We start from the raw sequence: 57671 nt of genomic DNA, 5'->3' as shown, positions 1-57671 counted from the left end.
GCACAATCAGTACCCGGGCAGCGTTTGAGACGCACTCACCGCAGAATCAGACGATGCCCTACGTGACGCCGGCCGATGAGGCGATCGTCGGGGTCGGTCAGCCTGTGGCCATCCAGTTCGATGAGAATATCCCCGACCGCGTAGCCGCCCAACGAGCCATTTCGGTGAAGACGACCCCCGAGGTGGAGGGCGCGTTCTACTGGCTCAACGATCGTGAAGTCCGTTGGCGCCCGGCCGAATACTGGCAGTCTGGTACCAGGGTGGAGGTTCAGGTCAAGACCTACGGGGTGGATCTGGGGGGCGGGCTTTTCGGCCAACAGGATGTCAGCTCCACCTTCACCATCGGTGATCAGGTGATTGCCACCGCCGATGACAACACCAAGATCCTGACGGTTCGCGTCAACGGTGACGTGGTCAAGACGATGCCGATCTCGATGGGCAAAGACGCCACCCCTACGGACAACGGCACCTACATCGTGGCCGAACGGAACTACTTCATGGTCATGGATTCCTCGACTTACGGTGTGGCCGTAAACTCTCCCGACGGTTACCGGACCGAAGTCAACTACGCCACCCGGATGTCGTATAGCGGCATATTCGTGCACGCCGCACCATGGTCCGTGGGCAGCCAGGGCAACACGAATGTCAGCCACGGTTGCCTCAATGCCAGTACCGAGAACGCAAAGTGGTTTTACGACAACACCAAACGCGGTGACATCGTGGAGGTCATCAACACTGTCGGTGCGACATTGTCAGGCACAGACGGCCTGGGCGACTGGAATATTCCTTGGGAACAGTGGAAGGCCGGCAATGCCGTTACCTAGACACTATCGACAGTCGAAAAGCCGCAACGCCTCCAGCAGCATGTGCTCGGCCTCCTTGGCGCTCATCCGTTCGACAAGGTAGGCCAATACCACGTCCGGATTACCACCGGACTCCAGGGCTGTGCGCATCACGGTGGCCGAACGTTGTTCGCGGGTCATGGTCGCCCAGTAGCGAAAAGCCTTGCACTCACGTTCCCGTCGCACCCAGCCTTTGCGGTGCAGGTTATCGAGTGTGGAAAGCACTGTCGTATAGGCAATCTGGCGTGATGGGGTGAGCTCGTCGAGCACCTCACGGACGGTGACACCGGCAGGTGCCTCCCAGACCCGGTCCATGACCGCGGTTTCCAGGGCGCCGAGATGTGGATGCACGATCATCAATAGCGCCGTGCGTTGTAGATCGGGGCAGACGATATCGGAGCGACTGTGACCGGTGTGCCGTAGGTGGATGCGTGCACCATGTTCCCTTGGCCGATGTAGATTCCTGCGTGTGACGCGTCCGGATAGAAAGTCACGATATCGCCGGGCTGCAGCGACTCGACCGAGACGGGCTCGCCTCCGGCCGCCAGGGCCTGACTGGATCGCGGCAGCGACTTGCCTCCCTGAAGGAATGCCCATTTGATTAGCCCTGAGCAGTCGAAGGCCGCGGGGCCACTGGCACCCCAGGAGTAGGGCGACCCGATGCGACTCAATGCAGCCTGCACTACATTGCTTGCTCCCGTACGGATTTGCGTATCTGTCCCGGTGTCTGCCAGCGCCAGAATCGCTGGATCGGGAGCTGCCGGTGGCGTCGGGCCGGGATCTGCCAGTACGGCCTGCTGTTGCGGCGTGAGTGCGCGGTACTGTGTCTCGACCACGGCGATCTGGTCTTTGACGCGACCCTGCTTGGCCTGCAGGTCAGCGCGCACCGCTGCGGCTGCAGCCGCAGCGGTGCGCGCCTGCTCCGCGGATTGCTGCGATGTGACCGCAGCGGCCCGTGCCGTCGTGATCGCTGCGCGATAAGCTGTCATCCGTTCTGACATCTGGTCGGCCATGAGCGTTCTGAGCGACAGGTCATCGATCATTCGTTGCGGTGACGTAGCGACAAGAAACGTGCTGAGGGTACTGGCCGATCCCGTCATATACGACGCGGCGGCGGCTTCATCGACTGCGACCTGGTAACCCGTCAGCACCGCGTCGGCGGACGCCGCGGCGTCAAGGTCGATGCGGTGCCGCTCATCTGCTGCTCGTTGCGCGGCCACCTTGGATTCCACGTCGATCTCGGCGGCGTACATCTGTTCGGTCAGGCGTTCAGCCTCACGCGAGAGCTCGTTCATGCGCGCCAGGGCGTCGGCAGCAGGGTCAGCATGCACCGTGGCGGCACCGGAGAAGAGAATCGATATCACGAGCGCTAGTGCACAGGAACTGCCCCAGCGACTGCGAGATACTGCACGTATGCGTCTGCGGGGCATCACTTCTCCTTCGAATCCACATAGTACGTAGTCACTACGTAGGTCACGGAGAGATTACGATCCCTCGCGCCGAATGTCCACGCCCACCATCCCGATCGCCAACAGCACTGACCGCCGGCGCCGTTGGCGCAACGCCTACGTTGTGCAATAGTACGTATCTAATACGTAGTACTACTGTTAAACCTGTCGCGAGGAACTATGACCAGCGGAACCGCCATCACGGCGAAAGTTCACTCCCTGAACCGGCCCAACATGGTCGCCGTCGGGACGATAGTGTGGCTATCAAGCGAGTTGATGTTCTTCGCCGGCTTGTTCGCGATGTACTTCACCGCCAGGGCGCAGGCCGATGTATGGCCGCCCCCACCCACCGAACTGAATCTGGCACTGGCGGTGCCGGTGACTCTTGTTCTGGTCGCCTCCTCGCTCACCTGCCAGATGGGCGTGTTCGCCGCCGAACGCGGTGACGTTTTCGGATTGCGACGCTGGTATCTCATCACTTTCGCCATGGGCCTGTTTTTCGTCCTGGGCCAAGGCTATGAATACATCAAACTCGTCGCCGAGGGCACCACCATCGCCAGTAGCGCCTACGGATCGGTGTTCTATATTGCCACCGGATTCCACGGGCTCCATGTCATCGGCGGCCTGGTGGCATTCCTGATGTTGTTGGCGCGCACCCGGATGAGCAAGTTCACCCCAGCCCAGGCAACCGCTGCGATCGTGGTGTCCTACTACTGGCATTTTGTGGACATCGTTTGGATCGCTCTGTTCGCCGTCATCTACTTCGTGCGATGACGGCTCGTGTGGCTATCATCGCGGCCATCCTGTGGATCGCCGGATGCACCGTGGCAGCGCCCGCCTATGGGTTGACGTCCTCGACGCCATCACCGACTGTATCGAGTCCGGCCACACACACCTACGACGATGGACACACCGATCAGTCGTCAACGGGTTCAAATCCCGCGTTCTGGATTCTGTCCGTCGCGGTCATCGGCCTGATCGCGATCGCGGTGATCATGCTGCGCGCAGGCCGACCACCGCGGACACACCTGTCACGCGGTGAGCCGCCGCCGGGCCGGTGAAGCGGACGCGCACCGATATCTACTGAGTTGCTCCGTATATAGTCGGTGCCACAGCCGCAGCGAACGCCATCCAATACGGCGATGACCAACCCACCACGAAGGATGTACACCGTTGGCCCCGCTCACACGACTTCTCGTGACCCTCTTCGTAGTAATCACCGCCCTCATCGGTGGCGGGGTGTATCTGTCGGTCCGCGATGCGGCCTCACCGATACAGGCTCAGGTCACCGACGCTGGTCAGCTGGTCCGCGCCGACAGCCACCGCCTCAACACCGTCGACGGCAGTGACGTCACCTTCGTCGAATTCCTGGACTTCGAGTGCGAAGCGTGCCGGGCCGCGTTTCCACTGGTGGAGCAACTGCGCTCCGAGTACGGCGATCGAGTGAACTTCGTCGTCCGTTACTTTCCCATCCAATCCCACTTCAACGCCGAACGGGCTGCCCGAGCAGTCGAGGCCGCCGCCGGTCAGGGCAAGTTCGAACCAATGTACAAGAAGATGTTCGAAACACAGAGCCAGTGGGGCGAGCAGCAAGCCCCGGCCGATGCCACGTTCCGCGGCTTCGCCACCGAGCTCGGTCTGGATATGCCGGCGTTCGACGCCGCGTATAGTGATCCCGCGACACTCGATCGCATCAACGTCGACGTCGCCGACGGCACGGCACTCGGAGTACAGGGCACTCCCACGATCTTTCTCGACGGTGAAAAGCTCGATTTCAGAACGTATGACGACATGAAGGCCGCCGTCGACCGAGCTCTGCAGAACTGACCGATGCGAATGAAATCAGTCGGCGCGACCGGCAACGCATTAGTCGCGGTGCTCGTCGTAGCGTCAACGTTCACTGTGCAACTTGGCGCGGTGACCGCAGTGGCTGACCCAGCCGATCCTGCTGCGCCGGGAATGTCCTCGACTGTTCCAGCGGGGCAGAATCCCGAACCCTACGTCGGCAAGCCTGTCTTTGCGCCACCAACTTTCAATCCGGTCGATGGTGCGATGGTGGGTGTCGCCAAGCCCATCATCATCAACTTTCAACGCCCGATAGCGGATCGGCCCCTGGCCGAGCAGGCCGTGCGAATCTCCTCCGAGCCGGCTGTGCCCGGCAAGTTCTACTGGATGAGCGATACCCAACTACGCTGGCGACCGCTGGACTTTTGGCCCGCGGGCACGACTGTCAACATTGATGCCAGCGGGACAAAGTCGAGTTTTCGCACCGGGGATTCATTGGTCGCCACCATCGATGACGCCACCAAGCAGATGGAAGTGGTCCGCAACGGTGAACTGGTCAAGACAATTCCCGTGTCCCTGGGAAAGCCCGGCTACGAAACCCCGAATGGCACTTACTATGTGCTGGAGAAGTTCGCTGACATGGTGATGGATTCGTCGACCTACGGGGTGCCGATCGACTCGGCCGAGGGATACCGAATCAGAGTGCAAGACGCTGTACGGATCAACAACGCCGGGATCTTCGTCCACGGCGCGCCCTGGTCGGTGGACGATCAGGGCGTCCGCAATGTCAGCCACGGTTGCCCGAATCTCAGTCCTGCCGACGCTCAGTGGTTCTTCGACACTTTCGGTAGCGGGGATCCTGTGGTCGTGAAGAACTCGATCGGAATCTATGACGAGAACGACGGCGCTCACGATTGGCAGATCTGAAAGCTGTTTGTCACGATTCGATCTCGACGAGGTAGGCCTGCACGGGCAGATTGATATTGTGCAGCCTCAGCGATCCCAGGGGTGCCGTCCTGAGGGAACCGATGGGCTCAGCGGCTGACACGGCGGCGTAATCAGCAATAACCTGGCCCGGCCCGGCAACCCCCACCAGCCTGGCCGCGGTGTTGACGGTGGCTCCGAACACGTCCCCGCGCTGTTTCACCAATGGCCCCTCGCTCATGCCGGCACGTAGCAGGGGAAAACCGGAGATCCGTGATGTTTCACGGCGGAGACGACCCAGAAAGTCAACCGCAGCTGCGGTGGTGGCGCAGGTAACCATGACGGCGTCACCGATCGTCTTGACGATCTCATCGCCGGGTCCGAGCACGCTCGCGGCGATATCGGCGAAGGCACCTGCCAGTTGCGCGGCGCGGTGGTCACCGTGGGCCTCGGTGTAGGTCGTGAAGCCGGCCATATCCGCGAACACCACTACCGACCGCACATCCTGATGGTCGAATTCAACGGCAGTACATACCATATCGGCGTCGGTCATCGAGCTGCCACATCATCGGTAGGCAGCGCCTGCATCGGCATCGCCAGCAGACGCAGTGCGTTGAACACCACGATCAGTGTGGAACCTTCGTGGATCAACACCGCCGGGCCGATACCCAACCCGAGGACAGTCGCCGGGATCAGCACGGCGACGATCCCCAGGCTCGCCCACAGATTTTGTTTGATGATCCGCGAGGATCGGCGACTGAGGTCTACCGCAAAAGGCAGCGCTGTCAGGTCGTCAGCCATGAGCGCGATATCGGCAGTCTCCAATGCCACATCGGAGCCGGCAGCACCCATTGCGATACCGATGTTCGCGCGGGCCATCGCGGGCGCATCGTTGACCCCGTCACCGACCATGCCGACCCGGCCACGGTGCACCCGCAGTGAGGCGACCTCGGCCACCTTGTCTTCTGGCATCAGGTCACCGCGAGCGGCCGCCACGCCCACCTGCGCGGCCACAGCGTCAGCGACGCGCTGGTTGTCCCCGGAAAGCATGACGGTCTCTTCCACGCCGATATGCTTAAGGCGCTTGAGGACCGCGGCCGCTTCCACGCGCGGCACATCCATCAGCCCGATCACCCCGAGCCAGCGATCACCGGCAGCCACCAGCATGGTCGTTCGACCCGACTGTTCGAGGAAGTCGACATCGGCGGACAATTGACTCGGAATCTGCTGTCCGGCAGCCTCGAACAAGCTGCGCTTGCCGATGCGGACCTCGCGCCCGTTGACGGTCGCGGCGACACCTCGGCCCGTCAACGCCCGGACATTCGCAGGCTGGGGCAGCTGCACTTCGGACAGTCGGGCACGGCCGTCCCGGACGATGGCGCGTGCCAGCGGGTGGTCACTTTGCTCCTCGACAGCGACGGCGACGGCGAGCAGTTCGGTGTCGTCGGTGCCCGAGGTGGCGATGACATCGGTGATCTGTGGCTTTCCCTGGGTGAGGGTGCCGGTTTTATCAAAGGCCAAGACCTGCACGCGGCCCAGTTCCTCCAGCGCGGCACCACCTTTGACCAAGATGCCGGCCCGCGCGGCGCGGGCCACTGCGGAGAGCACTGCACTCGGTGTGGCGATGGCCAGCGCGCATGGGCTGGCCGCGACCAGTACGGCCAGTGCGCGATACACCGTTGCGGTGAACGGTTCATCGATGACCAGTCCAGCGAACAGCAGCAGCACAACCCCGGCCAGGATGGTCGGGACGAAAAGACGTTGGAAGCGGTCGGCGAACCGTTGGGCGGAGGTCGTTTTGGTCTGCGCCTCGGCGACCAGGCGCACCACTCGCGCCAACGTCGAGTCTGCGGCCAGTCGTGTCACCTGGATCTCGATGGCGCCGACACCGTTGATCGTGCCGGCGAAGACGCGTGCCGAGGCGTCGACGAGTTCCGGTGCCGCGGCGGCCGCCGCGATGTCAGCGACCGGACTCTTGTCGACCGGTACGCTTTCGCCGGTCACCGGGGCCTGATCGATGCTGCTGGATCCGGCGACCACAAAACCGTCGGCGGCCACGCGCATATTGGGGCGAACGACGACGATATCGCCGACGCTGAGGGCAGCGACGGGGATCTCGACAGTATCGCCGGTGCCCCCGCGTCGTACCAGAGCTGTCTTGGGTGCGAGCTCGGCCAGGGCCTCGATCGACCTGCGGGCCCGGCCCATCGCATAGCCCTCAAGGGCATGGCCGACGCTGAACAGAAACAGCAGCAGCGCACCCTCGGCGACCTCGCCGAGTGCAGCGGCTCCGGTCGCTGAGACCAGCATCAAAAAGTCGATCTCGAACTTGCCGTAGCGCACACTCGCGTACGCCTCTTGCACGGTGTAGTAAGCGCCGAAGAACAAGGACAGTGCGTATACACCCAGCTCGACAGGTCGTGGCGTGTCGGCAAAGCTCGCCAGGGCCCAGCCCGCGATGAGCAGCACCCCGGACAGTGCCGCAAAGACGAGTTCACTGCGTTCGCCGAAAATTCCGCCGTGGCCGTGCTGATGGCCCTCGTGGGCGTGACCATCGCCGGCGTGTTCGCTGCCCTGCTGGTCGGTTCCGGACTCGGTAGCGGATCGAACTTGCTCGCTGACCAGGTCGACCAGTTCCTGGGCAGTGACGCGTGCGCGTTCGAACTCCACCACGATGGCAGTCGAGGTGGACTCGGCGGCCACGACACCCGGCGCGGCACGCAACTGGGCGATCGCTGCGCGTGTTGCTTTGGCGGGGATCGTCACGTCAAGTGACCAGCGGAGGTGACCGTATCGGGTTGTGATGGTGGCCGCGGCACGCTGCGCCCGACGTGCGACATCGCCCTCGCCGACCCTGGTGGCGTCGTAGTGGACACATAGTTGCGGTGCCCGGCCATCCCCCGCGATCACGTGGGCCTGCTCGATGATCGATTGTGCTGCAAGGTCGTACGTCAGTCGCTCCGCGCAGCGCTGATCGCCATCGGGGAGCAGATCCGCCAAGGCCAGGGCCAGTGACCTCGCTGCCGGGGGCGTGCTGTGTCCGCTTGCGCCGCACTCGCCGTCCCTCATGCATGCAACTATACGCATATATGCATATGGATCGTCAACCCTGCCCTCAGGTGCGCACGCTCTCGTCGTCGATCCGGGTCACGTCCCCGTCGTCGGGCCCGTGCGCACGGCCGATATGGGCCTCGGCGCGCATCCGCTCGACCATGTGCGGGTAGTGCAGCTCGAACGCCGGGCGCTCGGAACGGATCCGGGGCAGCTCGGTGAAGTTGTGCCGCGGCGGCGGACAGCTGGTGGCCCACTCCAGGGAGTTGCCGTAGCCCCACGGGTCGTCGACCACGACGGGCTCGCCGTAACGCCAGCTCTTGAAGACGTTCCACACGAACGGCAACGTCGACACACCCAAGACCAGCGCACCGACCGTGGAAACGACATTGAGTGTGGTGAAGCCGTCGCTGGGCAGGTAGTCCGCGTAACGACGCGGCATCCCGTCATTGCCCAGCCAGTGCTGTACCAGGAAGGTGGCATGGAAGCCCAGGAAGGTCAGCCAGAAGTGCAGCTTGCCCAGGCGCTCGTCGAGCAGGCGGCCGGTCATCTTCGGGAACCAGAAGTAGATGCCCGCGTAGGTGGCGAACACGATGGTGCCGAAGAGCACGTAGTGGAAGTGCGCGATGACGAAATAGGTTTCGCTGACCTGGAAGTCGATCGGCGGGCTGGCCAGCAGCACCCCCGACAGGCCACCGAGCAGGAAGGTGATCAGGAAGCCCACCGAGAACAGCATCGGTGTCTCGAAGGTCAACTGCCCCTTCCACATGGTGCCGATCCAGTTGAAGAACTTGATACCGGTCGGCACCGCGATCAGGAACGTCATGAACGAGAAGAACGGCAGTAACACCGCACCGGTGGCGTACATGTGGTGCGCCCACACCGCGACCGACAGCGCCGCGATACCCAGCGTGGCGTAGATCAGGGTGGTGTAACCGAAGATCGGTTTGCGGCTGAACACCGGGAAGATTTCGGAGACGATGCCGAAGAACGGCAGTGCGATGATGTATACCTCGGGGTGGCCGAAGAACCAGAACAGGTGCTGCCACAGCAGCACACCACCGTTGGCCGGGTCATAGATGAGCGATCCGAGATGCCGATCCGACAGCAACGCAAAGAGCGCGGCGGTCAGCAGCGGAAAGGCCAGCAGTACCAGGATCGAGGTCACCAGGATGTTCCAGGTGAAGATCGGCATCCGGAACATGGTCATACCGGGGGCGCGCATGCAGACCACGGTGGTGATCATGTTCACCGCACCGAGGATGGTGCCCAAACCGCCGACTATCAGGCCGACGATCCACAGATCCGCGCCGGCGCCGGGGGTGTGGATGACGTTGGACAGCGGCGTGTAGGCGGTCCAGCCGAAGTCGGCGGCGCCGCCGGGGGTGATAAAGCCGCCCATGGCGATCAGCGCGCCGAAAAGGAACAACCAGTAGGACAGTGAATTGAGCCGCGGGAAGGCGACGTCGGGCGCGCCGATCTGCAGCGGCAGAACCAGGTTGGCGAACCCGAAGACGATGGGGGTCGCGTAGAACAGCAGCATCACGGTGCCGTGCATGGTGAACAGCTGGTTGTACTGCTCGTTGGACAGGAACTGCAGCCCCGGCACCGTCAACTCCGTGCGCATCAGTAGCGCCATCAGGCCGCCCGCCATGAAGAACCCGAAGCAGGTGACCACGTACATCATGCCGATCACCTTGTGATCGGTCGTGGTGATCATCTTGTAGATGAGGTTGCCTTTCGGGCCCATCCGTGGCGGGAACGGACGCCGTGGCACGAGTTCTCCGGCCGGGGGCGCTTCGGCTACCAACGAATCCTCCTGATATCGGCTGCGATCCACGACAGATCACCACGTCTACTGACTAAATACGTAGGTTAGCGTACTGAGTAAATACGTACTAGTGGGTGTAGTAGATCAATCCGCCCAGCGCCGGGTCCGAACACTTACTGGCGCGTGTGCCGGCGCGGGCCGACAACCTCTGTCGGCCCCGAGCCCGTCGATGCCTCAGGTACGCGGGGCTTGCCCAGCGGGGCGCCCGCGCCATAGCCGCCACATCCCCCACCACGCGATCGGCGCAAGCACGACGTGCTCACGCGGGGTGGCTTGTCGGTCATTGTGACACTGCTGCGACGTCGCGCGCGCGGACTGTCCGCCGGCGGCGCAGGTGCGGCCACGCCGCGGCGACGGCGCCGCAGGACAGCGCAAGAAGCGCCGCGGTCACCGCGATCGCCGTTCCGGTGCGCTGGTCGGCGAGCAGATCGGTGTGCCAGGTCAGCCGTAGCGATCGGTAGAAAGATTCCCCGAGCACGTCGCTGCGCCTACCCACCAGAAGGCCCACCGCAAGATAGCTGGCGGGTACGGCGACCAGCATCGCAACTCGCCGCCGGGGAGCATCCGCCGATCTGCTGACCACGGCGAAGAACAGACAACCCGTTACTACGAGGAGGAAATTTGTCAGCACGTGAGCGCTGTGATTGTTGACCGACGCAGTGAAAACCGTCTCCGTGTGAAGCACGACGAGGCCGCCGATGAAAGTTACCGACACCACCCGCGGGTCGGCTGCCGCCCGAGCCAACGGGGAGCCCAACAGCGCGCCCAGCCATTCGCGCGGGCCCGGCACCTCCGTTGCCGAGGTCCTCGGCAACGCCGCCAGCGCGAGAGTTACTGGCGCGCCCGCCACCAGTAGCACCGGGATGAGACTGGATAGCAGTACCTGCACAAGGACATGCATGCTGAACATGGCGGGCATGTAGCTGCCAAGCCCTGATGACGTCGCCACCAGTAGACCGGCGCAGCCACTGAGCCAAAACATGCTGCGCCGCACCGGCCATGGCGCCTTTCGGCGCCGTAACCGGTGTACCCATCCGATATAGACAGCAGCCAGGACGACCGCGAGCGTTCCCAGTATGAGGTCGAAACGCCAGTCGAACATGATCCGCGCCGCAGTGGGTGCACCGGCAGGCTCGAAACCGATGGCACTCTCCGCTGCTGAGGGTTCGGCCCTCTTCGGCGGCGGCGGCGTACGACTCAGTCCCACCGCGATACCGACCGTCACCGCGAAGATGAACGCCTCGCACAACCCCAGGCGCACCAGCGGCTGGCGGTCAGATGGGTCGTCGCGCAACGCCTTCACAGCGGATCGCCGCTGCTGCCATCCCAGCACACCCACCGCCACCACAGCGAGCGCCTTGCCAGCAAGTAGCAACCCGTAGTCACTGAGTAGATCGTTCGGACTGATCCGCAGGGCGGCATTGATGCTTCCGCTGGATGCCACCGCCACAAAGCTCCACAGGGCCATCGACGAGAAGCGTCGTGCGGCGGTGTCGAGATGGGTTCCCACACGCCAGGCGTGGACGAGCAGAGCCAGCAGTCCGCCCATCCAGAGGGCGGCAGTCACCAGGTGGATGAACAAGCTGTTGGTCGCTATGTCGTGGGCGCCACCGGAGGATGAGTGACCCGACAACCCCAGTGGGGCCAAAGTGATCAGCGATCCCAGCAGCAACAACGGCGTGGGCGCCCACCTGAGCACCGGAACGCTCGCCACCGCGACCACGGCGGCCAGGGCAGCGGTCCACCGCCAGGCGTTGGTGATCTCGACCAGGTCGGCGGCCGCCCAGATATCGCCGAGTCCGAGCTGGTGCAGGGGTAGCCCGGAAACATCAGAGACGCTCAGTGCCACGAGGAGCGCCGCGCAGATCGACCACACCGCCGAGGCATATCCACCGAGACGAAGAGCGCGGTAGCCGCCGACGTCGAGGACACCGTTGGGCTGGGCAGGAATGAGGAACGCCGCCGTGAGGAATCCGCCGACGGCGATCGCGGCGGCGATCTCACCTGCCGCGCGCACCGCAGGTAGGCCGTATGTGGTGATGGGTCCGGGATTGGGCAGACCGGTGGCGATCATTGCGTCGGCCAGTGACATTGCGCCGATCACCGAGGCCGTTATGCCGGCCAGTGCGGCCACTGCAACCAGGGTGATAAGAGACGCGCGGCGACCACTGACAGGCCCGGTCATTTCCGGGTCCTGGCAATGTCGGCAGCCGCCCGTTCAGCTTCGGGCAGCAGCGTGTGGACCAGCCGGTCGAATTCATCGCCCCATCCCGCGTTGTCGGTGCGTGCCAGGCCGCCCATCTGTACTGTCAGAGCATCTGTCGCGTCGTTGCCGCGGATTGTCACCCAGATTCGTCGGCGGCGGATGGTGAGTGAGACCAGCAGCCCGGTCATCATCGTGATCGAGAACACGAGCACCCATATCTGGGCGGGATCGTGAGATACCTGCAGGCTGACGAAGTCGGTGACGGCATCGAAGCGCACCACCGTGCCGTCTTCGAGTTGGGTCTGCTCGCCCAGGCTCAGGTTCACCCGCGCCATCCGGGTCAGCCGGCCTTGGCCGATCATGCGTTGATCCAGTGCAAAGATCGACTGTGGCCTGCCGGTGTCCAGGCCGGTGTCACCTTTGTAGATATCGATGGCCACCGCAGGGTCGTGGGCAGCGGGGAAGGCAGACGAAAGCAGCGTGCCGTCAAGCCTTTTCGTCGGCGCGAACAGTCCCTCGATCGCGATTTGATTCTTGCGGCGTTCATCGGGGTCTGGGTAGCTACCGGCCGGCGGATCAAAACGCATGGCCCCTGACGACAGCAGCGTCTGCAGTTCCTCGGGCTGCCACTGCAGCGTCTGGCTGCGGGTCTGCCCGTCGGGAAACGTGACGGTGAAGGTCGGAGCGTATCCGTGGCCGAGCAGGTAAACCCGATTACCACCCACGCGCAGCGGCTCGTTGACTTTGAGCTCATAGGTGCTCCATTCGGAGCTGGCCAAGCCCTCGCCCGCCTGGAAACTGATGTCGGCGGCGAATCCCACGGCTTGTCCGCTCGGCAGGAAGTCGGCCTTGAAATCATTGACACGCAGGCAGATCGGGTAGAGGCCGGTGCCATCGACGGTGGTGCCCGGACGGAAGGCATCAAAGGCCGCTGGCGATGCCGAGCAGAATCCGGGTCCGCCGTCGGCAAGCACGATCACGTTGCCCTCGTAGCCGAAGAGCTTTCCCGCGGCCATCGACACCAGCAGCCCGATCAGTGAAAAGTGGAACGCCAAGTTCCCCGCCTCGCGCAGATACCCTCTCTCGGCCGATATCTCGACGGTGTCGCCGTCTCGTCGAATAGATCTGCGCCATCCGCGCATGCGCTCGGCGACCGCGGCGCCGAGGATGTCGGGGTCGGCCCGCACCGTCATTACGTGATGCTTGGGCAGTCGGGTGAGGTTGCGGGGCGCACGCACCGGTGTGGCGCGCAGGCTGCGGGCGTGATCGACCAACCGGGGCGTAAGGCAGCCGATCAACGAGACGAACAACAGCACATAGATGGCCGTGAACCAGACGCTGGAGAAGACATCGAAGATCTGCAGTCGATCCAGCCACGGGCCCAGGCGCGGATTGTCGGCGATATAGCCGGCCACGGTGGTCGGGTTGACCTGCCGTTGCGGCCACAGCGCACCCGGTATCGATGCCAAGGCCAAAAGGAACAGCAGGACCAGCGCGGTCCCCATCGAGGTAAGGGTCCGCCAGGTATTGCGGCCGAGTGCCACGGCGCGTGTCAGCACGGGGAATCCGTTAACACGCGTATCGGCATCAGGCTCGCCGAGATTGCATCCACCACTACCGCACCGCCGTCACCGTTCATCGCTATTACGCATCTACTACGTAGACTAGTAAACATAGCGAACGTAGATCGACCGCCAGCGGCCAGTTGGCCGCCACCAATCCCCTACCCCCTGCCTCAAACATATCAACAAGCGTTACTGTGTTGATATGACCGAGCGCTCTCTCGACAGCTGCGACCTTCTCTGCCTCGACCTCCCGCACGCCGAAGCCATTCGCACCTCGTTACCGCACCAGCGCGCGGTCCAGTCCGCCGCGCTGGCCGCCAAAGCGCTCGGCGATCCCACCCGACTGGTGATCGCCACCTCGCTGCGCGGCGGTGCGGAGCTGTGCGTCTGCGATATGGCCTGGGTCGTCGGCGCTGCCCAGAACCTGGTGTCCCACCACCTGCGACAACTCAAGAACGCAGCGCTGGTGGACTCGCGCCGCGACGGCAAGTTGGTGATGTATCGCCTCACCGAGCTTGGGGAACATCTGACCACTGCAATCCTCGCACCGGCCACCGCGAAAGAGGCCGACCATGTCTGACGCGTGCTGCGGACCGCAGCCCACCGCAGCAGGTGAGCAGACTGATCCCGGCCCCGAAAAGCTTTGGCACGTCCGTGAATTGCAACTGGCGGTGGTGGCGGCAGTACTGTTGTCTGCCGGCTGGGCTATCGGCGAGGCCGGACTGGCGGGCATCACCATAGCGTTGGAACTGGCGGCCGGCGTCGTGGCCTCGGCCACCTTCATCCCGGATGCACTACGCAAACTGCGGCATGGCCAAATCGGCGTCGGAACACTGATGACCATCGCCGCCATCGGCGCGATCGCACTCGGCCAGTTCGCCGAAGCCGCTCTGCTGGGAATCTTGTTCTCCATCGCCGAAGGGCTGGAGCACTACGCAGTGACCAAGACCCGACGCGGGCTGCGGGCCCTGCTGTCGTTGGTGCCCCCCAAAGCTTCGGTCCTGCGGGGTGGCACCGAAATCACCGTGGCTCCTGAAGAACTTGTCGTGGGCGACACCATGGTGCTGCGACCGGGCGAGCGGGCTGCCACCGACGGAACGATCACCGCCGGCCACACCAGCCTCGATCTGTCGGCGATCACCGGTGAATCCGTGCCGGTCGAGGCGGGCCCAGGGACTCCGGTGCATGCGGGCGCCATCAACGGTGGCGGCGCCATCGAGATCGAGGTGAGCGCGTTGGCTGCCGACAGTTCGTTGGCCCGCATCGTGCATATCGTCGAGGAAGCCCAGGAACGTAAAGGTGCTGGCCAACGCCTTGCCGACCGCATCGCCCGGCCGCTGGTGCCGGCCATCATGGTCCTGGCGGCCGGGATCGCCGGAGTCGGTGCGCTGCTGGGTGATCCGATGCTGTGGCTGGAACGGGCTCTGGTCGTGCTGGTGGCCGCATCACCATGCGCACTGGCGATCGCGGTTCCCCTGACGGTGGTCTCGGCCATCGGCGCCGCCAGTCGGCAGGGCGCGCTGGTCAAGGGCGGTGCGGCCGTGGAGGAACTGGGCCGCATCAACGTCATTGCCCTGGACAAGACCGGCACATTGACCCGCAACACGCCGCAAGTCGTGGAGGTCGTGACCATGGCAGGGCACGCCGAGGCCGACACGTTGCACACGGCCGCGGCACTCGAGTCACGCAGCGAACATCCACTCGCTCAGGCGATTCTCGCCGCCACCGGCTCGGTAACGGCCGCCACCGATGTCACCGCCGTCACCGGCCACGGCATTGAGGGCCGCCTCGGCGAATCAACGCTGAGACTGGGAAAACCCAGCTGGGTCGATCCAGGCGGCCTCGCCGACGACGTGGCGCGTATGCAGGGCGCCGGGGCGACGGTGGTGGTCTTGGAACGCGATGGCGTCCCCTGCGCCGCGATCGCGGTCCGCGACGAGCTGCGTCCCGAAGCACCCGAGGCGATCCGTCTGCTGCGCCGTCTCGGTATCGACGTCGCCATGCTTACCGGTGACAACACCCTGACCGCCCAGGCGCTCGCGGCACAAGCGGGTATCTCCATCGTGCGCTCTGAGCTGCTCCCGGAAGACAAAGCCCGGCTACTCCCCGAAATATCCCGTGGACGTCCCATCGCGATGGTGGGTGACGGCGTCAACGATGCCCCGGCGCTTGCCACCGCCGATATCGGAATAGCCATGGGGGCCATGGGTACCGATGTGGCGATCGAGACCGCCGATGCTGCACTGATGGGTGAAGACCTGCGGCACCTACCGCAGCTGATGGCCCATTCCCGACGAGCGCGCCGCATCATGGTTCAGAACATCGGGTTCTCGATGGTGATCATCGGGTCATTGATTCCGCTGGCGGCGTTGGGCGTGCTGGGGCTGGCCACCGTGGTACTCATCCACGAGGCCGCCGAGGTCTTGGTCATCCTCAATGCCATTCGCGCGGCGCGCACCCGGCCGTTACCAGGGTTGACCTCGGCGCCCGTCACATCCTCGACACCGCACCATCTCGATGTCGGCGCCGCTGCGGCGCCGCTGGACGCGTGCTGCGCCGCACCACCGGCGCCGAAAGCCATAGCGATTCCGTTGACCCGCGCGCCGACGAGCACAGCCACCGATGACTGTGACTGCTGCGGATCCAAGGATGCGTCGCCGCATACCGAGGTCAGCGCGCAGGACGGTGCGTCAGGACCGCGCCGGTGAGCCCTCCCGAGCCGTGACGGGATGTCGCGCGGCGGCCTGGCGCCACATGGGGCGACTCGGTGCCGCCATTGCCGGCGGTGCACTAGTGTGGAGCAGCTTTCCCCCGATCGGATGGTGGCCCGCAGCAATCGCGGGATGCGCGCTGCTGGGCTGGGTGCTCATACACGGGCGTCCGACGGTGCGCGCGGGGTCGGCGTACGGTTTAGTCTTCGGCCTGGCGTTCTACCTCCCACTGCTGCCGTGGACCGGAGCCCTGGTGGGTGTGGTTCCTTGGCTGGCCCTCAGCGTGCTGTGCGCACTGTTTCCCGCGGTCTTCACCGCTGTCGCCGTAACACTGCGACCGCTGCCTGGCTGGCCGATCTGGTGGGCCTGCGCCTGGACCGCTGTCGAATGGCTCAAGACCAGTGTTCCTTTCGGCGGATTCCCCTGGGGTGTACTGGCATTCGGCCAGTCAAACGGCCCGCTGGCTCAGCTGGCGCCGTGGGGCGGTACGGCGCTGGTCTCGATGACCGTGACGCTAGCCGGGTTCGTCGTGACCGCGGCGCTGACCTCCTCGCGCGGACACCGGCTGCGGTCGCTGGCCGGCCCGGTTGCGCTAATCGTGGCCCTGGCCGTGCTCGCCGTCGTCACCGGGGCCGGCTGGCAGCCTTGGCGATCCGAGGATCGCCGCGCCTCGGTGACGGTAGCTGCCGTGCAGGGCAACGTGCCGCGCCTCGGACTTGATTTCAATGCCCAACGACGGGCCGTGCTGGACAACCACCGTAGGCAGACCGAGCTGCTGGCCGAGCAGGTCGACGCCGGGCGTCTCCCCCAGCCTGATCTGGTGGTCTGGCCCGAAAACTCCTCGGATATCGACCCGCTGGCCAATCCCGATGCCGCAGAGCAAATCAACGCCGCCGCCGATGTGGTGCACGCACCGATCCTGGTGGGAGCGGTTCTGACCGGACGCGACCCGGGAACGGGCAGTCTGTCCACCTCGAACACTGTGATCGTGTGGACACCCGACGATGGGCCCGGCACACGACACGACAAGAAAATCCTTCAACCGTTTGGCGAGTACCTGCCGTGGCGCGCGTTCTTTCGGCTGTTCTCCGACTACGCGGATCGCGCAGGCTTCTTCGTGCCCGGTGACGGGCCCGCAGTGCTCCGCGTCGGCGATATCACCGTGGGTGTTGCGACCTGCTGGGAGGCGGTGTTCGACCGAGCACCGCGCGAATCCGTCCGCAACGGTGCACAGATTCTGGCCATCCCGACCAACAACGCGACGTTCAACGAGACGATGAGTCGGCAGTTTCTGGCCTTCGCCAGAGTCCGCGCGCTCGAACACCAGCGTTCGGTCGTGGTCGCGGGAACCACCGGCGTCAGCACGATGATCACCGCGGACGGTCAGAGCCTCGACGAGACGGAGTTCTTTACCGCCGATCATCTGGTCAGCGCGTTAGAGCTGAACCGAGACCTCACACCGGCCACCCTATTCGCTCCGTCCGTCCAACTCGTTCTCACCGGGATGGCGCTCATCGCGGCGCTCGTGTCAGCAACTCGCAGGCCCCGCGCACGGACGCGCCCGGAACCGCTCCACGCGAAGACCGCCCCACGGCGACCAACGCATCCACCCATTGTCTACTGATCGATATAGTACTGATCCATTCAGTATTTCATGCGACAAACATGCAGTTCAGGACGATTCCCGCTGCCGCGCGGCTCGCTACATGACCGTGTGAGCGTCGCTACCGGGCTTGCTGCGCAGTCTCAGCTGGGTTAGCGTCTTGCCAGATAACAGAACGATAACGGCGCGGGAAGGTGGCAGGTTGGTTCGGCAGCGACGCGCTGAGCGCCCTCATGCGCCCCCCGACCACGCATGGGACGCCGTCACCGAGATCATCCCGGCCATGAGGCCCCGCTTAACCCGCCAAGGCCGCTTGCCCAAAGACCTGCAGGTGCTCATTGCTCCAGAGCTCGACGATCTGAATGATGTTGCCGAAGATCCCGCTTTGACCCTCCTTGGCCCCGACCACGAATCTTTGGCCGGGCAGCCTTTTTCGCCACTGGCAGTCGGACCGGCGGCCATGGCCCCGATACGGGGTAGACACCGACCGACGTCACATCGCAAGAGCCGCAACGCCGTCGGTGCGGTGCATAGTCGCGTCGTCATCGCCAGCATGGCCGCCGGCGCGGTGGCGGCGGGCGCGCAGGCGATATCACCGGACAGGCCGTCCGGGGTGGAAATCGCAACAACCCAGCACCTCGCGCAGGAACCGGCGGGCATACAGATCGTCCCGGCGCTGAACACGTCGGACTCCGCAGTGCACGTAGAGGAGTTGGCTCGCGCCACGGCGTTCGCGCAAGAGCGCGCGCAGCGCGAGGCGATGTTGCGGCGCCCCCAATTCGTCTTTCCCACGTCGGGCATCCAGACATCAGCCTTCGGCACGCGCTGGGGGACCCTGCACGCAGGCCTGGATATCGCCAACTCCATCGGGACCCCGATCTATGCTGCTGCCGACGGCGAAGTCATCGCGGCCGGTCCCACGGCGGGCTACGGGATGTGGGTCAAGATCCGTAGCGCGGACGGAACGGTGACGTTGTATGGCCACATCGACTCCGCGACGGTCGAGGTCGGTGACCGGGTGCTGGCCGGCGACCTGGTGGCTACCATGGGGAATCGAGGCAACTCCACTGGTCCTCATCTTCATTTCGAGGTGCATCTCAACGGATTGACCAAAACCGATCCGACGTCGTGGCTGCGCGCCCGGGGCGTGCGCACTGGATAGCATCCCCAGACGACGGCCCACGCCACGCGCCCGGTTGCCGTGAGCGCTCTCCTGCACACCGCGCGCTGGCCGACACCGTAAGCTGACTACTGACTTAATCAGGAGGTTCGTTCATGGCGCGGGTGCGTGGCTTCGGTGAACTCGAAGCGTCCATCATGGACCGGCTGTGGGATCGCGACTCCGATGCGACGGTGCGCGACATCCTCGCCGAGTTGAGCACCGAGCGCGACATCGCCTACACCACCGTGATGTCGACGATGGACAATCTGCACGGCAAGGGATGGTTGTCGCGCGAACGCGACGGACGCGCGTACCGCTACCGCCCCACCTTGACTCGCGAAGAGCACAGCGCACGTCTCATGCTGGAAGCTCTCAACGGTGGCGGCCGTTCAGAGGCCGTCCTGAGCCATTTCGTGGCGCAGATTGATGCCGCGGAGTCTGCCGATCTGCGCGCGGCCCTGCGGCGGCTGGCCCGCAAGTCATCACGTCGATGACCGTCGCAGCCGCCCTCCTGCTCTATGTCCTGGTTGTACTCGCGGCTGGGCCACAGTTGCTCGCTCGGCTCGCCGCTGAAGGCATCGCACCCCGACTGGCGATCACGGCCTGGTTGACAGCGGTGGTGACGGTGATCGGATGCTCGATCGTGGCGATGGCGCTCGTTCTGATCGAGGCCGCCGGGCACTGGGACAGTCCCGACGCGCTCCTTGCGTCCTGCCTTGAGCGGCTGCAAGCGATCCTGCTGGGGCACTTCGGTTGGCCCACCCAGGTCGTGGCCGCAGTGGCTGTAGCTGTTGCCGGTGGCGGATTGAGTGCCGTGACAGTTCGCATGGTTCGTGCGTTGAGTCGGATGCGCTCGCACACTCTCGATCATGCCGATGCGGTCCGGTTGGTCGGCAGGTCTGCCGGTGGCGACGTGGTCCTCATCGACGCACCCGAACCCGCGGCTTATTGTGTCGCCGGTAGGCCGGCAGCAATCGTTGTGACCAGCGCCGCCGTGGCGGCGCTGGACAAGCCGCAACTAGCGGCCGTGATCGCCCACGAACGGGCCCACCTGCGGGGTCGCCACGCCCACATCGTCGCTGCGGTTCGGGGTCTCGCCGCAGCGCTACCCAGGATCGCGTTCTTCGCGGCGGCAGCCTCAGAAATCGGTTCGCTGCTGGAGATGTGCGCCGACGATGCGGCTGCCCGCAAACACGGCCACCAACCCTTGCTTGACGGTCTGCTTGCGCTAGCGGGTGTCACCGCCCCGCCCCACGGGCTGGCCGCCGCCAGTGTCGCCGTGCTCGTGCGTGCCCGACGCCTGACCGATCCTCCGAGCGGCCTGGACCAGATCAGGACCCGCGCCACACTCAGCGGAGCTGTCGCGGCGATGGCGGGAACGCCACTTGCCATCGCGGCATTGGCCTTGTCGGGCGCACTGATCTGTTTCGCCTAGCGGCAGCGATCAGTCGGGCTTGCCTGCAGTGGGCGACTCAGCCTCGTTGCGTCGCGGACCCTCGTGCAACCCCCGCAGAAACGCGTTGTACGCCGCCAATTCCGCATCACTGTTCTCGACGTCGGCTTCGCGCCTACTGGACTCCGACTGTTCGTCGCGGCGCCACCGAATAGCGAAAACCAGCACCGTCAGCAGCGCAACCGGCTCCCCGTATGACCAGGCCAGCGCCCCTGCCACCGCCTGATCGGCAACCGGATCGACATTCCACTGCGGCGGCGGACTAGAGAAGGTGTTGGTGAGTGCTCGTGGAGCCATCATCAAGATGACGCCGATGAACACGTGCAACGGCATCTCAAGGAAGATGTCGAAGAATCGGCCGAGGTTGCTCTGCCGGACCGGCAACGGCCCCGCCGACAAGATCGGCACGATGAACAGCAGACCACTGACCAGAAAGAACACCTGCAGCATCAGATGGCCGGCCACACTGGCTGCGGCAGTATCGAACACGTCAGACAAATACAAGCCGTAGTAACTCAACAAGAACAGCGGGATGGTCAGCCCTGGGTGCAAGGCGATGCGACTGGCGCGACAGCGCAATCCAGCCAATGCGGCGACCAGCACACAGCGCCCGAGTCCATGATGGGGCGTAGACCTCAGCAGCAGGCGACCCGGCGCCCCCAGCACCAGCAGGGGTGGAACCAGGATCGACAGCGTCAGATGCTGAAACATGAACGCGCTGAACAGACGATACCCATAACCGTCGATAGCCAGACCAGTAACTGCCGCCAAGGCCGAACAGCCGGCCATGAAGCTCACCGTTCGAACCCAACTCCATTGACGGCCTTGTGATCTCAGCGCACAGAGCGCCACCAGATACCACACCGCCAAACCCACTGCCACCGCGGGCAACAACGGAAACGGTGGCACAAACCAATCGAACATCCGCAGAACCGTTGGCGGCTCCGCGGGCAAGATCACCTCACCGAACACCGATTCTCGTCTCATCCACGCGGCTCAGTGGCCAGCCGCCGAACCAATGGTTCGAGGTCCTCGGCCAGTAGCGCACGTAGGAAGACCGCAGCCACTCGATGCGCACGGTCCAAGACGATCGTCGACGGGATCACCGCCGTCGGATACCGATCACCGAACGCGATCATCGTGCGCATCGACGGGTCATAGATGGACGGGAACGTGACCCGCCGGTCCTTGACGAAGTCCACCGCAGCTTGGCGATTGTTGTCGCGGACATCGATGCCCAGGAACTCGACACCCTCGGCACGGGTGGCGTCGTACACCTGCTGGAGCTCTGGCATCTCGGTGCGACACGGGGCACACCACTGGCCCCACACATTGATCACCACCACCTTCCCGGCGAAATCGCCCAGAGACACCGTGCGACCGACGTCCATAAGGTCCGGTCCACTGACTTGCCCCGGCCGACCACGGTCGGCCGGTGGGTCAAACAAGATGTCGACTTTCCCACCGGGGGCGACGAATTGAAATGTGCCGCCCTGGGCAACCGCGCCGGCGCCGGTCGAGCAGCCTGCGGTTGGACCGAGCACCGTCAATGCCATCGCCGCCGCGGCGACCCTTCGCCACCCACCTACCAACATGTCCGCCTCCACCCCCGCAAATCTACTACGTAGATGGTACGTAGTATGTGGCGCAGTCAGCGGCCGCTCGCGGCCCACCCGAATGGACGGAACAACGTGAACACAGCAGCACGCCTGCTTGCGACAGGCCTGATGGCATCAACATTCTGGACCGCTGCAGCGGGGACCGCCGCCGCGCACACCGCGTTGGTCAACTCTGATCCCGTCGAACAAAGCTCGGTGCCGGTGCCGCCGACCGCGATCACCCTGACCTTCAACGAGGACATCAACGCAACCTTTGCCAATGTCGTCCTCAACGACTCCGCCGGGCGGAACTGGATTTCGACCACACCCCAAATTCAAGGCCCCACACTGACCGTCACGGTGGGACCGGACCAACCTACCAATGGCGAATACACCGTGGGGTACCGCGTGCTGTCCGCCGATGGCCATCCCGTGTCGGGCTCCTACACTTTCACCATCGATGCCGGCTTCACCGAGAACGCACCGACATCACCCCCTACCGGATCCACTGCGCCAACTTAGACCGCCGCAACTCCACCGCCCCCAGCCAATGAAGGCGATACCTCAACCACACTCCTGTCAGCTGGTATCGCCGGCCTCGCGGCCGGCGCCCTGATAGCCCTCTGGCGGGCCCTCAAACGCCGCCGCAACCGCATCTCGACGCCGCAAGCGCCACATCCCACAAGTCCGCCGATCCCGGACACCGACAAGCCCACCACCTGATCATCCTCGAACACCTCGGACCCTCGAAAGGATCGCCAATGGTCACAGCTCTGTGACAGAAGTGACCAGAGGGACGGACGCCATATAACCTTGCCGCATATTACGTAGTTACTCAGTAGATACTGGGTGCGCGGAGGCGGAAGGGTGTTCCCATGGGTTTCATCGATCGACCATCACGGATCTCGTGTGCGCTTGTACTGACATCCGTCGTGGTCGTGAGCGGACAGGGGCTGGCATCAGCCGATCCCCACCGGACACAACCCGATACCCTGGCCGCTCTGGTGGGCGACGTCGCACGCGCCGACCAAAGCCTTGCCGATCTTCAAGCTGGCATTCACTCTCAGCAAGAGATCGTCATGAAAGCACTACATGAAGTCGAGCGTGCTCGTGCTGCCGCCGATGACGCAGGCAGCGCGCTCGACGAGGCGCGACGAGAGACCCAGCAGGCAGCCGACCTGGCGAACCGGGCACAGCAACGGTTCGACGAGTTCGCAGCTTCTCAGTATGTCAACGGACCGGCCTCATGGCCCATCTCCGCATCGATCCCAGAGCAAGTACTTTCCGCCGGAGCGACACAGCAGACGCTGGTGTTGGCATTCGCCCAGGCACGCACCGACCTACAGCGCACCCGCACCGAGCAGGCCAATGCCGAATCGGCGACACGCCAGGCTCAGACAGCCGCAGACACAGCGACAACAGCCGCCCAAGAGCGCTATGACCAAGCTGTGCAGGCACTTCGCGTCACCAAAGAAGCATTCGACCGTAAGCAGATCGAAATCGAGACCGCCGCAGGCGAAGCCCGCGCCACAAGGCAGCGACTCGACCAAGCCCTCCAATCATCGCCTGCCGCAGCAGCATCAGTCGCTTCAGACACTAATTGGGACACGGACGCCACACGACAGCCCGCTGCCACCCAATGGAGCCAGACAATTCCGGTCGTCCCCGGGGCCAACCTCCAGGATCCGGTAGCAATCATCAACTCGGTGCTACAAATCTCAGCAGCCTCGGCGCAGATCACCGCAGACCTCGGCCGCCGCTTCCTCGTCAAGTTGGGTCTGATCCCCGCGGCCACTCCAGCGCAGGCGGCAGCGCCGGGCGGGCGAATTCCTCGACTGTACGGACAGCAGGCCGTCGAGTTCAGCATCCGCAGAGGCATGTCTCAGATGGGTGTCCCCTACTCGTGGGGTGGAGGCAATGCCGGCGGCCCGACCAACGGCATCGATCAAGGCGCTGGAACAGTCGGCTTCGATTGTTCCGGACTCATGGTGTACGCCTTCGCTGGGGTCGGCATCAACCTACCGAAATACTCTGGAGCACAATACGATCTCGGACGCCGCGTACCGGTAGCCGAGATGCGCCGTGGCGACCTGCTGTTCTGGGGACCGGGCGGCAGCCAACACGTCGCCCTGTACCTGGGCCAGGGTCAGATGCTCGAATCACCCTTTACCGGTTCGCAAGTACGCATTGCCCCAGTCCGGCCCAGCGGCATGACCACTCACGTCGTGCGGTTAATCGAGTATTGACCCAGTGCCAGTGCATCTACCAACCACGACCGGCATACGCTTGACGAAATGACTCCGTCGGGCTTGAAGCCTTGTGGTGGGACGGAAGCAGCGACGTCGCTTGAGATATCGCCTGCACGGCTCGGGTGGCCATTGCACCGAACATCCATCGTTATGTCCTCAGGCTCAGGTGCCGACAACGTTGTTCGCAGTTTGGTAGTCACAGGCAGCACTCCGCTCATCAGGAGGACAGATGAGCTGATGGTGTGACTAACCAGTACGGACTGACTACGGTACGAATGTGATCGACACCGCCGCTTACCGAGTCAGCACATCTCCTTGACGCGAACTCCACTCAATCACAGTGCTTTTCGCGATGATGAGAATGTTGCGTTCACAAGAGATGTTCTCAGTGCCGAGAAATCAGCCGCCTGCAGAGCAATCTGCAGCCCCCGCATGCCACGCTGCGGCATGCCTCGGACTTTTAGAATCGCACCTGTCCGCAGACGGAAGCGATGCGCCAGGCACGCGGACGTCGTTCACCCGGTAATGGTGATCGTTGCTACGCGCTAGGTAGTGCGTGATCCCGGATCGGTGCACGACGCTTGCGCCGATGAGGACTGGATCGGAGGTGGTGACAGTGTTAGATGAGCACCGGGAGGTCTGCTGCAGCGGACGGCGAGCACCGTCCGCTCTCGACGCGATCGTGGCATCGCCAATCAACGATCGATGGCTCACGCTATCATCGTTTGGTGGCGATTAATAGGCGTGGTGGTGATGCAGCGGCCGGACCGCGCTGGGGTGGGGCGGCGCTGCTGCGGCCGGGGGTGCTGGCCTTCGCGGGGTCGATCGGCTCCACCGATGCTCACGCTCACCATGCGGTGCAGGTCATCACCGCGACAACGGCGCTGACGGTGCTCGATGAGCACGGCGCGCGCCACGTCGGGACGAAGGTGGTCGTGCCCGCCGACGCGCCGCACCGGATCGAGGTCGGCGCCCAGGAGGGAACGGTGGTGTTCCTGGAGCCGGAATCCGCGCCGGGACAGGCCGCACACTCCCGTGCCGTGCGGTCCGGGTGGATCGTCACCCCGGTGCTAAGTTCGACCCGTCGGCGCGCGCTGGCCGCGGTGGTCGACGAGCTGATTGCGCACCTGGCGCCCGCCACGGCCGACAACGGCACCGCGGTGCGGCATCCCGCCATCGATGACGCGTTGCGGCTGTTGCCCGACCTTGTGGCGGCGGGACCGGTCAGCGGCACGGAACTGGCTGCCCAGGTTGGCCTTTCAGCGAGCCGGTTAACGCATCTGTTCACCGAGCAGGTCGGCATCCCGCTGCGGCGTTACGTGTTGTGGTCACGGCTGCGGGCCGCGATCACCCGGGTTCAGGCCGGGGATGATCTGACCGGCGCGGCGCACGGGGCGGGGTTCGCCGATAGCGCTCACCTGACCCGTACCACCCGCGAAATGTTCGGCCTGCCACCCTCGGTGCTCAGCCGGCACGTGTCCTGGGATCTCGACAGCGGGTAGCCGAATCATTCAAGCCTCATCACGGTGGTGGCCGCGACGATCGAGGGCATGGGTGCGACTTCGTCTCCGACATCGACGTGGGTGATCACTGCGGTCCAGGCGGTGGCCCGCTACGGCTACGTGCCGTTCATGCTGATCGGCCTCAACGGTGCGGGCCTCGCCGTGGCCGCCGCCGGCGCCCCGAAGTACTGGCTGCTGATCATTCTGGCGGCCGCGATCGCGACGGCGTTCCTGGTGGAGCGGATCATCCCCTATGACCCGCAGTGGAACCACGATTGCGCCGACACCACCCGTGACCGCATCCACGTCGCGGTCAACGAAACCCTCATCCTGGCCAGCGTCGCCGCCATCCCGCTGCTGGCCGCGATCGTCCCCGCGCCCCAGTTATGGCCGCACAGCTGGCCATTCGTCGCACAAGTCCTCGCCGCGATCCTGGTCGCCGATTTCGGGATCACCGTGGTGCATTTGGCCAGCCACAAAATCGGGGTCCTGTGGCGCTTCCACGCGGTGCACCACAGCATCACCCGCTTCTACGGCCTCAACGGTCTGATGAAACACCCGCTGCACCAAACCGTGGAGATGGCCGCCGGGGTGGCGCCGCTCATCCTGATCGGGCTGCCCGTCGACGTCGCCTCAGCCCTGGCCCTGGCCGTGGCGATCCAGCTGCTGCTGCAGCACTCCAACGCCGACTACCGCATCGGCCCAGCCAAATACGTCTTGGCCCTCAACGAAGGCCACCGCTTCCATCACCTCAAATGGGCCGGCATCGGTGATGTCAACTTCGGGCTGTTCACCCTGGTGTGGGACCACCTGATGCGCACCTTCTCCTACGACCCCACCCGCCGCTTCGACTCGGCCCAGCTGGGCATGGCCGCCAAGCCTGACTACCCCAGCAGTTACCTGCGCCAGATGATCTACCCGTTCACCCACAACGGCGGCTGCGCCGTGAAGTCCACGGCCCCGACGACGAACGGCGCGGCGGAGCCGTCGGTCCCAGACCCGGCCTCGAAGTATCGCTGCTGACCGGCTATCATCGTCATATGGCGATGAATAAGGTGGAAGCGGCCGGCTGCCTCACCGGCAGCGCCTCGGGGAGTTCGAATCTGGATGCCGCGGTGGCACTGTTTCACAGCCTCTCCGACTCGGCCCGGTTGGCGATCGTGCGCCGCCTGGCCGACGGGGAGGCCCGCGTGGTCGACCTGATCGGGGAGCTGGGGTTGGCCCAGTCCACGGTGTCGGCGCACGTGGCGTGCCTGCGGGACTGCGGCCTGGTCACCGGCCGTCCCGACGGTCGGCAGGTGTTCTACTCATTGGCCCGCCCTGAGCTGCTCGATCTGCTCGCCTCGGCCGAAACCCTGCTGGCCGCCACCGGCAACGCCGTCGCGCTGTGCCCCGCCTACGGCACCCGCGACCGCACCGACGCGACGAGGGGTACGCAGGAGGCCCGCCGATGAGCGATGCATGCGGCTGCGGCAACGGCGAACCCCGCGGCGCCGACGAGCAGGACCGCGAGCCCGAGCGGGTCTGGCAGATCAAAGAACTGCAGTTCGCCGCCCTCTCGGGAGTGTTGCTGCTGGCAGCGGTGATCGCCGGGTTCCTCGACGCCGCCGAGCCGGTAGTCCTGGCGCTGGAAGCGGTGGCGCTGCTGGCCGGCGCCTACACCTTCGTGCCGTCCACCCTGAAGCGGCTGGCGACGGGCAAAATCGGGGTCGGCACGCTGATGACCATCGCCGCGGTGGGCGCGGTGATCCTCGGCGAGGTCGGTGAGGCCGCCATGCTGGCCTTCCTGTTCTCCATCAGTGAGGGACTGGAGGAGTACTCGCTGGCCCGCACGCGCCGCGGACTGCGCGCGCTATTGTCGCTGGTCCCCGACGAGGCCACCGTGCTGCGTGACGGCGCCGAAAAGACCGTCGCGCCTGCGGATTTGCGGATCGGTGACCGGATGCTGGTCAAGCCCGGGGAGCGTGTCGCCACCGACGGCATCATCCGCCACGGTCGCACCGCGCTGGATGTCTCGGCCATCACCGGCGAGTCAGTTCCCGTGGAGGTCGGGCCCGGTGATGAGGTGTTCGCCGGGTCGATCAACGGCACCGGGGCACTCGAGGTGGAGGTCAGCACCACCGCCGAGGACAACTCACTGGCCCGCATCGTGCGCATCGTGGAGGCCGAACAGACCCGCAAGGGCGCCTCCCAACGCCTGGCCGATCGCATCGCCAAACCCCTAGTGCCCGGGATCATGATCGTCGCGGCGCTGATCGCGGTGATCGGCAGCCTGCTCGGCGACTCGGCCACCTGGATCGAGCGGGCCCTGGTGGTGCTGGTCGCCGCCTCACCGTGCGCCCTGGCGATCTCGGTGCCGGTCACCGTGGTGGCCGCCATCGGCGCCGCCAGCAAGCTCGGTGCGCTGGTCAAGGGCGGCGCGGCACTGGAAGGGCTGGGCAAGATCCGCGGCGTCGCCCTGGACAAGACCGGCACACTCACCGCGAACCGGCCCGCCGTGATCGACGTGGCCACCACCGACGGCGCCACCCGCGCCCAGGTGCTGGATGTGGCGGCCGCCTTGGAAGCGCGCAGCGAGCACCCGCTGGCCGCGGCGATCCTCGCCGCCGTCGATGACGTCACCCCTGCCACCGACGTCGAGGCCGTCACCGGCGCCGGGCTCACCGGCCACCGCGACGGGCACCCCATCCGCCTGGGTCGCCCCGGCTGGCTAGACCCCGGCCCGCTCGCCGGTGACGTCGCCCGCATGCAGCGGACCGGGGCCACCGCGGTCCTCGTCGAAGACGACGGCGAAGTGATCGGCGCCATCGCCGTGCGCGACGAGCTGCGGCATGAGGCCGCCGAGGTGGTCGCCCGGTTGCGCCGCGACGGCTATCACGTGGCGATGCTCACCGGCGACAACCAGGCCACCGCCGCTGCGCTGGCCCGCAATGTCGGGATCGAGGACGTGCACGCCGAGCTGCGCCCCGAAGACAAAGCGCGGCTGATCGAACAGCTCCGGGCTCAGCGCCCCACCGCGATGGTCGGTGATGGCGTCAACGACGCTCCCGCGCTGGCCACCGCCGACGTGGGGATCGCGATGGGCGCGATGGGCACCGACGTGGCCATCGAAACCGCCGACGTGGCGCTGATGGGCGAAGACCTGCGCCACCTGCCGCAGACATTCAGCCATGCCCGGCGGGCGCGGCGGATCATGCTGCAAAACGTCGGCCTGTCTCTGGGCCTAATCATCGTGTTGATGCCGCTGGCCCTGTTCGGGGTGCTCGGGCTGGCCGCCGTGGTGCTGGTCCACGAACTCGCCGAGATCGTGGTCATCGCCAACGGTGTGCGGGCCGGACGCAGCACACCGCTGGCCGGCGCGTCGGCCGATCCGGCAGTCAGCCCCACTCGCGCGGCGCCGGTCGGCGCGCCGTCGTGACCGCCGGCCACACCGGCGTGGTGACTTATGGGCGGGTAAACGACACCGCAGACACGGGGGCAGGCGCATGATCGTGTCGTCGGTTCTGCCCGCCATCGGCCTGTTCATCGTCACCAACATCGACGACATCATCGTGCTCTCGCTGTTCTTCGCCCGCGGCGCGGGACAACGCGGCACCACGGCCCGGATCACCGCAGGCCAATACCTGGGATTTGCGGGGATTCTGGTCGCGGCGGTGCTGGTGACACTGGGTGCTGGAGCGTTCCTTCCCCCAGAGGTCATGCCGTACTTCGGGCTCATACCCCTGGCCCTGGGCTTGTGGGCGGCATGGGGCGCCTGGCGTGGCAACGATGACGATGACGACGACGACAAGGTGGCCGGCAAGAACGTCGGTGTCTTAACCGTCGCAGCAGTCACCTTCGCCAATGGCGGGGACAACATCGGGGTCTACGTTCCGGTCTTTTTGAGCGTGGGACCTGCGGCCGTGGTGGCCTACTGCATCGTCTTCCTCGCCCTCGTTGCGGTCCTCGTCCTCGCTGCCCGATTCGTCGCCACCCGCCGCCCGATCGCCGAAGTCCTCGAACGCTGGGAACACGTCCTGTTCCCGATCGTCTTGATCGGACTGGGAATCTTCATCCTGGTCAGCGGCCTCGCCTTTGAAGACTAGGCAGCCAGGAACACCGGCGATGCAATCGGCGACAACGTGGTCATCGAAAGGCATTTTTCGTGCCGCGCCTCAGGCGATGTATCGCCGTCGTGGCAGCCGTTGTCGTCGCCGCAGCCTCAGTCACCTGCTGCACCACCGGCGAAGATGCCGTGGCCCAAGGCGGCACCTTCGACTTCGTCTCTCGGGGGCCGCACGTGCGCTGGTGAACGCATTTCGAGAACACGGGCCACACCTGAGGTTCGACCCACACCCACCCCCGGCACACGAACACCCCTGGATCGGCGTCTGGTACGGCTCGGCAGGACCCACACCAGCGCTGGCCGAGACCTTCCTGGCAACACCCACCATCGACCGACACCGCGGTGACCCGTACCTGACTGGCGTGCGTTTCACCCGTCCTCTGCGCCTGCTGGACCTGGCCGTCGACAGCACCGGCGCCGCTTTGCGCATCCACGCGTAGGTGTCGCGTGACCGAGGCGATGAGCGTCGATCGGAGGGCACGACGTCGAGCACGACAGGTCCGCTCGTTGTTGTGAGGAAATAGTCGGGGACGTAGCGTCGGCGCGCGCCATCCACCATGGCGTGGAGCTAAAAGGGCTGAGCCACAATGAAAGTCACTGAGGGGTCGAAGTCGGCGAGTATAAGGAGGGTCAAACGGGACTCGATGGCCGCACGATGCGTGCGGGCACCGTCGAATTGTGACGGAGTCAGTGTGTAAAGATCTGTCAGATCTGCCAACCACCCAGTTGCAGTTACCATCGTGATCGATTCCACCCCCATACACACACGCCACACGAACGAATCCGAACTGTATTAGCCACGTCTGACATTCGAATGTGGGCACGGCGGTTGCCCGCCTGTATCGGGCACCGATGGTCTAAGTACGTCAGCGTGCGGCAGTGCTCGACGCCGGTGTCGGGTCGACTCGGCCGGTAGTAAAACCCCTATCCGCCCGGACCGCGCCGATGCCTAACGCGTGCTTGATGGCGACGCCCCTATGGGCTCGAAGATGTTGTGCAACAGACACAACACTGCCCTATCCAAGTTCGATGACACCGCGTTGGAGGTCTACCGAACACTCGAACGCTTCCAACTCTCACAGCTCCGCCGCCCCGATCCCTACGGTAACGAGTTCATCCTGGTCAGCGGCGAGCATTTCGAGCGATGGATGCTCAAGGCATTGTGGGGCTTGACCACCGGGGCCAAGAACACACCCGCTAGCATGCGAGACCGGCGCGAGCAGAAGATGTTCATGCGGTACCTCTTCCGCGATGGACTTCTCCCCCGGAGCTGGGGTCTCTACATCCGCAGCCTTACAGGAAGTTTCGCCCGTCAATCCGAGACGGCAATGGAGACCACGGTTGACATCCGAGATGACACCTTCCTCTCCGGAGACATGACGCTCGGGGCTTTCACTTTCACTTTCGCCGCCGGCAAGCTCGAAGCGGGCAACGGCGCCATAGCCCATCACCGAGCCGATGGAATCCGCATGTTCTCCGACTTCGACAGCACCTGCAAGACACTGGCGTTCGCCTGGGACCATGGGCGCCACGAAAAGGCCAACTTCGTTGACATCAAGTTTCGCGGCAACCGATAGATTCGTCGACGACCCGCTAACCAAAGAGACTCGAACTGGCCGCCCCCCTGCCGCAGACTGACTCGCTAGACTGCGCCTGGCAACTCGACGCCGTTCGATGCATATAGAAGGTCAATCCCCTTGTGTGGCGACCGCTTCGGGACCGCCAACTTTCCCAAGACTGACATCAACCGACGCGTCCAGTTCTAGTTGGCGGTTGCCACATCGCCACCGCCAGATGTATCGAGAACGGACAAGGAACCCACTGCGCCTCGACCACGCTGCGGTGCGGGGTTCGAGCTCGCGTTGATATTGACCTGTATGGCCGCATATGGAGATTTTCCGATAAGTAAGAAAGGTGAATCCAAATGCGACAAGCACCGTAGAACGGATCGGTCGCCGAGCTATTGACCGCGCGCAAACGGGTCGTGCAGAAAACCGTCGGCATCGAATTGCCGGCAACGACGACTCTCGAAGACTGGTTCTGAATACCAGACTCGAACACTGCGCGCAGACAGTCGATCTCGGCCGCCGTCGTGTTCTGGTTTGTTCTCCTGCGGGCGATCAGCAAAGCTGGGTACTTGTCCGCGTGCAGCGCCGATATCTGCGGTGAGCCCGCCGCTTTGTGGATACCTAGCAACCGAGGTTCCTGGGAAGGCGTAAGCGGCCCCGCCGCGGTGATTGCGAAGGATCACCCTTCGTGAAGGCGTTGCTTGGCGAGGTAAGCCATAACCGCCGCGGAGCGCCGATGGTCCGCCGGAACCACCCTGCCCGCCAGCTTGGCCGAGGCCTTCGTGGCACGGGCGCCGGCTCTCTTGACAGCCTCCTTCGACACGACCACCTTCTTGGGTGTCTGCCTAGCCACCACGTACCTCCGGGACCAATTCGTCGACCGACTGTACCGCCGGCTGACGGTACTGGCTGGCTTGTTTCACACCAGAGAAGTCGACGATTCCTCTGCGCAATCACTTTTGGAGGCATAGAGAGCAGCAGGCCACAGGTTGACCCGTCCTATTCGGTCGCGACTGTCAAGCGACGGTGGGCGCACAACGCAGCTGATGAACTCGCCCGCAGTCCGGCGATCGTCGATGGATTACTGGACCAAACCGGCACGAAGTATCTCCCTGAGCTCGGCCCATACGAGAAGATGGCTGTTGTGGCGCGGGTACTGACGCCGATGAAGAATCCGGCCGATCATCTGTGCGTCGCCGGCGAGTTGTTTCCCGCGCGACCGTGTAGTCAATCTTGGGCGATCCGCGGCCGGATGTTTGAGGTCTGCCGCGGGTAGCGCGGTGTGAGCATGCCAGCCTCGGAGTCGGCGGTGGGATAGTCGGCGGACCGGTGGGGTCCGTGCGACAGGGGGTAGTGCCGATGGCCGCCGGCGTGCAGGACGGGATCGTCGTGCCGTCGATCGCGCGGGGATGGGGCAGGCGGAGAAGGGCAAGGCTGACCCTCAGATATTGCCAAGGGACAGGGCCGGATGGGGTGATCGGCCAGATGGTCAGATCGTGAGGTAGCCGAGTCGCTTAGCGGCGGCGGCGATGCGGGTCGTCAACCCGGGGTGAGTCAAAGGGAGCGACAGTGTTGGGCGTGCTGGCATCGCGGTAGCCGCGGGGGTGAACAGGACGATGCAGGGTTGGCCGGCGAAGCGGCTGTTGTAGTGCAAACCGTCGAGATCGGGGAAGGCCTCGGTGATGCGTCGGGCCCAGCGTTGGGTGATGGAGTGCGGGCCGGTGGACAGCGCGAAGGTGCCGCCAGCTCGGGTGGGCCAGGCGCCAGCGCTGTCGGCGGCGAGATCGAGCAGCGTGAGGTCGCGTTTGAACCGCACCGCGGTGAGGTAGGGGCTACCGCGGAACCGGTCGATGGTTCGGTCGGCTTGGAAGGCTTCGGCCAGCGCGGACAGCGGCTCGGAAGCGGCGTACCAGACGCCGATCCCGTCATGGTCGCGAGCGGGTGGGGGGTGGGGGTCGAACCGAAGGTGTGGTCCGTGCTCGCGGAAGGCGTTCCAACCCAGCACGTGAGTGCCGGTAGTGCGGTGGACTCGCCACCAGGTCTCGCCGGTAGGGACCGTGCGGCATTCCTCGTCGCGCATGCCGATAGCGCGCATCTCGGTGGTTTGAGGCGGGCCGGGTAGGCGTGCGGTCATGTTGCATACCAGTCGACGGCGGCGGCCGCGGCAACGGCCTGGTCGATATCTCCGCCCGAACGCAGCCACTCGATCGGGGTCATGGGGCGGTTATGAAAGAGGTTCGACTGCGGGGTGCGCAAGAACCCGGCCACCGCCACGGGATGCAGGTCATCGGGGAGGGCTTTAAGGACCTGGTCGATACCCCGGACCTGGCGGGTAGGGCCGCCGTTGTCGCCGGTTTCGAACTGCAGGATGGGGAACAGCCAGGTCTGCCCGTCGGGGATGGCCCATAGCTCCCCAGCGAGGCGCTTCTGCCGTACGCGGGAGGCGCTTATGTTCAGGCCGTTGGCGACGTCATCGGCGGTGAACGCGGTGACCGCGAGATGGGCTGTTTGGCCGGCGACTTCCGCGCCGGCGGCGATGAAGGCATCGCGGTCCTCGGGGAAGTCGGCGTCGTCAAGTAGGCGGGCCTCGCTTTCGGTCAGAGATGCCGCCCAAGGGCGCGATGCCGGCAGGTACTTCAGGGCGGCGACAAAGTCATCGGGACTGATCTCGAAGCGGTCACGCAGGAGCTGTTCAAGCTCAAATGATACGGACACAAAGCCTCCTCTAACGAGTATTAACAATAGCCTACTATCGTTAGAAATATGTGTCGAGTGACCACAGACTTGATGGCTGCGAGTCGCCGGCCACCCCAAGACAGCGCTGGCCCGGCGGGGCGTCGAACACTTCCCAGCCGGCGGCTCATGCTTCTTCGCCTTGAGGCAACTAGCCATCGACCCACGTCGGCATACCAGGCGGCGAGGAGCACCCGGACCGCTCGCCTCGACAGTTGCAAGAATTCGTTTCCGTAACCCGGACGATTGATTCAATCCGTGTGGACTGCCGATAGTGCTTGTAGCGCGCCCTGCCCGCACGGGTCGTCAAGGAAGAACAGTTGGCGTTGCGCCGGCTTGCGGCCGTCGCTCGATGCGCAAGATGGGGATGGGCTTGCCGTCCATCGCAAACTTGCGGACAAGCTATTGGGGACTGCGTAGGTGGGCATAATGCACTTAGTGTCGGAATGCTGGTGCGCGCTCAACGCTTACTCAGGAGTCGTGGACGTCGGACGTCGCAAACGAAACTTTGCGTAGGACACCCTCCGGCTGCGGTAGCGTCAGATCTGCTTTGTCTGGCTACAGGGGGATGCGATGACAGGCGAACTGATTCTCGATACCGGCGGCCTTAACGCTGGCGCCGCGAGGAGCGAAGCCACCGCTGCGAGCCTGATTGGCACCACATTCACCATGTCGATGAACTCGCAGCCGAGTGCCGGCGGGGTCGCGGCCGTGAACGCAGCGCTCTCTGCAGTTCAGGGTCGCCAGTCGACCCGCATCACTGGTCAGGCCGGCGACATGACAACCGGTGCAGCCGCCTACACCAAGACCGACACCGACGGTTCCGGCGCCATCACCGCGGTGTCAGTGTGAGCCCAGCGGCCCCAGCGGTCGCCATCCCCACCCGCTCGGAGATCGAGGCCTGGACCACCAACCACCTCGCCGATGCCGCGACCGCGTGGCGCAGCGCGGCTGCCGCGTCCCAAGAGGCCTTCGAACAGCACCGAGAGAACATTTGTGCCCCCGGCGGCACGACCTGGGAGGGCGACGCGAAAGACGCGGCGCTAGATCGCGTGACCCGTGACGTCTCCGTCGTCGGCATCCAGAACGACGTTCTGTTGCGGGTCGCGGACATCGCCGAAAATGCAGTCACCGACATCAATGCCGCCAAACGCGACGTACTCGCCGCGATCGCCGCTGCCGAGGCCGACGATTTCGCCGTCGCCGAAGGCCTCTCGGTGACTGACAACCGCGCATACGACATCGACACCGCCGCTGCTCGCGCCACTGCGGCAGCCGAACACGCCGAAGACATCCGCTGGACCGCCGAACGCCTGGTACAGGCCGACAACCTCGCGGGATCGCAGCTGCAAGCCAAAGCCGCCGAGCTGGAGGGGATCCGGTTCGACGGTGAAGGCGAGACCGGCGGCGATCCGACGATCCGGATGGTCGACAACCCAACTGAGGAAGTGGAGCCCGATGACGGAGGGTACAAACCACATCCGGACTATCCCGACCACAAACCCAACGGTGAGTGGGGGCCGAAGAACAGCGGCGTCGAGGGGGATATCGAGGCGCAGAAGGCTTTCGACGCGCGCGAGAAGAGAACCGGCATACCCGTCGAACGGCAGAAAACCTGGGTTTACCTGACCGATCCTGAGACAGGGAGGACACTGCGTCGTGAGTACGACGGTCTGGAGCCGATCCCAGGACAGCCCGGAACCTACACCGGTTTGGAGCACAAGCTGGGAAACAAGCAACCCACCCCGCACCAAAAACACTTCGACGAACTAGTGGACAGTGGCATTCCAGCGAGGGGCACCCTCAACGGATTGCCCGTTGAGGTGGTCGACACCGAACTGATCCGAACTCCCCGGCCGGGGGATCCCACAGCGGGAGCGGCAGCTGGCGGTTCAGCCGCCCCCGGCGCGTCGCTGTCCCCCGGCACTGGTGGTATCCCACCTGCGGTGGTGGGCGGTGGAGAAGGTGCGCCCACGGTGCCTGCGCCCGCCGGCACACCTGCGGTGCCGGACTGGGGTACGCAACTGACGCCGCAACAGATGATCGAGAGCGACGACCCGGCGCTGCGTCTAGCCGGCCAGGAGATTCGGCGGAGGATGGCCGAGCAAGGGATTGTCGACCCCAGCGGGACAGCCTGATGAACGTGGGGAAAGGGGCGCTCTCGAACGCCGCTGCTGCAGATAGGATCGAGCCATGAGCGGGCGTACCCACGTCGTGACGTACGACGGAGGCACCCAAACGGCGGAGATCTCCGCCCGCAAGGACATTTCGGCATTCCTGAATCCCCTGCGTCACTTCAACGGAAAGGACCAGTGGGCGCTCGGTCTGGCACCGATTCCCGCCGGCACGACGTACGGCGAGATGCTGCAGGCCGGTGAGCTGTCCACCGAGTACATCCAAGCCGCGGGATTGCCCGATGCGATGACCGTCGAGATCCGCAAGCCCGGAGGGTACGAATGGGGCGCCACCTGGGTGCGATACACGATCGGCCGCCCCCACTCCGGCACAGAACCTTTCGATGTGCCGATCCGGCTTGCGCACAGCGTGAAGCTGATCAGCCGCTCACAGGTATTTGACGCCGACGAGGCCGCCGAGTTGTTCTTCGCCTACTACAAAACGGGTGACATTCCCGTCGGCTACGAACTGCAGCCGATCGAGGGATATCGGGCCGACGGGACGATCATCACACTAAACGCGTCGTGACCGCGCGGCTTCACTCCAGCCACCGCGCCAGCTCCGAGGCTGAGTCCGCCTCCGACATCACCCCAGTGGCACGCAGCATTCGCCACCAGCTGCGTTCCTGAGCCAAGTACGCCTGCACGGCTGGCGCCAGCACGGTCGGTGCCTCGAAGTCATCGGTAATGCCCATACTTGATTGGACGCAGCAGAGGTGAACTCGGTTCCGTCAGATTATGTTCACTCGCTCGCCGTCAGTAGACAGCGTCAATACCCGTGCGTGCGAACCGCTCCGGCGAGGCGATCACCGTATCGAGGACCTGCAGTATCCGGGGACGCATAAGGGGGCAGGCTTATTGCCCGTGTCGGCGTTGTACGCGGGCCAGCACCCCGTAGCGGCGATTGATCGGCGCGCAAATGCGTCTGCGCGGGTGGCATCGGCGCTCCTTGACCCTTCGCCCTCAGTTCTGCCGCGCGCCGCCATGACGGCTCCTTCTCTCCGCCGATTACGCTCTGCGGTGTGTCGTTCACCGACACGTCCCCCGCTCGGACAGCTACCCAGCCTCAGCCCCCAGACCATGCCGCGGCGTGGTGCTTGTGTCGGGGCACAGTCTTTCTTGAGATTCCTAGTTCTGGGCGAAATTGCTCGGGCTGCCCGTGCGCTGGGCCGCACGGCTACACAGCTTCGCCGCCGCAGGTTGCTTTTGAGGCGTCAGTGGCGGTCGCGGCGACGCGGGTAATCGAATCGATCCGTGAGGACTGCCGGTAATGCTCGTAGCGCGCCGCGTCCGTCGGGTCATCGAAGAAGAACAGCGAGGTTGCGCCGACCTGCGGCCATCGCTCGACACGGGCGATGGGGATGGGCTTGCCGTCCATCGCGAACTTGCCAGACAAGCTTCTGGCGCCGGGAACTCGCGTGTAGGTCATGGTATCCAAATCCCATATATGTTGGCTGCCCTGGGACACCACCAGCCACACACCACCCATCGCCGGGTCAAGTTCTTCGACGGTCTTCTCGGTAGGGGTATTTGACGTATCTGGGTTCCGTCCCGGTTCATTCATGAGTGTTTCCCTTCGGGTTGCGCCTCAAATTCGTTGCCGATTCACTCGGACGGTCGTCATCGCAGCGGTTGGCGGCTCCGAGCGTGGTGTCGTCGCGGATGCGCGCGTTCAGGTCGACAGACACATGGTGAGTCCACAGTAGGTGCATCAGAGCGGCGTATGCGGTACTGCGTTCTCCGGTGACACGGGCCAGGGCTTCACCGACGGTCATGCCAATAAGGTTGAGAGAGCGTAACTGTTGCAGCGCGGTGCGCAGTGTCAGCGGGCACCTTCGGTAGCCGGCGAGCATGTGCACGTTGTGGAAGAACGTGGGTGGTGGTTCGCTGACGACATTCAGCGTCCATTGACGCGTTGCCAGTGCTTTGCGCATCCAGGAGTAGGTGTCGCGTGACCGAGGCGTTGAGCGTCGATCGGAGGGTGCGACGTCGAGCACGACAGGTCCGTTCGTTGTTGTGAGGAAATAGTCGGGGACGTAGCGTCGGTGCGCGCCATCCACCATGGCGTGGAGCTGAAAAGGCTGAGCCACAACGAAAGTCACCGATGGGTCGAAGTCGGCGAGTATGAGCCGCCGTAGCTGCAGGCGGGTCTCGTAGATTACCTGTGTTGATGTCGTCGCCGAATAGTAGGCGCCCGAGTGGTACTCGTGGCCAAAGAACCATCGCGAGCTGCGCCACGGCGGTGCGCCATTCACTGCCTCAGGTTCGATGTCGCCGATCGGAATGGCCAACGGTGTCTCTTGGCCCTTCACGCGCAGATGAATCCGCACATCAGAGACGTCCGGAGCCGGTCCGTCACCATCGCCTAGTGTTCGCATGAGATGCTCTCCGCTTCTCAGACCGTCCTCACGGCTAGGGTGCGCGCCGGCGGCGCGAGCGGCTAGTGAACTCAGGTAATCGACATCAACGTGAGACGGTCAGGCGTTGGGATAGTGACGTCATTTGCGCTGTGTTGCAGACTTTTCCGTCATATGTAATGTTTCCATTGTCGATAAGTCCGACGTGCGGATCGAACAAGCTCTCGTCACGATGCCTCCCCCACGCGCCGCCCACTGGCCGCTGGTCCCGAGGTACGGGGTGGTGTCGACGACTGACCAACTGCGCGCGGCAAAGGACTGCCTCGCCGACCAGAAACGGCCGAAGCCCAATCGGGCCTATCTGTCGGTGGTGCGATCCCACGGGTCGCAGAGGGAGTCGCTGATGGCGTCTCGCTCGACCTGCCGGCGAGGTTCGCCAGGGCCGGCAAACAACCCGGCGATCTCGCTCCACGGTCGCCATATGTGCGGCATAAGCGGGATCAGTCTGGCGACAGGTCGACCCGCATCAGTGATCACGAACTCTTCACCCGCCGCGGCCCGGCCGACGAGATCAGCTGCTCGCGGGCCCACGTCGCCAACTTCGATGGGCTCCATGAAGCCGTTCTAGCACGAAACCTAGGTTCTTCCCCAGACGACGAACTCAGCCGCCAGCGTGCAGTGGTGACAAAGTTTGAAGGCTTAACGTCGTTCACCGCTAACACTTTTCGCCATCAGATCCGACGGCAGACCCATAACTTCGCACCCACGACCGCCCTACATACTAAACGTTCGAAATCGCCACGCCAAAGAATGTGCGGCACTCCCTCGACACCGAGTTGCGCTTTTACCTATTTCGCCTTCAGGATTATTGAGTCAGCCTGAATCACTGCTTATAGAAATCAGCATTCCAAAAACTGGCACACCAGTTGTTTCTACATTCTTTTCGCATGGATTTGACAGCATCTGGCAAATTGTGGTCTTTTACGCTTATCAGCAGCGGGGAGTTATGATTCGCCGAGGCGACTGCCCAACCCGTATGGGAAGTTTCCAGTACCTCTTCGCGTTTATCCCTCGCAGGCTTCATATCCAGCATGTAGAACTCGGCGGAACATATGGGCGACACACGTCCGCAGCCATAGTTGTGACTTTGTCGGCGAGGTGCATAATGTTGGGCAAGCCCGACTTTGAGCTAACGGCGTGCCGGTCTACCATTTCGGGCACGAAAGCGACAAACTTGTCGGCAGAAAGGACGTCGCTATGCGTAAACATGAGCTCGTTCGTAAGCCGCCAGAAAGCGCATCAAAGTCCGAGCCAGGCCCGGCCACCATATTCTTCTCAGAGAAGTTCAATGAGCTTCTTCGGTGTACGAATGCGCGTGATATTGAAACGGGCCATATCAGGAAAGCTAGATGCACGTCGTTGGCGGCCACGTTGAAGCACCTGTGCCAGGGAAAGATGCCCTCCGGGCTGTCGCAGGCCAATCTGTACAGATTCACCGAGGCAAAGGCCACCCCGAATATCGAGACCGTCTACGAGCTCGCCAAAGTGCTCAACGTGTCCCCCCGGGAGTTCCTGCCCGATCGAATCCTCGATTAGACCCACGAGTTACCGGAGCACCCCACTATGACCTCACGTGCAGGCGACGAGACCGATACCGCAGAAGGTGTCGGCGCCTCTCGGTCCGCGTCTCCCGGCGACCTGGAGCTCGCCGGGATGGAGATTCCCGAAGATGCCGGCGATCATCGCGACGCGCTCATCGACATCCTGTCGCGCATCCCGCCGCATTGGGGACGGTGGATCGACTGCGAAGCAGGCTGGTTCCCGCTCATTGTCGAGTTGCACGAACACCTGCTAGAGCTCGACCCGAACTATGTCGTGCGCCAAATCAAGGAGAAGTTCGGCTCGCTGCGCTACTACGCAGGCTCCTCCACCACTGACCCCGTTGCCCAGCAACGTTTCTCCGCCCTACTGGAGATCGCGGAACGCTTCTCCACCACGGTGTGCGAGGTGTGCGGCAACCCGGCACGATTATCGGTGTCCAACGACCCGCAGCCGTGGCATAAGACAATCTGCACCGCCTGCGCCCAGAACGTTGCCGCCAACACTGGCCGCGTATTCCGGCCGCACGTGGCCCCACCGCGATGACCCACGCCGGCGCATCACGGTCTTCAAGGCGCCAACACCCGGTACCGGACGGTCACCGCGGCGCCGTCATGCGTCGGCGAACAGATCGACCACCGGCAGCTCCAAGGCCTCCGCGATGTCGAACAACCGCTCGTACAACAGCCCTTGGCGCCCCAACTCGACGTCGATCAGCACCGTCCGGTCCACCCCGCTACGGTCGGCAAGCTGCTCCTGGGTTAACCCGCGCTCCTTGCGCAGCCGGCGGATGGCTCCCCCGACAGCCTGGCGGCGGCGCTCCCAACTCTCGATACGGCGGGGATCGTGTCGGCTCGGTTGGGTCGGCATCTACACAAGAAGTAGGCATAACGGCCCGAATGTCTGTAGGCCAAGCCCGACATTTGCGATTACCGCGGGAGATCATGCTGTGAATCCCGTCGCATCTACGCCGTCGCGCCGGATCCGCACACTGCCGGTCCGCCTCGCTCCAATCCCGGGTGAAGCGCTCGATTCGTGGTTGGAGGCGCTCGCCGCGCGCAGCCCGGCGGCCTGGGGAGACCTCCTCGACACCGTCGGCGTTGGCGACCCCGACGGCACCGGACGGTCCCGGCATCCTGTCGACACGCCATCGACGGACTTGGAGTCACTATCGACGGCCACCGGGGTCGACACCGGGGTGCTGGCCTCCATGCTGCGCGGCGGCCTGGGTCTACAGGCTGCCGACGATGACGCGGCACTGCGGGATTTCACGCTGCCCGGATCGCGGTACTGCCCGGCTTGCCTGGCCGACAGCGGCGGCCGTTGGATGCTGTGGTGGCGCCTGAGGTGGGCCTTTGCCTGTCCCACGCACCGGTGTCTGCTCGCCGATGACTGCCCGCACTGTCAGCGACCACAGCGCGCCCGCGCGATTCCTCTGGAGATCGTGCCAGCGCCGGGGCGTTGCGCACTTCCCGGCGGCGTCGGTCGGGGTTCACCGCGCTGCGGCGCCGACCTGTCGGCCGCGAGAACCCCACGACTCCCGAAGACACATCTCGCGCTGGAGGCGCAGCGGGCAATCCTTGCCGTCGTAGCAACAGGGTGCGCCGGCGAGGGCGTCTACCGGGAGGCGCCGGTCACCGCGGCGCAGTATCTTCGCGACCTGACTGCTCTCGGGATGCGTGCCCTGCGCTACGGCTCAGCAGCCGACCTGCAGGCCGTCGGCATCGGCCGCACCACCCGGGACCCGCTGCGTGCGGCGGTCGAGTCGTCAACCGCCCATCGGCTGCACAGCGCCGTGCCCTCACCCCCCACGGCCGCGCAGACCGCCGTGGCCGCCTGCGCCGCGACCCCGGTACTTGCCGCCGACACGGTGCCCGCAGCCGGCGAGCACCTCCGATGGCTGATCACCTCATCGCGCGCGCAGGGCCTGGCCGTCTCGCCCACCAACATGATCTGGGCTCATGGCACCAGCGACACCCTCACCAGCGTGCAACTCGCTGCCCTTACTCCCCACCTCGCGCACGCCTTCCAAGTCCGCCTCCGCTGTCACAGCCCGCACCCGCGCCCAGCCCCGCAGCGCGTGCCGCCCGTGCACCGCTCGCTACCGGCGTTGTTCTGGTACCGCTGGGCCCTTCCCGTGGCAGACACAGCCGTCGGGTTCGAGCAGCTGCGCCTCGCCCTCAGCGCGGCTGTCGCGCTCGCCGCCGGCCACCGCCAGCTCGAGCAGGCTTGCCGCAGCCTGGACATCGTCACCACGGGTAAACAGGCCTCACGGGTGCTCCAGGCGTTAGCAGCGCGCCCGGACTGGCCAGAAACGGCCGTGATGCTCGGAGAGATGGCCGATCTGCTCACCGAACATCCCGCGCCGATCGACTACGAACGCCGCCGCCACCTTTCAACCGACACTCTGCTACCGGAAGCGTTGTGGCACACAATTTGCCGGGACGTCGGATTTACACCGGGCAGCGGCCTGCGGATCCGCTTCATCCGCTGCTGGCTCTACGAACGGATCATCGGCTCGCCCGCCAGGTTATGCAGCGACGCCGTCAGCACCGCCGCATTCCGCGCCGTCGTCGCCGATATCCCCCGGGTTCTCTATCCAGAGATGGTGACCGCACTCGACAACGTTGCGCGCCAATTCCTCGATGACCACGGCCTGCGCGATGAGCCACTGCGCTGGTCACCTCCCGCACACGCCATGCCTTCCTGGACCGGTCGCCCACAGGCCAACTCCGCACTCGATATCGCCGCGCTGCACACGCTCGTTCAGCCACGAGACTGCCGCCTCAGTGCCGTCGCGGAACGACTGCGGGTGCCCATCGAGTTGGTTCGGGAAGTGCTCAACGACCAACCGGCGCCGCGGCCCGTGCAGACTGCCGCGCAGCGCCGCGCCGCCGGAGCTGTCACCGCCGACACCCAAAGGCAATTGACCCGGGAGCAGTTCGCCGAGCTCTACCTCAATCAACAGCTTTCGCTGAAGAAGATTGGGGAGATGGTCGGAGCCTCACGCCAAACCGTGGGGCGGCTGGCCCGGGCCTACGGCATCCCGCTGCGGCCGTCGTCCGTGGGGCGCCCGCCCGGCGCACCGAAATGAATGGTCATTGGGTGCGGGCGCCGGGCGGTCACATGGCTCAGTGGGGGTAGCAGTCCCGCAGCAGCTTCGCCGTCTGCTTGCGCTCGGCCTCGGCGGCCACGTCGATCCGCACCTGGTCCAGCAGCCCCTCAGTGAGTGCCTCCTCACCAGTCCGGACCGCACGTGCGCACCCGCGGGTGATCAGACTGATCAACGAACCCATGTACCCGGTGCTTCGCTCAAACAAGTACTCACTCAACGACCGCGACAACGTCCCGTCCACGTGATTGGGCAACACCAGACTGCGCTCGACGGCTCGCAGCACCGTGCGCCACTCCCTCCGATGATCGGATTCTTTGTAGCGGAACGGGTTCAGCACGCAACTTGTGGTCCGCCGCGCGGTCGGTCCGAGGACCGCCTTGCCGAAGGTGCGACCCTGCTTATAGAGACCCAGGTCGGTCAGCCCGACCCCGACCAGCAGCATGCTGATCGGGAAATCATTCGCCAGATACTTCAACTGATTACTAACCTTCGTTCCGTCGGCCGATTCCCACCGCAGGAAATGCAAGTCGTCGATGATCAGCAGCCGTACCTCACAGTCGAGGAAGACATCGAGCGCGCGCCGGGCGAAATCGCCGGCGCTGCCCCGCAGCCGCCCCGCATGATTGAAGTAGTACAGCAGTGACCCGTTGAGATCGCGGATGGTCGGGTTGCCGCTGAGGGTGACGCGTACCACGGGGTGCCGTTCATGCCCGTCGTCGGTGAGTGCACCGTTCTCCTCGATTTCTCGCAGGTGAAAGTCTTTGGCGAACAGTTCCACCGCGGTGCTCTTGCCGAGGTTCGAGTCCCCTTCGAGAGCGACCGCGCCCTTAGCACGGGCACCGTCCTGTGCATTGCTGCCAATCGTGTCCCACAGCTGCTCGTGAAGCGCCCTGAGGGCCGGGGTGCGCAATACCCCCATGTTGGCGTGCCACAGCCGCCGCTCCTTGTTGTAGCGAGCTTGCTCAGATTGACTCATTCGCTGGATCTTTCGCAGCGTCAGCACTGCCGGCCGTTGCCGGGGCGGGGCCTCGATGACCTTCTGCCATCCCTCCTTGGTGCCGATACTGAGGTTCTGCATGTCGTTCATGACCACTCCAGATCCTCGTCGAGAAAGTCTTCTTCCACATCGTCATCGGGGTCGTCGTCGTCGCTGAATTCCACCTCGCGCGGCGCCGGTGGTGCCAGGGTTGGGTGGTCCTGCGGTTTCGGCACCGACGTCAATGCCGCCACCACCTCGGCATCGGACTCTGCCTGCCTGCTCAGGTCGGCGTCGTGGCGTGCCATCCGCAGTGCGATACGGCGGTCGGCGGGACTGTCGCCGAGGCGGATGTTCCACCGCGTCAACAACTCATCAAGCGCGGTCTCCTCCTCGACGAGCCCGTCACGGCGCAGCACATGTTTGCGGGTGAAGCGCAGCGCCTCATCGCTGAACGGCATGGGATACCGGGTGGCGTGCTCCCAGGTCAGCGTGTGCCATTCCCGGGTGTCGGGATGTTTGATGTAGCAACGTGACACGTCGTCGGGGTCGACGTGAATCGGCCACTTGTTGGCCAGCCTTCCCCGGTACGGGCTCGGCATGGTGGCCAACTTGTTGAGAATGTTGTGCTGGCAATCCCCGTACTTCAAGGTGGCACGCTTGATGCCGAAGTGCTGGATGACATGGGGTTCCACCTGCAGGAACTCGTAGGCCAGCTGCGGGTCACGCGGTACCTCGATGTAGCCGGCGCGGGCCAGGCCCTGGGAATACATCGTCGAGGGCGTGATTAACCTCTTCTTCGTCGGCAAGCCGGGATCAATGAGCCCGTCGTGCTTAGTGTGGTGGTAGACAGAGGCGACCCACTCGTCGAAGATCGCTTCCAGTTGGTCGATGTACAGGCAGGCATGGTCTTCCACATCAAGACCGCGGGAGTTGATGTCGGGCCCTTTGTAGCCGGGCAGGTACTGCAGGAGCTTCTCGCGGACGGTGCCAAAGAATCGTTCCAGGGGTCCTTTGTCTCGGCCCACTCGCACGCGCGCCGGTTGAATGGATATACCCAGCCGCTGGCAGACGCTGTTGAGGTGATCGGATACGTAGATCTTGCCGTGGTCGGTGATGATGGTCTCGGGGTTGATCGCCGGGCCAGAGGCGCCCTTGCCGGTGCGGTCGAACTGATCCGGGTCGATCAGGACTTCCCGCGGCACACCGTGTTCCGGCCACACCGCATAAGCGGGCCACCGCTCGTGTGCCGGCTTGGGACGCATGGTCTGGTAGAGCACCGCGGCGGCGTCGACAGCCTTCGTCGACACCGGCGTCATGCGGCGTCCCACCACACATCGGGTGTACCAGTCCATCGCCACGGTCAGCTCGACCCTTACCCAGCGCAGAGTTTTCGGGTCGAGGGCGAACACGTCGAGGGCGGTGGTGTCCAGAATCAGGTACTCCCCCGGCCGCGTCGGCCGCAGCTTGCCGTGGGGCTTTTTCGACCGGGCTGCGATGTCGCGGTTGCGTTTCGTGGTCCCGCCGAAGGTGCGGTGCTGCTTATCAAGCCACTCCAGCTCCCGATAGGCCGTGGCCTGGGAGGGCAACTCGACCGCACCGGGGCCGAACCACAGCTCCAGCCGCTTGGCGGTCTGCAAGATGATCGCTTTACGGGACGGTTTGGACTCGTTGGTGTGCTCGACCATGATTTGCAACGCCGTCTGCACCCAACGCGGATCGGTCTTGCTGGAGCCCTGCCACCGCGCCGAGGCCAGGCCCGCTTCGCCGTGCTGCTGGTAGGCCTTGGCCATCCGGCGAACATGCCGAACCGTGTATCCGAGCTCCTCGGCCTTCGCGGCGTATCTTCTTAGCAGGGGCTCGCTGCTCGCGTACTGCGGTCGCGGTTCGTCGGCTTGCCTGAGTTCGGCGCTACCGGAGCGGTACCCGCTGAGCATTTCCCGAATGTGGTCACAGCGTTTGCGGATCTCCCGCGTCTGTCCGGCCGTCAACGAGGCCAGAATAACCGGCGCGGGATCAAGTTCATCGTTGAATGACGGGCCCGCGGTAGTCGGAATGATCTGCGCCCGAATGCCTTCGACAAGGGTAACCAGTGATAGTCGAACTATTGAGCCGGGCGAATTGAGGAGAACGTCAGTGCCGTACGTGGTCGGAAGTAGCTCAGACACAGTGTAATTCTTGCCGTCGTAGCGGCACCGGGTCCCAATTTCGATACGGCACCGGGCGGGGTCGGTCATGATGCGCTCCTAGCGATGAGAATGCTCCGGTCGGTGAGAACAGCGTTAAGATCGGTTGAAACTTCGTGACTCCACAACATGTGCAGCAACGCTGATCGCGCCAACGGAGCCGGGGTATGCCTCACCTGTCGAAGCGCGTCGCCGAACGACACGTTGTGCAAGTCCAGTCCGCGTAGTTCTTTCAAGGCGTCGGTATTGACGTAGCGGGACCGTCGGTACCCGGCTAGGAACCGGACGTTCTCCATCAGCACCGGCTCTGTCTCACTGGCGATCTCGAAGCGCCAACCCATGAATTCGATTGCGCGGCGCACCCAGGCAAATGTGTCGATGTTCTTGGGCTTGTCGAGTTGGTCGCGTGGTTTCACTGCAACCACGACAGGGCCGTCACAGGTGTTGAGGAAGTAGTCGGGAATGTGCCGTCGGCGTGTCCCGTCGACTTTCGCGCGCAGAAGGAAGGGTTGCGCCACAATGTGGCTCACCTTCGCGTCAAAGTCGGCCAAAATGAGGCGAGACAGCTCCAGACGCGACTCATGGATGACCGTGCTGTTCTCGGTCGCGCACCAGTATGTGCCCGAGTAATGCGGTTGGCCGTAGTACATGCGGAACGTCCGCCACGGCAACGCCTCATCCAGCATGGCCGGCTTCACCCTCGTCGCCGCTACGCGGACAACCTTTTCCGACTGCAGCCGAATATCCAGTGTCATGTCGCCAGGCTCAGGCACCGACAACGTTGTTCGCAGTTTGGTAGTCACAGGCAGCACTCCGCTCATCAGGGGGACAGATGAGCTGATGGTGCGACTAACTAGTACGGAGTGACTACGCCCCGAGTGTGATCGACACCGCCGCGTTACCGAGTATGCACTTCTCTGTGACGCGAATTCACCTCAATCACATTGCTTTTCGCAACGATGAGAATGTCGCCGCCACAGGAGATGTTCTCAGTGTCGAGAAATTAATCGCCTGCAAAGCCGTCTGCGGCCCTCGCATGCGACGCTGCGGCATGCCTCGAACCTCTAGAATCGCACTTATCCGCCGACGGAAACGATGTACCAGGCTGCCGAACATCGGTCACCCGGTAACGGTCGTCATTGCTACGCACTAGGTAAGGCGTGCCCCCGGATCGGTGCACGACGCGTGCGCCGAAGAAGAATCGATCGAAGGTGGTGACAGTGTTAGATGAGCACCGGGAGGTCTCGCGTCGAAAGCGGACGGTGCACGCCGCCCGCCGCAGCAGCGAACTTGAGGGCTCACAGAGCACTGCTGCCACCCGGGCTGACCAGGACGCGTACATCCGAGGACATATCCGTGCTCCAGAACTAGTACACCGCGTCCGATGCCGGTACAACGTCGAGCGTCGACACAGCCCGTGGCTACCTAGTGAACCCATCTACGATGAGAGGACTTAGCGCCTATGCCGCGAATCAGTGATCCCAAGTTCCTTCGCGTGCTCGTCAGCGCCGCGAGAATGATGTGCTTCCTCTGTATGGCGGTGCGGACGTTTCCATAGGCACCCTGCCGGGTTTGTTGGTCCCTGTCGGCTCAGGTTTCACCCAACTCGTCCGACACGAGAGTGAAACCTGGCCGAAGCCGAAGTCCCTCATCGCCGTCGCGAAACGACTCTGGTGCCAACTCGTTCAGGACTACGCCGCCGATTCTGTTAGTCCCCCGCAGTCGTGTAATAACACGGTCCATAGGCCGATTCCAGAGCGGACATATATCCATCGACCTCGTTGGCGTGACAGCCGGTATAGGGTAAATGGAGCGATAGGTCCCACTTCCTCGTCGCATTGCAGTCGGGCCACAACTTCACGGAGGACCCAGGCGGCGGGCGACGCAGGTTTACGAATCGAACCTCTGATCTATCGCACGTGTACTTGGATCTTGATCGTGGGGACATCGATTTGTTCTACGGGCAGCCACTTCTGGCGGACCGAATCGTCGGTGACCAGGTCTCCGTCTCGATACTGGCCAACACTCAATTCGTACGCTGGGTGGGCAGGTGCCGGCCGACGTAACCAACGTAGATCTTGCCGGTCCTGGAGTTGTCGTCAAAGTAGTGCATACGAGGACTGATCAGGCCCGACTGAGCGATCTTAAAGTGCGACTCCATATAGACCACGCCGGCGGAATCCACATCAGTTGGGACCGGCAGTGTCCGCGGCCGCCAGTACTTCGGGTTCTTGCCAACGTCTTCGGACTCGCTCGATGCATGCCGCTTGGCAGGAAAACCGTGCGCCCCAGCCGGTGTGGAGTTCAAATAGGTTTCGACGCTGCCGCTAAACTTGCCTGACCGGGACCACTCGACATAGTCCTCCAGCGCCAGCAGCGCACGCCAGCACTTAGCGGCCCAGGTTCCCAGCACCTCATGGTCATCGAGCTCCAGGGCGTGGCTAGAGTCTCCGGTGAAGACGATGTGCTCGAACTCATTCAGTCGGCTGAATAGCTCGCCGAAACTTCCTGGTGCGGTGTCACTTTGAGTCTTGTCAGGCACCACCCAGCCGTCTTGGGAACCCATTGACGCTAGTTTGGTTTGGAGGAACCGGATCTGGCGTCCCATCTCCGTGTTCTCTTCTTCCGACTGCGCACGTTCGAGTTGTTCGTCCTCCAAACGTTCCGTCAACCGACGGACCGCAGCCGCGCCCGAGTCGACCTGGTTCTCCAGAGTGGCAAGTCGCTGGCGGGCGTCGTCACTTGCCTGCCGTGCCACCTTTCCGTCCAAAGCCAGCTGGCCGAGGCGGCGCAACGAATCGTCCGTCACTGCGTCATTGCCGAGCAGCTGCCGCAGCATCAACTGCAGAACGCTGGTGACATGGTCCGGGCTGGCTGTGACCGCGGGCTGCTGTGCTGCCTCCGGCAAGTCCACCAGCTTCTCAGCGGTAGCCGAGCTGGTGCGGTCGAGTAGCAGGATATCTAATGCGTCGCGCAGGCGGCGGTCCACCCGGTGCGCCGGCGAGGGCAGCGAGGTGCTGATCGCAGTCTCACGTGCTCGGTTTCCCAGCAGACGCTGCAGCCACCGCGGATCATCCTTGATGATCGCGTTGGTCGTCAGGATCCGGTGCCGCTCAGAGTCCAGCTGCTCATCGAGTTGAACTTGAGGACGGTACGTACGGACCGTGTAAGGGCTCACCCTGTGCGATTCGGAAATTCGGCTGTTGAACGCTTCGGTCGCTTCGGGGTCGAGCAGATATGCCGAACTCAGACCCACGGTCTCCCGCAGGATCCCGGAAACGAACCCGTTCCACTGCACTAGCGGGATATCAGAGTCGCTCGACCCAGAAACAAACAGCAGCCCGCGGCGGTTGGGATCGGTCACGGCGGCGATGACGTCGTCGACCTCCGAGGCACCCGTCGGCATCGGTTGGGGAGTCAGCGTATTGTCACCGTCCCGCACCGCCAGCACCTCAACGAGCATCTTGGCTAGCCGCGGCGTGCCGGCCCGGCGAGTTCCTTCCGGCTGCTCGATCTCAAGCCATACCCAGCCGTCGTCGTTGCGGCTCTGGTAATAGGTCAGCTCGGTGATCCACTTACCGCCCTGGCCGTCCTGTAGAAACCGGAAACGTCGCGTACGGGAGCCGTCTTGGAGTTGCTCGCCGAGTATCGCGCAACGCGTATCGCGGGCAACGTCGACGACGGTGCCCTCGACCAGATTGTCGTAGCTCCAACCCTTGGTCTTCATCCAGGAGTGGAGCTGACCCTCGACAAGACCGATCAGTTGGCTCTGACGCTCGACGTTGAAGAACGTACGGTAACCCAGCACCCGCCCAACCTCCCGCAACCGACCCCACGACCCGTGATCGATTAGATTAGCCCCGGCAGCCGACAATGAATGAGTGGCGGGCCAGCACGCACCTCGGTTTTGCGTCGGTGCTGCTTGTTCCGACCAAGCGTTGTGCGCCACCGAAGACGGAGCTAGGAGCACTACGGCTGGTCGGCTCACCTGGCTGGTGAGTCACGCTCGCAATGTGCCGGTTATTTGGAGACCGAGCAGCCCGGCTCGGTGCAGAGAAGTTACGCCGAAATGCCGAAGCTGGCGTGTAGGGCATGCAGCCTTGGGAACGTCCAGAACACGATCGAGCCGTCATCTCGCCTGGCAACCAATAGCATCGCTCTCGAAGTTCCCATAGCGATGTCGTTCACCACGTGACTGGACCTGACCGAGTCGAAACCCGGCGCCACTACCGGCGACCGACCTGGCGATCGAGTGTGGTGAGCGCCAGCTCGCCTACGCTGCAGGCCTCACGGACGACCATTTGAGCAATCTCCGGCGTGATGCCGGTCGGGAGCGTCCGCCCATGGCCAGTCCCATGGTCGTTGCGCAGTTCGTTTACCTTCGAAGCGATAGTCCACGATGATTGGAGAACTGCACGTATTTCAGCTTGCGCAGGCCCCGCCGCCACGTTCTGGGGTAAAAGACCCAGACGCTCACGCGCGAAGTACCAAAGCTTGCTGAAGTCATCCTTTTCGCTGTGCGGCCAATCCAGCTCGTCGAGGACGAACTTCGCTATCGCCTCCAGAAGATCTTTGGCGGAGCCAATAGCAAGGGCGGGGTCGTCCTCTGCACGTAGCAACCTCTCCAGTTGTTCATCGAGCGCCAGCCTGCCGCCGGTCGATAGGTCCACTGCGCCCAGTCGACGGAGCTCACCCTCGGCGGTCAGCTCATACCCTTGAGTCGCGAACGCCGCGGCAACTCTTGAAATCACATCTTGCTCAATGATTCCGTTTGTAAAGCACCCAAGTGCTCGGAGGTCGACCAGCAAGGCATCGATGATCGGGCGCGCGTGCCGGGGCCTCCTAACGACCGCTTCGAGCACCTTACGCACCCGTAACTCCTTGTTCGGGCCTGCTTGCGAATGGTCGTACGGCGCAACGTCTTCAAAGCCGTACCTCCTAAACACTGCTGAAAGTTGCGGGTGTGTGGGCCTGTCGATGCCTCCCTTATACAGCTGCCCAAACCGTGCAGCGATATCTGCGCTTACAGGAGGACGGCTCATATTGATTTGCACTTCCTACTCTCACCGCAAGTGCTGCCTGGCGGCATTCTCACTTAAATGTCCAATTGGACATCAGGTGGACATTTCACTTGAGAATTGGACATAAACCTTGAGAAGCCACACCGCCGCGGAACTACCGCGCCATATTCGTGAACCGCGACAGGTGCAGCTGGTGCGCCACAGTGATATTCGCGGTGGGCCCGTTACGGTGCTTGCCCAGGATCAGGTCGGCCTCACCGCCGCGCGGATCGTCACGGTCGATCGCGTCGGGGCGGTGCAACAGGATGACCATGTCGGCGTCCTGCTCGAGTGAACCCGACTCGCGAAGATCCGACACCTGGGGCCGCTTGTCGGTGCGCTGTTCGGGACCACGGTTGAGCTGACTGATCGCCACCACGGGGACATCGAGTTCCTTGGCCATCAGCTTGAGGCTTCGGGAAAAGTCCGACACCTCCTGCTGACGCGACTCGTACTTCTTGCCCGAGGTCATCAGCTGCATGTAGTCCACGACGATGAGCTGCAGGTCTGCCTTCTTCTTCAGCCGCCGGGCCTTGGCCCGGATTTCCATCATGGTCAGGTTGGGCGAGTCGTCGATGTACAGCGGCGCCTCGCTGATCTCGCTCATACGGCGGGCGAGCCGGGTCCAGTCGTCATCGTTCATCCGGCCGGAGCGCATGTCTCCGAGCTTGATGTTGGCCTCGGCCGACAGCAGCCGCATCACGATCTCGGACTTGCTCATTTCCAGCGAGAAGATGACGCTGGCCATCCGGTGCTTGATGGAGCAGGACCGCATAAAATCTAGTCCCAGAGTCGATTTCCCAACACCAGGCCTCGCCGCGACGATGATCATCTGCCCGGCATGCAGCCCATTGGTCACCTCGTCGAGGTCGATGAACCCGGTCGGCACGCCACGGGAGATGCCGCCCTGCGAGGCGATCGCGTCGATCTCGTCCATGGTGGGCTGCAGCAGATCCTCGAGCGGGACGAAATCCTCGGACTGGCGCCGCTTGTCGGTGACGTCGTAGATCTCGGCCTGGGCCCGGTCCACGATGTCGTGCACATCGGCGCCGTCGGCTCCCGCGTACCCGTACTGCACCACCCGGGTGCCGGCCTCGACCAGCCGACGCAGCAGTGCCTTCTCGGCCACGATCCCGGCGTAGAACCCGGCGTTGGCCGCGGTGGGCACGGTGGAGATCAGGGTGTGCAGATATGGCGCACCACCGACCCGGCGCAGCTGGCCGCGCCGGTCCAGCTCGGCCGCCACGGTCACCGCGTCGGCGGGCTCCCCGCGGTCGTAGAGATCCAGGATGACCATCGCGACGTCTTGGTGGGCGGGCCGGTAGAAGTCGCCGGGCTGCATGCGCTCCAGGACGTCCGCGATGGCGTCCTTGCTGAGCATCATGCCGCCCAGCACCGCCTGCTCGGCCGCCATGTCCTGGGGTGGCTGGCGCCCGAAATCCTCACTGGGCGGCTCGTCCACACCGTGATGACCGAGGTCGTCCACGACAGCCACTAAGCGTCCCTCCCCCTTCGTTTCAAGCACCGAACGCGTGTTCGAGAACAGCTGCCGTGACAGTAAGAGACCCCACCGACAAGTCCGATCGGAGTCAGCTCCATTGCGTCGCGACGGCCAACACTAGTGGTAGCTGAGCCGGGTGCAACCGGCCCTGTTGATGAAGATGTGGATGGCGTGTGGACAGCCGTGGACAACCGTGTTGAGCGGGTGGGGAGAACTTGTGGATCAACTCACCGGTAGTCAAACAACGTGCAGGTCAAGGCTATCGTCCCGCTGTCCAAAGTTGTGGATGCAAACTTCTCCGGCGTGTCGTTCAGGGTTGCCGTCTCGGGCGTGTTGTGTTGCCGCCGAGGGCCGACAAGGTTAACAGTCGGTTGCAGTTGCTGGGAGCAAATTTCGGGATGCGTTCGCTGGAGACACGACAACGCCCGGGTGGTGACCCACCCGGGCGTTACCGGAATCGCTTGACTACTCGGCGACGACGTTGAGCGGCACCGACACGGTGACGCCCGCATGCAGCCGCACCCCGACCGGGTGCGTCCCGACGGTCTTGATGTGCGCCTTGGGCAACTCGACGGTGCGCTTGTCCAGGTTCGGGCCGCCGGCCTTCTTGATGGCGGCGACCACGGAGGCCTGGGTGACCGAACCGAAGAGCTTGCCGCCCTCGCCGGCCCGCACGGGCAGCGCGACCGGGCCGAGCGCCTCGATGGCCTGCTTGACCTCGTTGGCGTGCTCGACGCCGCGGATCTCCTTGGTCTCGCGGGCCCGACGGATCTCGTCGGCCTGACGCTCGGCGCCACGGGTGGCGACGATGGCCAGCCCACGCGGGAGCAGGTAGTTACGGCCGTAGCCGTCCTTGACCTCGACGGCGTCGCCGGCGACACCCAGGTGGTCGACCTCAGCGGTGAGAATCAGCTTCATGATGTGGTTCCTCCCTTACCGCGTCGACGAACCGAACGGCAGCAGAGCCACCTCACGGGCGTTCTTCACGGCGACGGCGACGTCGCGCTGGTGCTGGACGCAGTTGCCGGTCACCCGACGGGCACGGATCTTGCCGCGCTCGCTGATGTAGGTGCGCAGCAGCGCGGTGTCCTTGTAGTCGATGTCCTGGTTCTTGCCCTTCTTGGAGCAGAACACGCACTTGCGGGTCTTGACCGGCTTCTCGGGCGCCGGCCGCCGCTTGTTGCTGGATTTGGCCATGGGTCTATCTCTTTCTCAAATGTGTAAGTGCTTGTTTCAGAAGGGCGGTTCTTCGTCAGCGCCGCTGTAGGAGCCGGCCGCGGGGGCGCTGCCCCACGGATCGTCTTTCGGCTCCGCACTGCGCGGCTGACTCGATCCGCCGCCGAATCCACCGCCGCCGCCACCGCGGCTGGCCTTGTTCACCTTGGCCGTCGCATACCGCAGGGACGGACCGATCTCGTCGACCTCGACCTCGACGACGGTGCGCTTCTCACCCTCGCGGGTTTCGAAGGACCGCTGCTTGAGCCGGCCGGTGACGATCACGCGGGAACCCCGGGTGAGGCTCTCGGCCACGTTCTCGGCCGCCTCCCGCCAGATGTTGCAGCGGAGGAACAGCGCTTCGCCGTCCTTCCACTCATTGGTCTGGCGGTCGAACGTCCGGGGCGTGGACGCCACCGTGAAGTTCGCGACAGCCGCACCGGACGGCGTGAACCGCAGTTCCGGGTCGGCGGTCAGATTTCCGACAACAGTGATGGTGGTATCACCAGCCACAAGATCCTCCTGGGCAGTGGGCAGCCTATGTTGGGCGCGAGCCTACGCAAGTCACCCGACATCGGCGGCGAGTATCGGCCTAGTGCTTGTCGGTCCGCATCACCTTGGTCCGCAGCACGGACTCGTTCAGGTTGAGCTGACGGTCGAGCTCGGACACCGTGGCGGGCTCGGCCTTCACGTCGACGACGGCGTAGATGCCCTCGGCGTGCTTGGCGATCTCGTACGCCAGCCGGCGACGGCCCCAGATGTCGACCTTGTCGACGGAACCGCCGTCCTTGCGGATGACGTTGAGGAACGTCTCCAGCGAGGGAGCTACGGTGCGCTCGTCGAGAGTGGGGTCGAGAATGACCATGATTTCGTATGGACGCATGAGAAACCCATCACCTCCTATGGTCGTTGCGGCCACGGTCGTTCCGTGGCAGGAGGGTCGCCTGCGTCGGCAACCTGCCCAGGTTACAGGTCTGCCCGCTGATCTGCGAAATCGCGCCGGTCGACCCGCTTTTGTGCGGATCCATCCGACCTCAGCCGCGCGTCGCGGATGAAACGGCACTTTCAACGTCGGGGGCGGATTCGGGCGCCGGCTCCGGCCCGATCGAGACGGGGCGCGGCCGCAGCCAGGCCGGCACCCAGGTCGGGAACGCATCGGGCGCGTCGGCGAACACCCCGCCGGACGGGTCGTCGATGGTGCCGTGCCGGCGCACCAGATCCAGCTCGGGCGCATAGATCTGGCGGATCACCAGTACGATGAGCGCCAGCACCGCGATATCGCGCAGCAGCACCGTCGCGGTGAACCACTGCTCGGGCAGGCCGCGATTCTGCTCGCCGTACAGGAACAGCATCCGCGGGATCCACACCAGCGCGTCGATGGTCATCCACGCCAACAGGATTCGCCGATGCGGCAGCGCCAGTACAGCCAGCGGCACCAGCCACAGCGAGTACTGCGGGCTCCACACCTTGTTGGTCATCAGGAACGCCGCCACCACCAGGAAGGCCAGCTGCGCCACCCGTGGCCGCTGCCGCGCGGTCAGCGCCACGTAGCCGATGCCCACGCAGCACAGCGCGAACAGCACCGCCGTCACCGCATTGGTCACCGACGGCGGCTCCCAGAACCCGAGATGCGGGTCGAAGCCCTTCCAGCCGGTGAACGACTTCACCACGTTGTACAGCGAATCCATATCGTCCCCGCGGCGGGCGTTGAGCCGGAAGAACTCCGACCAACCGCGCGGAAAGAGCACCAGCACAGGCAGGTTCACGACGATCCAGGTGACCACCGCGGTCAGCGCGGTGGTTCCGACCGCACGCCAGCGGCCGGTGCGCAGTGCCAACAGCACCAGCGGCACCAACAGCAGCAGCGGGTACAGCTTGAGCGCCACCCCGACACCGATGAGAAGGCCGGCCAGGACGGGTTTTCGCCGTGCCCAGGCCAGCAGGGCACCGGTGGCGCAGGCCACCGCGAGCGCATCGAAGTTGGTGAAGATCTGGAAGATCAGCAGCGGAGACCCCGCGACCAGGGCGGCGTCCCAGATGCGGCGTCCGGCCAGCAGCGCCGTCGCCCACACCGTCGCCAGCCAGGCCAGCGCCAGTCCGAACGCCGAGATGTTGAAGAACATCACCACCTCGGCCACCTTCGGCACCGACACCAGCGTGGTGAGCGCCGAGTAGGTCTTGGCCAGCGTCATGGACAGGTACTGGTAGATCCCGGTGAGCACCGGATATTCCATGTAGCGGATGGCGGGGCTGCCGTCGTATTGGACGTTCGGTTTGCCGGTGCTGTCCACGTCGACCCAGCTGGACTTGTACGGAAACTTGCCCTGGTTCAACAGTTCCGCGGTGTACAGCGGCACCGTGTCCGAATAGCACAGCTCGTAATAGGCCCGCTGGTTCTCCCAGTTGGCGACGCGTTGGGCCGCGGTGCCGGTGCTGGTCGACTGCAGGCACGCCGCCTTCGTCGAATAGCCCAGCGCCAGGAAGATCACGCCGATCACCAGCATCGCCCGCAACGGGGTGAAGAACCGCGCCCGCCCGATCAGCGCGTGCCGCCCCACGGGGCCACCGATGGTCTGCGACAGCGCGGAGCCGAGCACGTCGGTGCGGCTGGGCAGGTCTCGATCGTCGGCGCTGCGTAGATCTTGGGCCAGCGGTGCTGGCGATTCAGCTTGGGCCAGCGGTGCTGGCGATTCAGGAGAAGCCAGCGGCGCAGGCGAAACCGTCTGCGGCTCTTCGGGTTCTGTCACGGTGGCGGCGGCGCTCCGGGTGGCGGGGGCGGCGCGTTGGGATCACCGGGCGGGGGCGGCCCGATCGGCACCGTGGTCGGCGGACCCCACGGGATGGTCACCCCCGGCGCGATCTCCAGCGTCGGCTGGATCACCGTTTCCGACGGCATGCCCGGGGGCGGGGTAGGTGCCGGCGGCGGTGGCGGCGGCGCCTGCGGCACCCCGGCATAGCCACCGATCTCGGTGGGCTTGGGGAACGACTCGTTGTCGGTGCCCTTGAGCGCACCGTCCATGGTCGCCTTCCAGATGTCCGAAGGCAGCCCGGAGCCGTACACCGGGCCACCCCACTGGTTCACCAGCGGCTTGGTGCCCGAGGTGGTGCCCACCCACACCGCCGTCGACAGCGACGGGGTGTAGCCGACCATC

Annotated in this window: 52 protein-coding genes and 1 pseudogene (2 of these 53 cut by a window edge); 26 read left to right on the top strand and 27 right to left on the bottom strand. The window is 64.3% G+C overall.

The features are described from left to right. Positions 1–824, top strand: the 3' portion of a protein-coding gene (locus tag BN977_RS14335; RefSeq protein WP_083631791.1) for a L,D-transpeptidase. The gene continues 397 nt to the left of window position 1, outside the view; 824 of the gene's 1221 nt are visible here — the last part of the coding sequence; the start codon falls outside the window, past its left edge; its stop codon occupies positions 822–824. A gap of 3 nt (positions 825–827) precedes the next feature. Here BN977_RS14335 and BN977_RS14330 read toward each other — a convergent pair whose 3' ends face one another. Both BN977_RS14330 and ripC read right to left on the bottom strand, forming a co-directional pair. Then, positions 828–1199 carry a BlaI/MecI/CopY family transcriptional regulator gene (locus BN977_RS14330; RefSeq protein ID WP_036397974.1) on the bottom strand — a complete coding sequence of 124 codons (372 nt, stop codon included), beginning with the start codon at positions 1197–1199 and terminating at the stop codon, positions 828–830. Next, positions 1199–2272, bottom strand: a complete 1074-nt coding sequence (gene ripC / locus BN977_RS14325; RefSeq protein ID WP_051561552.1) for a peptidoglycan hydrolase RipC — start codon at positions 2270–2272, stop codon at positions 1199–1201. Before ripC ends, BN977_RS14330 begins: the two co-directional genes overlap by 1 nt. Before the next feature lie 198 nt (positions 2273–2470). On the opposite strand from ripC, the gene ctaE reads away from it, so the two are divergent. From ctaE to BN977_RS14305, 3 genes are all read left to right on the top strand, one after another. After that, positions 2471–3064, top strand: a complete 594-nt coding sequence (gene ctaE / locus BN977_RS14320) for an aa3-type cytochrome oxidase subunit III (protein ID WP_036397972.1) — start codon at positions 2471–2473, stop codon at positions 3062–3064. Positions 3065–3463: 399 nt separating this feature from the next. After that, a complete protein-coding gene (locus tag BN977_RS14310) occupies positions 3464–4117 on the top strand; it encodes a DsbA family protein (RefSeq protein ID WP_036397970.1) in 654 nt (217 codons plus the stop codon). 9 nt (positions 4118–4126) lie between these two features. Further along, complete coding sequence (locus BN977_RS14305; RefSeq protein ID WP_234709555.1) at positions 4127–5002, top strand: L,D-transpeptidase; 876 nt, start codon at positions 4127–4129, stop codon at positions 5000–5002. A 10-nt stretch (positions 5003–5012) separates the two neighbouring features. Here BN977_RS14305 and BN977_RS14300 read toward each other — a convergent pair whose 3' ends face one another. The 5 genes from BN977_RS14300 to resB form a co-directional block, all read right to left on the bottom strand. Next, positions 5013–5552: an adenylate/guanylate cyclase domain-containing protein gene (locus BN977_RS14300; RefSeq protein WP_036399135.1), complete on the bottom strand. Its 540-nt coding sequence runs from the start codon at positions 5550–5552 to the stop codon at positions 5013–5015. Then, entirely contained in the window at positions 5549–8068 is a 2520-nt protein-coding gene (locus BN977_RS14295) for a heavy metal translocating P-type ATPase (RefSeq protein WP_051561370.1), read from the bottom strand. The genes BN977_RS14300 and BN977_RS14295 overlap by 4 nt, the downstream gene beginning before the upstream one ends. Positions 8069–8114: 46 nt before the next feature. After that, positions 8115–9860, bottom strand: a complete 1746-nt coding sequence (gene ctaD / locus BN977_RS14290; RefSeq protein WP_036399131.1) for an aa3-type cytochrome oxidase subunit I — start codon at positions 9858–9860, stop codon at positions 8115–8117. A 301-nt stretch (positions 9861–10161) separates the two neighbouring features. Continuing rightward, positions 10162–12015 (bottom strand): bifunctional copper resistance protein CopD/cytochrome c oxidase assembly protein, encoded by a 1854-nt coding sequence (locus tag BN977_RS14285; RefSeq protein ID WP_165576321.1) that lies wholly within the window; start codon positions 12013–12015, stop codon positions 10162–10164. Between the two features lie 47 nt (positions 12016–12062). Then, the gene (resB, locus tag BN977_RS14280) at positions 12063–13592 is read right to left on the bottom strand and encodes a cytochrome c biogenesis protein ResB (RefSeq protein ID WP_083631792.1); all 1530 of its coding nucleotides are present in this window, start codon (positions 13590–13592) and stop codon (positions 12063–12065) included. Between the two features lie 262 nt (positions 13593–13854). Between resB and BN977_RS14275 the strand changes: the two genes are divergently transcribed. From BN977_RS14275 to BN977_RS14250, 6 genes are all read left to right on the top strand, one after another. Then, on the top strand, positions 13855–14232 hold the full coding sequence (locus BN977_RS14275) for an ArsR/SmtB family transcription factor (RefSeq protein WP_036397968.1): 378 nt from the start codon (positions 13855–13857) through the stop codon (positions 14230–14232). Beyond that, entirely contained in the window at positions 14225–16360 is a 2136-nt protein-coding gene (locus BN977_RS14270) for a heavy metal translocating P-type ATPase (protein WP_051561362.1), read from the top strand. Before BN977_RS14275 ends, BN977_RS14270 begins: the two co-directional genes overlap by 8 nt. 46 nt (positions 16361–16406) lie before the next feature. Next, a complete protein-coding gene (gene lnt / locus BN977_RS14265) occupies positions 16407–17987 on the top strand; it encodes an apolipoprotein N-acyltransferase (protein WP_084172505.1) in 1581 nt (526 codons plus the stop codon). Positions 17988–18279: 292 nt separating this feature from the next. Beyond that, complete coding sequence (locus tag BN977_RS14260) at positions 18280–19128, top strand: M23 family metallopeptidase (RefSeq protein ID WP_234709554.1); 849 nt, start codon at positions 18280–18282, stop codon at positions 19126–19128. Positions 19129–19241: 113 nt separating this feature from the next. Continuing rightward, positions 19242–19622, top strand: a complete 381-nt coding sequence (locus BN977_RS14255) for a BlaI/MecI/CopY family transcriptional regulator (protein ID WP_036397966.1) — start codon at positions 19242–19244, stop codon at positions 19620–19622. After that, positions 19619–20563: a M56 family metallopeptidase gene (locus BN977_RS14250; protein ID WP_036397965.1), complete on the top strand. Its 945-nt coding sequence runs from the start codon at positions 19619–19621 to the stop codon at positions 20561–20563. Before BN977_RS14255 ends, BN977_RS14250 begins: the two co-directional genes overlap by 4 nt. A 9-nt stretch (positions 20564–20572) precedes the next feature. Here the strand turns inward: BN977_RS14250 and BN977_RS14245 are convergent, their stop codons facing one another. After that, a complete protein-coding gene (locus tag BN977_RS14245; RefSeq protein ID WP_036397964.1) occupies positions 20573–21568 on the bottom strand; it encodes a cytochrome c oxidase assembly protein in 996 nt (331 codons plus the stop codon). After that, on the bottom strand, positions 21565–22137 hold the full coding sequence (locus BN977_RS14240; protein ID WP_036397963.1) for a TlpA disulfide reductase family protein: 573 nt from the start codon (positions 22135–22137) through the stop codon (positions 21565–21567). The genes BN977_RS14245 and BN977_RS14240 overlap by 4 nt, the downstream gene beginning before the upstream one ends. Positions 22138–22272: 135 nt before the next feature. Here BN977_RS14240 and BN977_RS31905 point away from each other — a divergent pair, with 135 nt between their 5' ends. The 9 genes and pseudogenes from BN977_RS31905 (at position 22273) to BN977_RS14195 (ending at position 31612) form a co-directional block, all read left to right on the top strand. Continuing rightward, entirely contained in the window at positions 22273–22701 is a 429-nt protein-coding gene (locus tag BN977_RS31905) for a copper resistance CopC family protein (RefSeq protein ID WP_165576320.1), read from the top strand. A gap of 353 nt (positions 22702–23054) precedes the next feature. Beyond that, positions 23055–24425 (top strand): NlpC/P60 family protein, encoded by a 1371-nt coding sequence (locus BN977_RS14230; RefSeq protein ID WP_109790124.1) that lies wholly within the window; start codon positions 23055–23057, stop codon positions 24423–24425. 737 nt (positions 24426–25162) lie between these two features. Beyond that, entirely contained in the window at positions 25163–25930 is a 768-nt protein-coding gene (locus BN977_RS14225) for a helix-turn-helix domain-containing protein (RefSeq protein WP_036399119.1), read from the top strand. 48 nt (positions 25931–25978) lie between these two features. Beyond that, positions 25979–26953 (top strand): sterol desaturase family protein, encoded by a 975-nt coding sequence (locus BN977_RS14220; protein ID WP_036399117.1) that lies wholly within the window; start codon positions 25979–25981, stop codon positions 26951–26953. Between the two features lie 17 nt (positions 26954–26970). Continuing rightward, complete coding sequence (locus BN977_RS14215) at positions 26971–27384, top strand: ArsR/SmtB family transcription factor (protein ID WP_191262620.1); 414 nt, start codon at positions 26971–26973, stop codon at positions 27382–27384. Beyond that, positions 27381–29348, top strand: coding sequence for a heavy metal translocating P-type ATPase (locus tag BN977_RS14210; protein ID WP_036397962.1), 1968 nt, complete (start codon positions 27381–27383; stop codon positions 29346–29348). Before BN977_RS14215 ends, BN977_RS14210 begins: the two co-directional genes overlap by 4 nt. Before the next feature lie 67 nt (positions 29349–29415). Further along, entirely contained in the window at positions 29416–30015 is a 600-nt protein-coding gene (locus BN977_RS14205) for a cadmium resistance transporter (protein ID WP_036397961.1), read from the top strand. Positions 30016–30220: 205 nt separating this feature from the next. Beyond that, positions 30221–30454: pseudogene (locus BN977_RS33245) on the top strand (RES domain-containing protein); the annotation flags it as partial. 537 nt (positions 30455–30991) lie between these two features. Then, complete coding sequence (locus BN977_RS14195; RefSeq protein WP_131590118.1) at positions 30992–31612, top strand: hypothetical protein; 621 nt, start codon at positions 30992–30994, stop codon at positions 31610–31612. Positions 31613–33092: 1480 nt separating this feature from the next. Here the strand turns inward: BN977_RS14195 and BN977_RS14185 are convergent. Next, positions 33093–33737, bottom strand: coding sequence for an RES family NAD+ phosphorylase (locus BN977_RS14185; RefSeq protein ID WP_036397958.1), 645 nt, complete (start codon positions 33735–33737; stop codon positions 33093–33095). Next, positions 33734–34318 (bottom strand): hypothetical protein, encoded by a 585-nt coding sequence (locus BN977_RS14180; protein ID WP_036397957.1) that lies wholly within the window; start codon positions 34316–34318, stop codon positions 33734–33736. Before BN977_RS14180 ends, BN977_RS14185 begins: the two co-directional genes overlap by 4 nt. A 591-nt stretch (positions 34319–34909) precedes the next feature. Here BN977_RS14180 and BN977_RS14175 point away from each other — a divergent pair. From BN977_RS14175 to BN977_RS14165, 3 genes are read left to right on the top strand one after another with little or no spacing between them, the layout of a single operon-like run. Next, positions 34910–35188: a hypothetical protein gene (locus tag BN977_RS14175; RefSeq protein WP_036397956.1), complete on the top strand. Its 279-nt coding sequence runs from the start codon at positions 34910–34912 to the stop codon at positions 35186–35188. Then, a complete protein-coding gene (locus BN977_RS33090) occupies positions 35185–36474 on the top strand; it encodes a hypothetical protein (protein ID WP_191262618.1) in 1290 nt (429 codons plus the stop codon). The genes BN977_RS14175 and BN977_RS33090 overlap by 4 nt, the downstream gene beginning before the upstream one ends. A 55-nt stretch (positions 36475–36529) precedes the next feature. Next, positions 36530–37039, top strand: a complete 510-nt coding sequence (locus BN977_RS14165) for a hypothetical protein (protein WP_109790121.1) — start codon at positions 36530–36532, stop codon at positions 37037–37039. Between the two features lie 648 nt (positions 37040–37687). Here the strand turns inward: BN977_RS14165 and BN977_RS14160 are convergent. The 3 genes from BN977_RS14160 to BN977_RS31890 all read right to left on the bottom strand — a co-directional run bounded on the left by BN977_RS14160 (position 37688) and on the right by BN977_RS31890 (position 39482). Further along, positions 37688–38074 (bottom strand): hypothetical protein, encoded by a 387-nt coding sequence (locus BN977_RS14160; protein ID WP_131590116.1) that lies wholly within the window; start codon positions 38072–38074, stop codon positions 37688–37690. Further along, complete coding sequence (locus BN977_RS31895) at positions 38067–38840, bottom strand: TnsA-like heteromeric transposase endonuclease subunit (RefSeq protein ID WP_165576319.1); 774 nt, start codon at positions 38838–38840, stop codon at positions 38067–38069. Before BN977_RS31895 ends, BN977_RS14160 begins: the two co-directional genes overlap by 8 nt. A gap of 384 nt (positions 38841–39224) precedes the next feature. Next, positions 39225–39482: a type II toxin-antitoxin system Phd/YefM family antitoxin gene (locus BN977_RS31890; RefSeq protein WP_073677387.1), complete on the bottom strand. Its 258-nt coding sequence runs from the start codon at positions 39480–39482 to the stop codon at positions 39225–39227. 804 nt (positions 39483–40286) lie between these two features. Between BN977_RS31890 and BN977_RS32875 the strand changes: the two genes are divergently transcribed. Beyond that, positions 40287–40463, top strand: a complete 177-nt coding sequence (locus BN977_RS32875; protein WP_139308182.1) for a helix-turn-helix domain-containing protein — start codon at positions 40287–40289, stop codon at positions 40461–40463. A 27-nt stretch (positions 40464–40490) separates the two neighbouring features. Then, positions 40491–41012 (top strand): hypothetical protein, encoded by a 522-nt coding sequence (locus tag BN977_RS14150; RefSeq protein ID WP_051561357.1) that lies wholly within the window; start codon positions 40491–40493, stop codon positions 41010–41012. Positions 41013–41078: 66 nt separating this feature from the next. Here the strand turns inward: BN977_RS14150 and BN977_RS14145 are convergent, their stop codons facing one another. Further along, positions 41079–41336: a helix-turn-helix domain-containing protein gene (locus BN977_RS14145; protein ID WP_036397953.1), complete on the bottom strand. Its 258-nt coding sequence runs from the start codon at positions 41334–41336 to the stop codon at positions 41079–41081. Between the two features lie 79 nt (positions 41337–41415). Here BN977_RS14145 and BN977_RS32675 point away from each other — a divergent pair, with 79 nt between their 5' ends. Beyond that, positions 41416–43560, top strand: a complete 2145-nt coding sequence (locus tag BN977_RS32675) for a TniQ family protein (RefSeq protein ID WP_165576318.1) — start codon at positions 41416–41418, stop codon at positions 43558–43560. 37 nt (positions 43561–43597) lie between these two features. On the opposite strand, the gene BN977_RS14135 is transcribed toward BN977_RS32675, so the two are convergent. Genes BN977_RS14135 through BN977_RS14125 form a run of 3 tightly spaced genes read right to left on the bottom strand, consistent with a single transcriptional unit; the run spans position 43598 to position 47546 of the window. Then, complete coding sequence (locus tag BN977_RS14135) at positions 43598–44668, bottom strand: TniB family NTP-binding protein (protein ID WP_036397951.1); 1071 nt, start codon at positions 44666–44668, stop codon at positions 43598–43600. Continuing rightward, a complete protein-coding gene (locus tag BN977_RS14130; RefSeq protein WP_036397950.1) occupies positions 44665–46794 on the bottom strand; it encodes a TnsB C-terminal domain-containing protein in 2130 nt (709 codons plus the stop codon). Before BN977_RS14130 ends, BN977_RS14135 begins: the two co-directional genes overlap by 4 nt. Then, positions 46791–47546 carry a TnsA-like heteromeric transposase endonuclease subunit gene (locus tag BN977_RS14125; RefSeq protein ID WP_234709552.1) on the bottom strand — a complete coding sequence of 252 codons (756 nt, stop codon included), beginning with the start codon at positions 47544–47546 and terminating at the stop codon, positions 46791–46793. Before BN977_RS14125 ends, BN977_RS14130 begins: the two co-directional genes overlap by 4 nt. A 408-nt stretch (positions 47547–47954) precedes the next feature. Here BN977_RS14125 and BN977_RS31885 point away from each other — a divergent pair, with 408 nt between their 5' ends. Next, positions 47955–48200 carry an antitoxin VbhA family protein gene (locus tag BN977_RS31885; RefSeq protein WP_109790118.1) on the top strand — a complete coding sequence of 82 codons (246 nt, stop codon included), beginning with the start codon at positions 47955–47957 and terminating at the stop codon, positions 48198–48200. A gap of 569 nt (positions 48201–48769) precedes the next feature. On the opposite strand, the gene BN977_RS14120 is transcribed toward BN977_RS31885, so the two are convergent. From BN977_RS14120 to BN977_RS14080, 9 genes are all read right to left on the bottom strand, one after another. After that, positions 48770–50551 (bottom strand): hypothetical protein, encoded by a 1782-nt coding sequence (locus BN977_RS14120; protein WP_131590114.1) that lies wholly within the window; start codon positions 50549–50551, stop codon positions 48770–48772. A 418-nt stretch (positions 50552–50969) separates the two neighbouring features. After that, complete coding sequence (locus BN977_RS31460; RefSeq protein ID WP_234709551.1) at positions 50970–51614, bottom strand: abortive infection family protein; 645 nt, start codon at positions 51612–51614, stop codon at positions 50970–50972. Positions 51615–51918: 304 nt separating this feature from the next. Further along, a complete protein-coding gene (gene dnaB / locus BN977_RS14110; protein ID WP_036397948.1) occupies positions 51919–53298 on the bottom strand; it encodes a replicative DNA helicase in 1380 nt (459 codons plus the stop codon). 471 nt (positions 53299–53769) lie between these two features. Then, a complete protein-coding gene (gene rplI, locus BN977_RS14105) occupies positions 53770–54222 on the bottom strand; it encodes a 50S ribosomal protein L9 (RefSeq protein WP_024452434.1) in 453 nt (150 codons plus the stop codon). A gap of 15 nt (positions 54223–54237) precedes the next feature. Beyond that, a complete protein-coding gene (gene rpsR / locus BN977_RS14100) occupies positions 54238–54501 on the bottom strand; it encodes a 30S ribosomal protein S18 (protein ID WP_024452435.1) in 264 nt (87 codons plus the stop codon). Positions 54502–54537: 36 nt separating this feature from the next. Next, entirely contained in the window at positions 54538–55032 is a 495-nt protein-coding gene (locus BN977_RS14095) for a single-stranded DNA-binding protein (RefSeq protein ID WP_024452436.1), read from the bottom strand. A 79-nt stretch (positions 55033–55111) separates the two neighbouring features. Continuing rightward, positions 55112–55402, bottom strand: a complete 291-nt coding sequence (rpsF, locus tag BN977_RS14090) for a 30S ribosomal protein S6 (protein WP_018603055.1) — start codon at positions 55400–55402, stop codon at positions 55112–55114. A gap of 151 nt (positions 55403–55553) precedes the next feature. Next, positions 55554–57224: a glycosyltransferase family 87 protein gene (locus BN977_RS14085; protein ID WP_191262624.1), complete on the bottom strand. Its 1671-nt coding sequence runs from the start codon at positions 57222–57224 to the stop codon at positions 55554–55556. Between the two features lie 38 nt (positions 57225–57262). Next, positions 57263–57671: the end of a transglycosylase domain-containing protein gene (locus BN977_RS14080; RefSeq protein WP_084172500.1), read on the bottom strand. Its footprint extends 2006 nt past the window's final position; the window shows 409 of its 2415 coding nt (coding positions 2007–2415); its start codon lies beyond the right edge, outside the window — the gene reads right to left on this strand; its stop codon occupies positions 57263–57265.

Source organism: Mycolicibacterium cosmeticum, from assembly GCF_000613185.1.
In the GTDB taxonomy this organism is placed as follows: domain Bacteria; phylum Actinomycetota; class Actinomycetes; order Mycobacteriales; family Mycobacteriaceae; genus Mycobacterium; species Mycobacterium cosmeticum.
This window is presented reverse-complemented; position numbering and strand designations above follow the sequence as displayed.

Bases quoted from the DNA above. Each gene is read 5' to 3' on its own strand.
- BN977_RS14330 (WP_036397974.1), bottom strand. From the start codon at position 1,199: ATGATCGTGCATCCACATCTCGGCGCCCTGGAAACCGCGGTCATGGAC.
- ripC (WP_051561552.1), bottom strand. From the start codon at position 2,272: ATGCCCCGCAGACGCATACGTGCAGTATCTCGCAGTCGCTGGGGCAGT.
- ctaE (WP_036397972.1), top strand. From the start codon at position 2,471: ATGACCAGCGGAACCGCCATCACGGCGAAAGTTCACTCCCTGAACCGG.
- BN977_RS14305 (WP_234709555.1), top strand. From the start codon at position 4,127: ATGAAATCAGTCGGCGCGACCGGCAACGCATTAGTCGCGGTGCTCGTC.
- BN977_RS14300 (WP_036399135.1), bottom strand. From the start codon at position 5,552: ATGACCGACGCCGATATGGTATGTACTGCCGTTGAATTCGACCATCAG.
- BN977_RS14295 (WP_051561370.1), bottom strand. From the start codon at position 8,068: ATGAGGGACGGCGAGTGCGGCGCAAGCGGACACAGCACGCCCCCGGCA.
- resB (WP_083631792.1), bottom strand. From the start codon at position 13,592: ATGGGGACCGCGCTGGTCCTGCTGTTCCTTTTGGCCTTGGCATCGATA.
- BN977_RS14275 (WP_036397968.1), top strand. From the start codon at position 13,855: ATGACCGAGCGCTCTCTCGACAGCTGCGACCTTCTCTGCCTCGACCTC.
- BN977_RS14270 (WP_051561362.1), top strand. From the start codon at position 14,225: ATGTCTGACGCGTGCTGCGGACCGCAGCCCACCGCAGCAGGTGAGCAG.
- lnt (WP_084172505.1), top strand. From the start codon at position 16,407: ATGGGGCGACTCGGTGCCGCCATTGCCGGCGGTGCACTAGTGTGGAGC.
- BN977_RS14255 (WP_036397966.1), top strand. From the start codon at position 19,242: ATGGCGCGGGTGCGTGGCTTCGGTGAACTCGAAGCGTCCATCATGGAC.
- BN977_RS14250 (WP_036397965.1), top strand. From the start codon at position 19,619: ATGACCGTCGCAGCCGCCCTCCTGCTCTATGTCCTGGTTGTACTCGCG.
- BN977_RS14245 (WP_036397964.1), bottom strand. From the start codon at position 21,568: ATGAGACGAGAATCGGTGTTCGGTGAGGTGATCTTGCCCGCGGAGCCG.
- BN977_RS14240 (WP_036397963.1), bottom strand. From the start codon at position 22,137: ATGGCATTGACGGTGCTCGGTCCAACCGCAGGCTGCTCGACCGGCGCC.
- BN977_RS14230 (WP_109790124.1), top strand. From the start codon at position 23,055: ATGGGTTTCATCGATCGACCATCACGGATCTCGTGTGCGCTTGTACTG.
- BN977_RS14220 (WP_036399117.1), top strand. From the start codon at position 25,979: ATGGGTGCGACTTCGTCTCCGACATCGACGTGGGTGATCACTGCGGTC.
- BN977_RS14215 (WP_191262620.1), top strand. From the start codon at position 26,971: ATGGCGATGAATAAGGTGGAAGCGGCCGGCTGCCTCACCGGCAGCGCC.
- BN977_RS14210 (WP_036397962.1), top strand. From the start codon at position 27,381: ATGAGCGATGCATGCGGCTGCGGCAACGGCGAACCCCGCGGCGCCGAC.
- BN977_RS14205 (WP_036397961.1), top strand. From the start codon at position 29,416: ATGATCGTGTCGTCGGTTCTGCCCGCCATCGGCCTGTTCATCGTCACC.
- BN977_RS14185 (WP_036397958.1), bottom strand. From the start codon at position 33,737: ATGACCGCACGCCTACCCGGCCCGCCTCAAACCACCGAGATGCGCGCT.
- BN977_RS14175 (WP_036397956.1), top strand. From the start codon at position 34,910: ATGACAGGCGAACTGATTCTCGATACCGGCGGCCTTAACGCTGGCGCC.
- BN977_RS14165 (WP_109790121.1), top strand. From the start codon at position 36,530: ATGAGCGGGCGTACCCACGTCGTGACGTACGACGGAGGCACCCAAACG.
- BN977_RS14160 (WP_131590116.1), bottom strand. From the start codon at position 38,074: ATGAATGAACCGGGACGGAACCCAGATACGTCAAATACCCCTACCGAG.
- BN977_RS31890 (WP_073677387.1), bottom strand. From the start codon at position 39,482: ATGGAGCCCATCGAAGTTGGCGACGTGGGCCCGCGAGCAGCTGATCTC.
- BN977_RS14150 (WP_051561357.1), top strand. From the start codon at position 40,491: ATGACCTCACGTGCAGGCGACGAGACCGATACCGCAGAAGGTGTCGGC.
- BN977_RS14145 (WP_036397953.1), bottom strand. From the start codon at position 41,336: ATGCCGACCCAACCGAGCCGACACGATCCCCGCCGTATCGAGAGTTGG.
- BN977_RS14135 (WP_036397951.1), bottom strand. From the start codon at position 44,668: ATGAACGACATGCAGAACCTCAGTATCGGCACCAAGGAGGGATGGCAG.
- BN977_RS14130 (WP_036397950.1), bottom strand. From the start codon at position 46,794: ATGACCGACCCCGCCCGGTGCCGTATCGAAATTGGGACCCGGTGCCGC.
- rplI (WP_024452434.1), bottom strand. From the start codon at position 54,222: ATGAAGCTGATTCTCACCGCTGAGGTCGACCACCTGGGTGTCGCCGGC.
- rpsR (WP_024452435.1), bottom strand. From the start codon at position 54,501: ATGGCCAAATCCAGCAACAAGCGGCGGCCGGCGCCCGAGAAGCCGGTC.
- rpsF (WP_018603055.1), bottom strand. From the start codon at position 55,402: ATGCGTCCATACGAAATCATGGTCATTCTCGACCCCACTCTCGACGAG.